Origin of the sequence: Nonomuraea mangrovi (genome assembly GCF_042681425.1) — a bacterium.
GTDB lineage: Bacteria > Actinomycetota > Actinomycetes > Streptosporangiales > Streptosporangiaceae > Nonomuraea > Nonomuraea mangrovi.
Genome location: NZ_JBHUFV010000098.1, coordinates 1 through 57,671 on the forward strand (window position 1 = coordinate 1; position 57,671 = coordinate 57,671).

The following is a 57,671-nucleotide window of genomic DNA, read 5'->3' on the forward strand; positions in this document are numbered from 1 at the left end:
TTAACCTGCATAAACAGGATCACGCGAAGATCGATTCATACACCACGTCCGTGGACGTGACCCAGCACCGGCGGCTGCTCCGGTAGTGGAGCCCCTTTTTCCTCGGTCAGCGCCTGCTCCAGCGCGTCCAAGGTCTCCCCGGCGACCGCCAGTCCAGCCGACTCTTGATGCGCCCGCACGATCGTGGAGTCCACGCTGACCAGCTCCAACCCGACCTGCCCACGCGATGCGGCCTCGGCGATCAGCGCGTCCATCAGCCCTTGGAACACGCCGGCTTTGGCCCAGCCGTTGAACCGGGAGTAGAGCGTGGACCAAGGCCCATAGCGGTCTGGGACGTCACGCCAGCCGGATCCGGTGCGGAACCGCCACAAGATCCCGTTGAACTGATCACGCACCCGCCGTGGCAGCGGCCCGGTAGCCGCCACCGGCAGAAACTGCTCAATCAACGCCCACTCGGCATCTGTCACATCGAAGCGCGCCACATCCGAGTTCTACCAGCGACGGCCAGGCCACCACTGGGACTCACCTAGATCCGAACCCCGAACAGCTCCTAGATCCGTGAGCGCGCTGCCGTCGCAGACATCACCTGATCGCCAACTTGCCGCGTCGTGTGATGGTTGATCTGCGCTGCCAACCAGACACAATCAACGGGCCGGCTTGTGTCGACCATGACGGTGGGTATGAGGCCCAGCGGCTCAGCCTTCGCCGCCCACGTCTGCCAATCGTCAGCCAGGCGCCGCTCGTCCTGGTAAAGGGCGCTTCGCCGTCGACTCGCGTAACGTTCCCTGGCGACCTCGGCGGGCACATCGCACCAGACTTCCACGGCCCGGTCGGCTCGCGTGCCCTCGATCCCGGCCTTCGCGTGCAGCAGGTCACACAGCCGAAACCACCACGAGTCGACTACCACGCTTCCCGGGATAGCACGCGCCAGTGCCCATACCGTTTCCATGGATGCCGCCGAACCCCGGGATGGACGCGACATCGTCCACGCACGTCTCCAACGCCTCCTTCATGGAGTCCTTCGACAGCAGTCGCGCGCCCAATTGCGCGGCCAGGGCTCTGCCCAAGGTCGACTTGCCGTGACCCAGGTGGACCGTTCACCAGAACTAAGAGTCTGTCCACCCGATCATGATGCCGAGCCCGTGAAGAGAGCAGAATCCGCTCCAACCGTTCTGGCCGGATAGCAGTGGGGAGCATTGATGCGCTGGGTGCGCGCAGGCACGGTGGGGCGGCGGAGAACAGCGGCCGGCGGTGTAGCCCGGCGCGGGCCAGGTGGAGCTTGAGCAGGGTGACGTAGCCGCGGTCGTCGAGCAGCATGGTGCGCACGCTGCCGCCCTTGCCGATTCGCACTGTCATAGTGAGCGCGGGCAGCGGCACGCGGCTGGTTCAAACCTCGCGGCGGATCGCGAGCACGCTGAGCCACGTGCGGTGGGTGGCACTCTCGGCGTGCTCGCGTACCTCGAAGCCGATCTCGGCGAGGACCGCAAGCAGCGTGCTCGGCTTGCGGTGTACGAACCAGCGCAGAAGCCCTTCGTCGTGCGGGACCGGCTCCCAGACCTCGCCGTCGCCGGTCGAAGTGCTCAGCCCGAGCACGCCCCCAGGGCGCAGGGCTGCGTGCCAGGCGCGCAGCGTGGGGACGGTCTCGGCGGCCGGTACGTGCAGGAGGGCCGCGACCGACCACAATCCTGCCAGCGAGCCGGGGGCCAGTGGGGGGCGGCGCAGGTCGCCCAGAGCCACGGGAACGCCGCGGTCGGTGGCCAGTGCAGCCATGGCGGCCGAGCGGTCCACCCCTACCGGGCAGAGCCCCTGCTCTTGGAACCAGGCCGCGTCCCTTCCCGGGCCGCATCCTAGGTCGGCGACGCGTCCTCCGGTGGGCAGCGCGGCAGCGAAGCGCGCTCGAAAGGCGCGGAACGCGGCATCGGGGTTCTCGGAGCGGGAGGCGAAGACGGGGGCGATGCGGTCGTACGTGGCGGTGGTCCGAGCGGTGGGATCTTCCATCCTGCGGATATTGCCAGGTTTTGGTCTGCCGGTAAGAATCGCGCCACACGGCCCAATCGAGCGGCGTTGCCGCAGGTCACGGTACGCGACGGTGCCACCCGCCGAAGAGGCTCGACATGGAACCGCACAGCGATGACCTGCGCGGACACGGCTTAGCGCACGATCCGGTTCCGATGTTTCCCAGACCCCGACCCCGAGGGATTCCTTCTCACGGCCGTAGATGCGCCGGATGTTGGCGAGCTGCTGGTCGCGACAGGGTCAGGATACACGGCGCGCTCGAGGATCTCGGGCTGCGACGTGGCTGGCGACGGCGTCGACGCCGGGTCGGGCATAGCGTTCGAGAGAGCGGACCGAGGCATGCCGGGAGCGGGCCAGCAGGGTGGGGGAGTTGGTGCCGTCTTCGGCCTCGTGGGTCAGTGCGGAGTGCCGTTGCTGGTGCAGCGTCCAGCCGCCACACAGCTCGAGTTCGGCGGGGTCGGTGATGCCGGGGTGGGCCAGCGGCCGGGTGAGGGTCTCGAACAGTTCGGCGGCGCGCCGGTAGGACAGGCGCGCTCGGCCGGTGACCGGGCAGACGTCGAGGGTGGGGGTGTGGGCGGGTGCCCGCCGGTCGGTGAGGAAGACCGGGCCGCGGGTGCGTCCCTTGAGCAGCCGGGGCAGCTCGGGCTCGGCATCGAGGACCCGTCGGTGGTGAAGCGGTACGCCGAGCGGCGGCAGACGCTCTACGACCACGCTTGGGAGATCCAGGACGCCTAGACAGCAACTCGTCCGAGCCCCGCGCGGCGGCTGCTCAAGGACGGCCAATGGGAGCCACTCGAAGGGTGCCCGCGCGGCCTTATCGTGTTCGGCCGATGGGCGAGCGAGCGCCCCCGGCTGAAGGATCTCCCGCACCTGGTCCCCCAGCACGGCCACCTGGCCGAAGGGCTACGGCAAGGCCGTGGTCTGCGGCTCGACTGAAGGTTCTCGGTTCTTGACCGACACTGCCCGCGTGGCCGTATAGGCGACGGTTTCCGAGCGACTGGGGCGCGCAGGCGGTGCAGAGAGCCTGTCCCGAGAGGTCTTCTGCACAACCCTGCCGGGCGGGCGCGCCAGCCGCGGGCCGGGCATCCTGCGTTTGCTCGGGGCCCGTGCCGTGAGCAACTCGATGTCGACGGCTCGTCATGAAGGTGGCGCGCGAACTCGTCGCGGGCGCTGGCCGGCCTTGCGTCCACCTCCTGCACGCCGGTCGCCAGCGGCCCCGGCATTCACCCAACCGAAGATCTCCCGCGAGAAGACCGGTGACTTATCAGTGCTCGGGCACATCTACCAAGCGGCCTCGAAAAGAGGAAACACCTGGAGAACGGTCGGCCAGCCCTAAATAGTCGGCCGTTCTCGGTGCAGGGACGCCCGCAATGGGCAGCTCGGTGACGGTAGCCTGACCCTTCGCCCTGCTCCTGTTTCCGTGTCTGGGTTGAGCAATGTTCGTGCCATTGCCGCTGGCACGCAGCACAGTTTGGCTCTCATGGCCGATGGCGCCGTCCGAGCCTGGGGCTATAACGGGTATGGCCACCTCGGTGACGGCACCTTCACCGACCGTCCCGCTCCAGTGACCGTTACTGGGCTAAGCCATGTCACGGCCATTGCGCCAGGCGCTTATCACAACCTGGTCATCCAAAAATCCGCTAGGTGCTTCGCAGTACGCATCTTTGGATTCCGTATCTACATTTGTACGGGGTGACGTTCTCATCTCCCCTGGAAGAGGGCGTGCTTCGATGTCCGACGCTCCGGCATAGGCACGGGATGGGAGATAGCCGCAGTCTTCCATGTCCCAGCTGATGGTCAGCTCGAGACGGTCAGCAAGGAACGGGGTCAGGGACTTGGGAGCGCGGTGGCGCGGCCAGGGTCGTGGGGGCACCGCCTTCGTTTCGCGACCAGGGTGCCCAGGTGGCTCGGGTTGCTACCGCCTGAGTCAGGCGATACGGATCTCGGGGAGTCCGCTGGGAAGGGTGGCGGCCACCCACGCCAGCTCTGCACGGTCCTGCTCGATGGCGGCCACGGCCGCCGCGAGGGCCGCCTCCCGGGTCGGCCAGCGGTCGCCGACCTTCATCTTCCAGCCGTGGAGTCCTCGCCAGGCGTGCCATCCGCCGCCGCGGGCCCGGCTGGCGGAGGCGGCGGTCATCGGCGGCTTCGTCGAAACACCCGTAAGGTCGCCGCGGAGTTCGTCGGATCGGATGAACTCTCGTAGCCTCCGTCGGCGCAGGATGCTCGCATGTCGACGACGCTGGTGATTCGCGGTGGCGCAGTCCATGACGGCGGCGGCCCCGGCCGTGCCGCCGCCGTGCTCGTCCACGGAGGATCCGTATGACCGCGCTGTCCCACCCCGAGCTCGGCGAGGCGCGGGCGGCGGCCGATGAGGCGTCGCGAGCCGGCGGCCTCGCCGTCCGAGAGCTGACAGGGCCGGTCGAACATCGGGAGGCGGAGCGGCTGCTGGCGCTCGTCTGGCGCATGGGCCAGGGCAGCCCCCCGGTGTCAGGCGACCTGATGCGCGCGCTGTCGCACGCGGGCGCCTACGTCGCGGGCGCGTACCTCGGCCGCGACATGGTCGGCGTCACCGCGGGCTTCCTCGGCGGCCGTCCAGGTTCCGCCATCGAGCTGCACTCGCATATCACCGGCGTCCTCCCGCGCGTCCAGGGCAGGCGGGTCGGCTTCGCGCTGAAGCTGCACCAGCGGGCCTGGGCGCTCGAACGCGGGATCGACACGGTCGTCTGGACCTTCGACCCGCTGGTCCGCCGCAACGCCTACTTCAACCTCGCCAAACTCGGCGCCCGCGTGGCGTCGTACCTGGTCGACTTCTACGGCGAGATGCCGGACGGGCCCAACGCGGGCCATGGCAGCGACCGGCTGCTGGTGCGCTGGCCCCTGCGCGCGCCCCACGTTGCCGCGGCCGCCGCCGGACGGCCGGCGGACGTGCTCGACGTGGGCGGAGCCGTGCTCCTGGACACCGATCCGGACGGCCGGCCGCGGCGACGGGCCCCACAGGCCGCGGAGACCATGCTGTGCGCGGTGCCCGACGACATCGACGCCCTGCGCCGCCGGGCGCCCGGACTCGCCCGGCAGTGGCGGTACGAGGTACGTGCGGCGTTCGCGACCGCCCTGGCCTGCGGCGCCCGGGTGTCGGGCATGACGAGAAGCGGCTGGTACGTGCTCGCCCCGGAGGGGGCGAGCCGATAGGCGCCGTGCCTCACCAGCGCCACCAGGCGGACCCGCCCCTCTGGTCACAAAGCGGTCGCGGGCCGGCCGGTACAGCAGGTGCTGAAGCGTCCCGGCGAGCCGCGCGTCGGCGTCGTCGAGGCCGATGCCGCTGACCGCGCCCGCGCGGCCCGGCCCCTGTCGAGCCACCCCGGCTCGGACTCATCACCTCCGAAGCGGGTACGTTCGGATCATTCCCCTCACAGCTGACAAGTGTCGTGACGAGGGAGGCGAGACCATGACGGCTCGGCAATCGTTCGGAGGCGGCTCGGGAGTGTTCCGGCGCAAGCCGGTGGAGCAGATCGCCAGCGAGCACGAAGGCGAACTCAAACGGGAGCTCGGCCTGTGGCAGCTCACCGCGATCGGCATCGGCGGCATCATCGGCGCGGGGATCTTCGCGCTGGCCGGCGCGGTGGCCAACCAGACGGCCGGGCCCGCCGTGCTCATCTCCTTCCTGCTGGCCGGTGTGGCCAGCGCGGCCGCGGCGTTCTCCTACGCGGAGTTCGCCGGGCTCATCCCGAAGGCCGGATCCGCCTACACGTACGGCTACGCCGTACTGGGGGAGCTGGTCGGGTGGTTGATCGGCTGGGACCTGCTGCTGGAGTACACCGCCATCGTCGCGGTCGTGGGGATCGGCATCTCCGGCTACTTCGGGTTCCTCGTCGGCAACCTGGGCCTGCACCTGCCCGAATGGATGCTGGGCGCCCCTGGCACCGCGCCCGGGCGGGTGATGGACCTGTTCGCGGCGCTGCTGTGCCTGTTCATCGCGTACCTGCTCAACCTGGGCATCAAGGCCGCCGCGCGGTTCGAGACCTTCGTCGTGGCGGTGAAGGTGGCGGTCGTCCTGGTCGTGATCGTGGTCGGCTTCTTCTTCATCAACCCGGCCAACTACACCCCGTTCTTCCCGTTCGGCGTCGCCGGCGCGATCACCGGAGCGGCCACGGTGTTCTTCGCCGTTTTCGGCTACGACGCCATGAGCACGGCCGCCGAGGAGTCCAAGGACGCCCAGCGTCACATGCCCAAGGCGATCATCTATTCACTCGCCGTCTCGATGGTGCTGTACGTCCTGGCCACGCTGGTTCTCACCGGCATGCAGAACTACCGGGACATCGACCCGGAGAGCGGCTTCTCCTCGGCGTTCGCCGCGGTCGGCCTGTCCAAGCTGGCCGGGGTCATCGCGGCCGGCGCGATCGTCGGCATCCTCACCGTCATGTTCACCTTCATGCTCGGTGTCACCCGCGTGTGGTTCTCGATGAGCCGGGACGGGCTGCTGCCGCACTGGTTCGCCAAGCTCCACCCGGTGCGCCGGGTGCCGAGCCGTATCACCTGGATCGTCGGGGTGGTCTCCGCGATCATCGCCGGGTTCCTGCCGATCCGGGAGGCGGCCGAGCTGACGAACATCGGCATCCTGCTGGCCTTCGTCGTGGTGTGCGTCGCCGTCATCGTCCTGCGGTACCGGCGGCCCGACCTGCCGCGGACCTTCCGCACGCCGGGCATGCCGGTGGTCCCGGCCATCGGCGTCCTCTTCTCGCTGTGGCTGATCACCTTCCTGAACCCGGTCACCTGGCTGCGGTTCGCGATCTGGTTCGCGATCGGCTTGATCATCTACTTCGCCTACGGCTACCGGCATTCCGAGCTGAACCGTCAGCAGGCGCCGTAGCGCGCCCGGCAGGGCGCAGGCGTGGCCTGCGCCCGCCCCCTCCGGGCCTGCCCACCGGGGCGGCAACCCCGAGGTCGAAGAACCGGGCGATCTTCGGCCACATGTCATCCCAGCGGAACAGGTCGCCGTTGTTGATGTCGAACGCCTGGTCGGCGCAACGGGGGTCGGTCGCCGCCCATACCGTGGCCTTGGCCGGCTCGCCGGGCGACCCGGCCGGTCCCGCCGTCGCGAACGGCGGGACCGGCGGTGATCGTGTTCGATCAGCGGTCCACTGCCGGATATGGTGCGACATGACCGAAGTGTCCTTCACCTTCCCCGGGGACCACACGCACGCAGTCCCGTCGCTGCACCAGCTCGCCCTGGCGGGCACCCCCGGCTCCTCGTACGAGTCGATCCGCCCGCAGCTGCGCGACACCGACACGCTGTCCTTCTGGCCGATGGTCGTGAACGGCGCCGACGTGGTCGCGGTCGGCATCAACGCGAAGACGTTCCCGCTGGACCGTGAGAACGTCACCCGGCTCGCCTACCTGCTGGGCCTCGCGGACGACGCCCCGCACCAGTTCGTGGTGTCGATCGACTCCGACCCCCTCACCCCGGACTACCTGAGCGTCGAGGTCGGCCTCGGCCGGGTCGAGCTCCGGCTCTACCAGGAGCGCGTGGACACCCGCGTCCGCGTGATCATCCCCGCCGACCGCTGCGACGCGGTACGCGGGGCCCTGACCGCGCTGTTCGCCCAGGCCAGGCCAGTCGCCTGACGGCCGGCGCCGTGGCACCCCCTATGAGGCGGCAGCCTGGCCGAGCCCGTCCTCGAGACCGTCGAGCACGGCGTTGCAGTCCCGCAGCAGCGTTCCGGCGTCGGCGGCGGTGAGCAGGAGGACACCCAGCCAGTTCGCGACGCCTGCGGCCGGGTCGTAGGCGGGGACGGGCCGCCCGGCCGGCAGGTCGAAGGCCGCCACGGGCTCGACGGCGCTGCCCGGCGACAGGATCGCCGGCCAGTTCACGGCCCGCGGCGACCAGGGCGGCGTGCTACGCCACGGGTTCCCCGCGGCGTCGGCGGGGACGGCGACGACGGAGGCGGCCGCGCCGTCCCCTTCGACGAGCATCCGCTCGGGGTAGCCGACGCGTTCGCCGAGCAGCTGCCGGGTGAGCATGGCGATCGGGTCGAGCCCGAACACCTCCTCGATCTGCCTGGTGATCATGACGCCGCCGAACCTCGCGCCGGTCTCGATGACGGCGGGCACGCCGTCGGCGCGAAGCTTCAGCTCCGTGTGCGTGCCGCACGTGCCGAGCCCGAGCGCGTCCACGGCCTGCCGGGAGACCTCCTCGATCGTGCGCTGCAACGGCTCCGGCAGCACGCACGGCATGAGGCTCGCCACCTCGTTGAACGGCGGGATCGGCGGCAGCCGGGCCGTGATGCACAGCGGGTGGTAGACGCCGTCGGCGACGATCCCCTCGACGCTCACGTAGTCGGCGTAGCCGGGCACGTCGTACCAGCCGTCGACCGAGCCGGTGACGATCTCCTCCACGAGCAGGTGCCGGTCGGCCTCCGTCTCGTACAGCTCGCTCATCCCGGCCTGGTTGCCCTTGTCCAGGGCGGCGGCGACCTGCGTCCACGCGGCCGGCGCGTCGTCCGGCGAGTGGAGGACCAACTGGGCGATGGAGCCCGCGCCCCACGCCGGCTTCAGCAGTACCGGCGGGGTCAGCTCGGTCAGCGCGGTCCGCAGGTCGGCCTCGGCGCGGACCCGGCGGAAGCCGGGGATGGGCACGCCGGCGGCCGCCCAGCTCTCCCTCATGAGCCGCTTGTCGCGGGCCTTCTCGGCGGCGGCGGCGCCCGCCCCTGCCAGGCCGAGCCGGTCGGCGGCGTGCGCCACCGCCAGGACCGCGAACTCCGACAGCGTCATGACGGCGTCGGCGCCGATGGCCTTGGCGTGCCGTACGATCTCGTCGACGGCGGCCTGGCCGCGGACGCCGTCCGCGCCGGCCTCGGTGATGCTCGCGCAGTGCGGTCGCCACCGCTCAGCCCCGGCGACCGGCAGCGGCATGAGCGCCAGCACATGCAGCTCGCCGCAGCGGGCGATGCGCGGGAAGGCGTGTTCGAGCGGCGCGCCGCCCTTGGCGTAGACGTACAGGATCGTGTTCACGTGACGTTCTCCTTCGTTGCCGTGGGCGCCTGCGCGGTGGCGTGCCGCCGCTGCCGGCTCCGGCGCAGCAGTACGGCCAGCGCCGCCATGAGCACGACGGTGCCGACGGCGACATGGGTCAGGAACAGGTCCATCGCGCCTTCGGACAGGTAGCCGCTGAGCGCGAGCACGACGACGGCGCAGACGGAGCGGTCGATGAGGGACTCCAGCGACAGCAGCGTGGCGCGGTGCCGCGAGTCGGTGATGGCGGTGTTGACCAGCCGCCGCTGGACGGGGAAGACCAGGCCCGAGGCCAGCGAGAAGACGCACAGGAGGATCACCGTGCCGGTCGCTCCGGTGACGACCACCAGCGCCAGCGTGGCCGCCATGACCGTGGTGAGCGCGAACACCACCGGGACGTCGCCGAAGCGCCGCAGCCAGGTGGAGCGGGCCGCACCCGCCAGCTCGAAGACCGTGGTCACCGCCATGATCACGCCGAACGCCGCGAGCGGCAGCTCCTTGACGGTGAGGATCGGCTGGAAGAGGTTGGCCTGGCCGATGCGCACCAGCGTGAAGACGGCCACCCCCTGCGCGATGAGCAGCATCAGGAGGGGCGAGTGCCGTAGCACCCTGCCCACGAGGAGCTGATCGCGCACCGACGTATGCCGTCCGCCGTGCCCCTCACCTCCCGGAGGCAGGGCCGGCAGCCGGATCGCGAGCAGGACGGCGACGGCGCAGCAGGCGGCTGACAGCCAGTACGGCGAGGGCGCGTACCACTGCATGAGCACCCCCGCCGCGGGCAGTCCTGCGATGCGGCCGGTCAGCGTGTAGGCGCGGCCGCTGCCTTCGGCCTGCTGGTAGGCGGCGACGGAGCCGGTGCGTTGCAGGTACTCGAACAGGTAGGCGCTGCCCGCGCCGGACACCAGCGAGTTGCCGAGCGCGACGAGCAGGAAGTGGGTGAGGAATCCCCCGTAGGACGTCCAGGCGACCGGGACGAGGTTGGCCGCCGTCAGCACGACCGCGCCGGCCCGCAGGAACCTGCGGTAGTCGAAGCGGTCGGCCAGCGCGCCGGTCGGGATCTCCAGCAGGCAGAACGCCAGGTAGTAGATGCTCTGGATGCCGAAGATCTCTCCGTCCGACAGCCCGTGGTCGCGCTGGTAGACGTAGTAGATCGGCAGCCACCACAGCAGGCCGGTGAACAGCTTGAAGCCGTTGAGGGTCCTGATGACCCGCCGGGCGGCCGGTGTGACGCCCGCCGTCATGGCGCTGACCGGTAGGGCCGGATCTGCAGCAGTGTGATCCGGTCACCGTCCATGGCCCACTCGATGTCGACGGGGACCCCGTAGAGGTAGTCGGGGGAGAAGTGGGACTGCAGCAGGCGGCCGATCAGTGCCAGTCGGGCGAGGGAGTCCTTCGTGGCGGTGTCCAGGTCGGAAGGGGCGGACCCGAGGGAGATCGTCCGGCCGCCGCCCTCGACGGTGTTGTAGAGATGCTGCAGGGGGTCGCGGGTACCGGAGACGACGTCGGTGACCGAGCCGGTGGAGATGTTGACGTAGACGTTCCTGAAGTCGCGGGGGTCGGCCGGGTTGCAGGTGACCAGGACGCCGCCGAGGGGGACGTCGACCCACTCCTGGACGATCACTCCCATGTAGCAGTCCTCCAGCTGGATGCCGGCCTGCTCGCGCAGCCGTACGCTGCGCGCGGACACCAGCGAGGCCCACACCTCCTTGATGCCGTCGGCGATCGAGTCGAGGGTGCGCGCGTGCAGGACCGACTCGTAGACGCCCGCCGCGGAGAAGCCCGCCAGGTCCTCCGCGTTGGACGAGCTGCGCACCACGAACCGGCCGACACCGGACAGGTGGGTGACGATGGCGTCGTCGATCCGCCGCAGGATGTCGTCGGGCAGCCGGGTCTCGACGATCATCCGCTGGAGTTCGGCGCAGAGGCTCTCGACGTGGTCGGTGCCGGCCTCCAGAGCCATCTTCACGCGGCCGATGGTCTGCTGGATCCGCGGCGAGGACTCCAGGAACTCCTGCTGCAGGGAGAACGGCAGCGCGATGCCGCGCGGTACCTCGACGTGCTGTCTGAGCAGGCGCTCGGCGGCGGCCGTCAGGGCGGCCTCGTCGGCGGGGCCGGTGACCCCGAGCTGCCCGGCCAGGTAGCCGAGGAGGTCGGGCCGCGGCGGCCGGGGGATCTGGTAGAAGCCCAGCCAGCGGCGGGAGCCGTGGACGAGCACATGGCACAGCTCGCCGAGGTTGGCGGCCTTGGTGCCGAAACGGTAGTGGTCGCCCATCCGCAGGTGCGACAGCGGGGTGATCTCGGTGGCGTCCGTCTCCGGCCGTTCCAGCGTGACGCGTTCGGCGGTCCACGGCGGCCCGGAGTCGAGGGTGTCGGGCGGTTCGGCCGCCTCGACGAGGATCCGCGGGGCGGCGGGGTCCACCTCGTACCGCACCCAGGTGCCGTCGAGCCCGGCCAGGCCGGGACGGTCGAGGAGGTCGGTCTGGATGGCGTTGGGGATGCCCCACCCGGTGGCCAGCACGTTGGTGTGGGACAGCGGGGTGGTGTGCTCGGTGTTGACCAGCCCGGAAACCCGGGGGATGTCGTCGGGTACGCGCGGCATGACCACGATGTCGTGCCATTCCACGGTGCCGGCGGCGGCGCGGTAGTCGGCCGTCGACGTGAACAGCCGGAGCCTGCCGTACGTCGTGCCGGGGTTGAGCGGCACGAACGGCGCCTGAGACAGCAGCTCGTGGGCGAGGAGCCGCGGTAACTCCTCCTGCGGGATGCGGGCGACGTGGGATTCCTGCAGGTGGTTGGCCGGCTTGAGGAACAGCGGCACCGACGGGTCGAGGTGCGCGCGCACGTGCCGGTAGAAGGACAGCAGCATGTCCGCCGACATGGTGTCGGCCTCCACCGTCTCCAGCGACAGGAAGACGCGCTCCTCCTCGTCGCCGTCGTCCCGCCCACGCCGGTGCATCGCGAGCAGCCCCAGCAGGAAGCGCCGGTCGGGGCGGACGTAGACGTTGTGGTTGAAGGTGTCGATGTCGCGCAGCAGGACCTCCACCGGCTCGCCGAGGATGTGCTCGGCGATGTACCGCACGTGCAGCGGGTTGCCGGTGCTGTCGATGAAGTGGAACTCCGCCTTCTCGAGGTCCACCACGACCTTCACGAACGGGAACCCGGCCAGGCTCCCGGCGAGCTTCATGAACGTCGGAACGGTCAACGGGACGTCCAGCGTGGCGGGAACGACGGAGGTGCGGGGGAGCGTTTCGCTCATGGTGGTCACCACTGCTGGACACCGCCCGTCGTCGTCGGCGTGGACCTGCTCATGTGATCTCCTGTCGTCACGGCGTGCGAGCACGCGGGAGGACGCCGTACGCGCACCGCGCGGACGGCGCCTCGCTGTCAATAGGTGGATGCGAGGGGGCGGGTACGCCCGATGCGGCTCAGCCGCTTCTCCTGCCCTGGTCGCGGATCATGGCCTGCGACGTCGGAAGGGCTCGCGCGGCTGCTTGGCGCGGCGCGCGGAAAATGCCTGTCGGATAACAGGAAATAAAGTATCCCATCGCGATCAGATGCCCTCCTTGAGAATGACTCTACGAGGCCGCTGAGTTGCGAAGTGCTGATAACTCTTCTACTGCAACCTTAAACTTCTCCTTGCTCAATCACATTGGCTTGCCGGTGCTTGTGCGCCGACGCCGGGTACGACGATACACACGCCTTGCGAAAAGGAAAAATCTTCCCGTCCGCAAGGTGTATGACCTGTGTTTTCGCTGGTTTGTCGACGCTGTCGAATAGGTTATGAATAGTGATCGGGGCATCACGGGGATGAGTCACTGTCCAGTCACTGTGAGGCCTGATTCGCATACGGGTGACCCCGGTTCGCCGCCGTCGTCGGCGGACGAGTATGATCAAGGGCTTAATGGCGGGGGCATTCGCATTGCCATTTGCCCGGACTTCCTTTCCCGGTCATGTCCGGGGTGGTTCGCCTGGTGGAAGCGGTCGCCGCTGACCGGCGGCACAGCCGCGCACGTGCTCCACCCTCCAGGGCGGGGAGACACCCTCATCGGGCCGGCCGACCGGGAGGTGCGGGCGCTGGCCATCCACTCGAAGCAGGGTCGGGAAGGACGGGTCGTTCAAGGGCTCAACGCCACAGCTCGCTGTCCTCGTGTCGCGCCGGCGGCAGGTCTTCGGACGGCGCGGAGGGCCACGGTTTCACGCCCTGGCCTCGCTCGAGCCTGACCGCCATCTCGACGAGCCGCGCGCAGATCTGCTCGAGATTGTGATGCGCGTGGTTTCGCTCGGCGATGATCGCCGCGAGCAGCAGCGCGGTCAGCGCCGCCGAGCCGTTGAAGGCCTGCAGAATGACCATGTTGACGAACAGGTCATGGTGGGCGAAGGGGCCGATGCCGCGCGCGGCGTTGACGATCGCCACCGTCGAGACGATCAGCACGCATGCCGTGGCCCCCGGCAACTGGAAGCGCAGGGCCGCCCAGATCAGCAGGGGGAAGACGAGAAAGAGCATGTTGGTCGAGGTCGTCGTGGCCGCCAGCGTCACCAGGAATGTGAGCACCACCAACGCCGCGGCCTCCGCCCACCGCCCCACAAGCGCCCGGCGCGGCAGCCGGAGACTCTCGCGCAGTGACAGCGCCTGCGTCCGCCAGCTCGCATGCACCTCTCGCGGCAACCGAAGCCCCTTGTGCAGCACGAGCAGGAGTGGCGTGATGACCAGCACGCCCATCGCGTCGCCCGTCCACCACACCGACCACGTCGGCCAGAACTCGGCCGGTTGCAGCGCGCCGGAGAGCACCAGCACGCCGCTGCCCAGCGTGGCGCTGACCAGCATTCCGGCGAGGGCGCCGAGGAACACCAGGGCGAGCGCGTCCCTCAGCCGATTCAGCGAGCTGCGGAAGCCCACGCTGGCGAGCAGGAAGTAGGAGCACAGCGGACCGATCGTGTTCCCCACGGAGATCGCCAAGACCGCGAGCATCGACGGCCCGAGCGTCGCGTTGACGAGGAAGGCGCCCAGGGTGATCCCCGGCCAGGCCCGCACACCCATGAGGAGAAGGCAGGCAAGGGCGATGCCCGTGGGCGGCCACAACGGCGTGACCTGCCCCCGTACCAGCTCCTGTAGAAGCCCCAGCTCAGCGGCTGCGAGATAGACGCCTGCCACGACAAGAACGGACAGGCCCTGCGCGACGTAACCCCTGAGCCCCCCGTCGTGCTGCACCAGCCTCACCACGCTAGGTATCAAGACAATCGAGGCTTCGCCCACCTTATCGTGTTGCGAGTCACGGCATAAGGGCTGACCTGGCGCTTCGTGAACGGCGGGGGTTCCGCGGAATGCGCGATGCCGGAGCGGGCATGGTCGTGCGGGACGGTTGCCGTACCGCCGCGAACGCGGTTCCGTGCGCGGGGTCGCCGTCCGGCCGAAGGGATCGCACGATGGAGCGGCTCGAGGAGGACGTCCCTGGTCGCGCCTCGTTTTGCGGCGCAGGTGGGTGGGCATGAACGCCGAGCGGGAGCTTGCCATGGCAAGCCTCGACGGCCTCGGGCGAGTCCCGGTCGGGCTCCCGCGAGCCCCGGGTGCTCGCCCGGCCGTGCGTGCGGCTCGGCTGGGCAGGAGCACCCTTCGCGGACGGGCCCATGCCCGATCCACGCCGGAAGGCTCCGGGGACTCCCGGAGCCTTCCGCCGTCTCTCGCGCTCTCGGCCTTCTCGCGATGTCCCGGCCATGCGACCGATGATCGTATCGGCGATGTCCGCCTACCCCGGCGCCTGTCTGCCATCCCGGCGAGCGGCGCAAAATGGTTGGACTCCGGCCGGTAGAGTCGACAACCTTGGGTTGACGTTTTCGATTCGTTCGAAGGGCCGGCCGCGTGTCGCTGTGGCGCAACAAGAACTTCTCCCTCTTTCTGGTGATCCAGGCGATGTCGGTCGCCGGCGACTCCTTCTCCATGATCGCCATCCCCCTGCTGGTGCTGCGCGAGACCGGCTCGGTCGTGCAGATGGGCCTGATGACCGGACTGTCCGGCGTGGCCTCGCTGGTGGCGGGCGCGTTCGCCGGGCTGGCCGCGGACCGGCTGGACCGGCGACGGCTGCTGATCGCCTGTGACATCGCCAGGGCCGTGCTCTACGCGCTGGTTCCCCTGGTGTGGATCTTCGCGCCCCAGATCTGGCTGCTGTACGTGATCGTCCCGCTGGGTGCGGCTCTGGGCATGGTCTTCCAGGTCACCTACGTCACCGTGGTCCCGCGCCTGGTCGGCAAGGACCAGATCACCCAGGCCAACGGCCGCCTGTACGCGGTCTACGCCGCCGCGAGCGTCGGCGGTCCCGCACTCGCCGGCCTGGCCTCCCAGCGGTTCGGTCCGACGGTCGCGCTCGGCATCGACGCGGTGAGTTTCGCCATCTCGGCGCTGGGCCTCAGTCTCGTACGGCTGCGCCCCGCCGAGGCGCCGGCCGCCGAGCGCGGCGGCTTCCTCGACGGCGCCCGGTTCCTCTGGCGCCACCCGGTGCTGCGCTCACTGACGGTCCTGCTGACGTTCTTCATCTTCCTCACGGCCGGGCTGGACGACATCATCATCTACTACCTCAAGCACGACCTCGGCCAGAACGACGACGCCGTCGGTGTCGTCCTCGCCTGCGCCGCGGTCGGCTCGCTCGCGGGGGCCGCGGTGGTGGCCAAGATCAGGGGGCGGCTCGGGTTCGGCCCGACCTGGATCGCCGGCATCGCCTTGTCGGGTACGGCTGTCGCGTGCGCGGGCCTGGCCCCCGAGGTCCCGGGCATCGCGGCGATCATGGCAGGCTTCCTGTTCGGCTCCGCCATCGGCGGCATCTGCTCGCAGTCCCTGCGCCAGGAGATCACCCCCGACCACCTGCTCGGCCGGGTCACCTCGGCCTTCTGGACGATCCACTTCGCGCTCGGCCCGATCGGCGCGGCCCTGCTCACGCTGGCCGCCTCCCGCTACGGCGCGCCGGAGATCGCGCTCGCCGTCGGCGTCGCCATCCTTGCGATCGCCCTGGCCGGAACGCTGACGCCGGTCAGGCAGCCCCACCCTGAGCCTGTCGCCTCGACCTGAGCCTCACCGCTCGGCTTCGGCGGCGCGAGAGCGCGACGCCTGGTCCGCCCCGTGAAGGACGGCGGCGAGTGGTGGAGGAGCGCCGGCGCGGGCCTGGGGCGAGGGCCGACGTGGCACAGGTGGGCGGTGCGCACCCGGCGACGCCCATCGGGGGCTCGCGGCTACGGTTGATCGGACTCGAGGTTGGCGATCATGCGGCCCAGGGTTCGCATGAAGGCGTCGATCTCCTCCTGGTCGATCCCGTCCAGCGCCTGGGCGTTGGCCGCCCGCGCGCCCTCGGCGAGGGCGTCCTGGATCTGGCGGGCCCGCTCGGTGAGCGTATAGCGGGAGCGCCTGCGGTCCTCGGGATCGGTGGTGCGCACGATCAGCCCGTCGCGCTGCATGCGGTTGAGCGTGTGGGCCATCGTGGACTGGTCGATCCTGACCCGGTCGCACAGCTCCTGCTGGGTGAGGCCGTCCTCCTCGTAGAGGGCCAGGAGCTGGGCGAATTGCCCCGGCGTCACGCCCGTGCCGGAGATGTTGGCCCGCAGCCCGTTGGCGAGCAGCCTGGCGAGGTGGTTGACCTGGTAGCCGAGGGACGACCGGCGGGGCAGTGAGGTCACACGCGGTCCTTCGCGCGGATCAGGCGGCGGACGCGCGGCCACTGCCACATGGCCACGCCGGACACCACGAGGACGGGCACGACGAACCAGCGTATCGCCGTGTGCGCGGGGGAGTCCGCGGGCGGCGCGAGGTAGATGTAGGCCACGATCGCCAGCCCGGTGGCGAGGTGGACGGCGCGCTGAATCGTGCGGATCTGTTTCGCCTTCATGGCGTCCTCCGATTTATATGGCTTGCCATGGATAATACATGGCAAGCCATTTAAATCAACGGGCTCAACCGGTGATCTCGTAGACGGCGATCGTGCCCTTCGCGTAGCGGAGCGTGGCGAAGTCGTCGAGTTCGGGGGCGACCGGGATCTTCCGCCCGCGGTCGGCCACCAGCCACCGCACGCCGTAGCGCTCCTTGAGCGAGCGGACCGCCTGCTCCGTGGGCGCGGTGAAGACGGCGTCGTTGGCCGCCAGCAGGGAGAGGTCCCAGAACGGGCGGGTGGCCATGGACTGCCGGTTGACATCCTCCAGTGCGGCCAGGTTCTTGGCCGTGTAGCCCCAGCCTTCGATCAGGACACGCCGCTCCGCGTACGCCGAGATCCAGAAGTGCCTGCTGTCGCACTTCCTGGCGTTGGAGCGGCAGTGCGCGTTGGTCGCCAGGACGTCGCCGGGATCGGAGTGGTCGCGCACCCAGCGCGCGGCCTCGATGCCCTCCCAGGGGATCTCCGGTACCGCTGGGACGTCCGCCGGTGTCAGCGCCCCTGTCACCGACATGATCGCCGAGGGCGCGGAGAACCCCGTGACCAGCAGCAGCACCGCCGCGCGCCGCCACGGGACGCGCCAGAGCGCCAGGGCCACGACGATCACGAGCAGGGCCAGCACGCCGTACGGCAGGACGAAGGCCTTGCTGAGCCCCGTGTCGCCGAGCACGGCGAGCTGGGGCGCCGACGTGTCGCCGGCCGTTCTGAACAGGTGCAGGACGGCCGCTCCTGCGGCGATGGCCGCGACGACGAGCGGCGGGCGCAGCCGCCGGGAGACGGGGTCCAGCGCGGCCAGCACACCGGCGACGGCGACGATCCACAGGTACGGCTTGGCCGCCGTGAGGAAGTACAGCTGGCTCATCCCCGGATGTCCGAGGAACAGCACCGCGCCGAGGGAGCCGAGGCCGAGCCCGAGGAACAGCGTCAGCGCGCGGTCAGGGCCGGACCCCGGATCGCGCCTGGGCCCGAACACCCCCACCCAGAGCGCGGCCCACGCCAGCAGGAGCGTCGCCGAGACGACGGCAGGGGAGAGGGGGAGCTCGTCGATGAGGCTCTTCGTCGGCCAGGTTCCCACCTGCCTGACCGCCGTGGAGAACGGCCACAGCCGCATCCCCTGCGACGCCCCGCCGAAGACGACGAACTGGGCGAACGCCAGTGTCGCCAGCGTGATGGCGCCGAGCAGCAGCAGATCGCGCTCCACCCGCCGCGAGCGCACCCAGTCCACGGCGACGAGCAGGCAGATGCCCGCGAGCAGCAGGGGCAGGTACGTCGCCTTCGCCCCGGACAGCGCGACGAGCAGCACGGTCACCGGAACGAAGATCACCTTGTTCCGGCCCTCGCCACGCAACAGGCTGATCACCAGCAGGCCGAGGGCTCCGAAGAGGGCGGCGCCGAAGACCTGCGTCGGGCTCAGCCACGCCCACGCGTTCAGCGGACCGAACCCGAAGGTGCTGCCGATCAGCCACGCGTAGGGATTCGGTGGTGTGAGCAGATGGGCCGCGGCGAGGGCCAGCACTCCGGCGAGCCAGGAGCGCGTGATCATGAACGCCGTGGCGGGGACGAGCACGACGAAGATCGCCAGCATCGGCAGCATGGACAGCCGATACAGGAGTGTCTGCGCCTCGATTCCGGTCGCCCAGCTCGTGGCGGCCATGTCCGCGTAGACGAACCAGTGGTAGGACAGCGGCTCGCCCGCGACCTGAGGCACGGTCGGCGGCATGTGGTTGCGCAGCTCGCCGACGAGCGAGATGTGGAAGGGCATGTCGACGTAGGGGACGGCGTCGCCCGGCCAGCTCAGTCCGTGGCGCCGGAAGAAGGCGAGCCCGCTGGACACGACCAGGTAGCAGTACACCGCGCTCATCGCGCAGCCGTACAGGAAGGGGACGCGGGGCGCTCCGCGCGATCGCCAGTGCCGGCGCAGGCGCGGGACCGCGAGGAAGGCCACGACGACCGGAACGGCGCCGAGCACGGCCAGCCGCGGCAGGCCCGCGGCTCTGGCCGCCATGTAGGTGAAGATCTCCAGCGCGTAACCCAGGGCCGTCCCCGCCGCCAGGTCGACGGCAGTGGGCAGCGACAGCCTGGTCAGCGCGCGCCAGAGCAGGGTTCCCGGCAGGGTGAGGACGAGCGCGACGTAGGCGGCGAAGAGCGCGATGTCCTTCGGCGGCGTGCCGTTGGCCACGAGCGTCTGCGCGGTCACCACCACGGCGACCACGCCGGGGGCCGCCCCGAGCCACCGCCGTGCCGCCCGGTGCCGGTACGGCCCGCCGGTGCCTTCCGCGCCTGCCGTTGTCCCCGGGCCTGCGGCGATCGCTGCCGTCATCGCGTCATCCCCTGTTGTGTACTGCCGCCTACGGGCTGACGGTCCGCTCCGCGGACCGGAACACCCACCGGTCGAGGGCGACGAAACGGAAGATCGTCACCGCCAGGTAGGCGGCGATGAGAGTGGTGACCTCCATGGCCCGCCCGTGTTCGGGCAGAGCCTGGACGACCGCCGTCACGACGACCGTGGTCACCAGATAGTTCAGGGCGAACAGCAGGCCCGCCCTGAAGTGGGCCCGCAAGGGCGGGCCGCCGTGGCGGCGGAAGGTCCATCGCCGGTTGGCCTCGGTGTTGAACAGCGTGGCGACGCAGAGAGCGGCCAGGTTGGCCATCGCCGGTGACCAGGCCGCGCGCAGCAGAAGGTAGAGGAGCGTGTGCAGCACCGTGCTGACCACTCCGACCATCGCGAACGACAGGAGCTTGGCCAGCAGCGGGTTGCGCGGCTCGGCGATCGTGGCCTGCGGATGGAGCGGGGCGAGCTCGGACCGCCGGGTCACGGGCACCCGCGCGGCTCCCGTGGACATCGCCCAGGCCATGCGCCACAGGCCGCGGAGGTCGTCCCACGCGGTGCGGCAGACCTTGACCCGGGTGTCCACGTCCTCGTACCAGTCGACAGGCGTCTCGTGGATGCGCAGCCCGTTGTACTCGGCGAGCAGCAGCAGCTCCGTGTCGAAGAACCACTTGTCATCGGAAATCTTGTCCAGGATCGGCCGGACCACCTCGGCGCGGACGGCCTTGAAGCCGCACTGCGCGTCGCTGAAGCCGGCCCCGAAGCCGACCCGGATGATCAGGTTGTAGAGGCGTGAGACGATCTCCCGCTTGGCGCCGCGATGCACCCGGGCCGACCGCGCGAGCCGCGTCCCGATGGCGACCTCGGAATGGCCGCTGATCAGCGGAGCCACCAGCGGAAGGAACGCGTCCAGGTCGGTGGAGAGGTCGACGTCCATGTAGGCGACGATGGCCGCAGGGCTCTCGCGCCAGGTCTGCTTCAGCGCCGCCCCCCGGCCCCTGATGTCCAGGCGGCGCGCGAACACGTGCTCGTGGCTCTCGCAGAGCTCCTGCGCGATGGCCCAGGTCCGGTCCGTGCTGCCGTTGTCGGCGATCGTGATACGCCAGGGGAGGGGGAAGGAGTCCGACAGGAAGGCATGGAGCGTCTTGATGCAGCCGGGGAGCGCCAGCTCCTCGTTCAGCACCGGGATGACGACATCGACGACGGGCTGCTGGGTGCCGTCCGGCGCGAGCTCGGGCCGGAACGCCGTCCTCGTCCGGGCGGCGGTTGCCGAGCTCATCACCGCTCCCTCCGGCCTTCTGCGACGTACGCCGCCGGCCGCCCGATCCCCACATCACCCATGCGTTCACCCGTCCGTTCACCGAGCATGACCATGCCGGCTCGGGTAGCCCCCGGCCCAGACACGATCGTCTTGCGCGGGGAAGGGCGAATCCGCGCGATTCATGGTTCGAGGACCGTGCCCTTGCCGAGCCTTTGCGACAGGCAGACCAAGATGGCCGGATCGGGGGCCTTTCGCCCCGGTCGGCGACCGGGCCTGTCGACCGGGCGGCGGACACGCGCCCCACCGGCAGGTCCGATGGGCGGAACAGGTCCGGGGATAGACTCGGCTGGGACCGATCCTCGTCACCGGACGAGAGGGCGGGTGTGGCTGGTGTCCGATGTGCATCTGACCCATGGCTGGGAGCCTGACCTCGACGCGGGCGACTCCCTGTTGCGCAGGTTCGTCGTGGCCAACGCCGAGCGGAACGCCTTCGTCGCGGCCTGCGCGGGCGGGCGCTGCGGACGCTGGGACGATCTCGCGGCGGCCGATCCCGCATCCCCTGTCCTGTTCGACAACGCCGCGGTACTGCTGCGGCCGCCGCCGTACATCCATCTGCCGGACACGCTGCGGCGGCTCCTCGCCTTCTACCCGCCCGAACGCCACTTCGTGTTCCTGTCGGTATGGCCGACGCCCGACCTCACCTCGGCGGGTCTGGAGCTGATGGGTCATCCTCCGCTCATGCTGCGCCCGCCGGGCGGCACGCCGCCGCCCCTGCCTGACACGCTGCGGATCGTGCCAGTCGAGGATCGGCGCACACTCGACGACTTCGTCGGCACGCTCGTCGAGGCGTACCCGATGCCGGAGGCGAAGGGCGCGATCTTCGGCGACACGGCGGTCCTGCGGGGGCCGGTGAGACTGTTCGTGGGCTACGTCGACGGTCGTCCCGTCGCCACCTCAGGGGCCAGGCTCGGGCAGGGCATCGTCGATGTGGAGTGGGTGTCCACCCTGCCCGAATATCGGGGCCGGGGCATCGGCACGGCCCTCACCTGGGCGGCCACGCTCGTCGAGCCGGGCGCGCCGGCCATGCTCATCGCGAGTGACGAGGGCCGGCCGGTGTACGAGGCGATGGGCTACCTCCGGTTGATGCGGCTGACGATGTGGCACCGGCCGCCCACCGGCTGACGGGGCGGCGGGCTCTCCCAGGTGCCTGACGAAGGGGCCCTCGTCGCTCTCCCGAACGGCCGGCCGCGCAGTGTCGTCCAGGACGGTTCCCGTTCGTCGTCGAGGCGGAAGACCTCCGACACAAGGGAACACCGATGAACGACATCAGAGCGGCCATCGCCGCCGAACGCCGCGACCTGGCCGCCGTGCTGGCCGGCCTGTCACCCGAGCAGTGGGACGAGCCGACCCTGTGCGACGGATGGCGCGTGCGGGAGGTCGTGGCCCACATGACCATGGCCTTCCGGTACTCGCTGCCGAAGGTCGCGCTCGGCCTGCTCATGGCGCGCGGCGACTTCAACAGGGCCGCCGACAGGTTCGCCAGGCGCGACGCGGGCAGGATGACCCCCGCGCAGCTCACCGCCTCGTTGGGTCAGAACGCGAACCACCCGTGGAAGCCGCCGGGCGGTGGCCACGAGGGCGCGCTGGCCCACGACGTGATCCACGGCCTGGACATCACCGTCCCCCTGGGGCTGGATCGGAAGGTCCCCGAGGATCGGCTGCGTCCTGCCCTGCCGGACGATCCGTCGGACAGAAGCGTCGCGTTCTTCGGCGCCGACCTGGACGGCGTCGAGTTTCGCGCCGACGACCTCGACTGGACCTTCGGCTCGGGCACGCCGGTGCACGGCTCGGCCCAGGACCTGCTGCTGGCGATCTGCGGCAGGAAGCTGCCGCGGGGCAGGCTGCGCGGCGCGCCCGCGGCACGCTTCACCATCGTGCGCTGACGTCACGTGCGGGAGGTGACCCACATGGCGACCGGCCGGTAGACCAGGCCGTCGGTCCATGTCACCGATTCGGCCGGCTCGGTCAGGCGCAGCGCCGGCCGACGCGCGACCAGGGCCCGCAACGCCTCGGTGAGCTCGACCCTGGCAAGGCTGGCGGCCAGGCAGCGGTGCGGGCCGTACCCGAACGCCACGTGCGGATGGGGAGGATGCTCGGTGAAGCGGTGGATGTCGAACCTGCCGGGGTCGGGGAAGGCCCGCGGGTCGTGGTTGGCGGCGTTCAGGTTGGGCATGACGACCGTCCCCGCGCTGAGCGAGCCGCTGGGGAAGTCGGTGTCCTTCGTGATCCGGCGCATGAAGGCGCTGGCGGGCGGCCCGTCGAAGCGCAGGATCTCCTCGACGGCGGTGGCCGTCAGAGTGGGGTCCGCGACCAGCTCGGCCCACTGCCCTGGGTGCAGCATCAGGCGGAAGACACCGCGGGCGATCATCGAGGCCGTGGTCTCGTGGCCGGCCGTGATGAGGGAGAACACAGTGTTGACCAGCTCGCCCTCCGACAGCCGGTCGTCGGCGTCCCTGGCCTGGATCAGCAGGTCGATGAGATCCGCGCCGGGTTCAGAGCGATGCTGGGCGACCAGTTCGGCGGCATAGGCCATGAACTCGGTGTAGCCCTCATATCGGGCCTGCTCGGTGGCCGTGGAGGTGGTCAGGAACATGTCCGTCCATCGGCAGAACTGCTCGTAGCGGTCCATCGGCACGCCGAGCATCTCGCAGATGACGTGGCCTGGCAGCTGCAGCGCGTATCCCTGGACCAGGTCGAAGCGGTCGCCCAGGCCGTCCAGGAGATCTTCGGCGATCTTCGCGATGCGGGGGCGCCACGGCTCGATCTGGCGAGGGGTGAACGTGCCCTGCATGATCCGGCGGTAGCGGGTGTGCTCCGGCGGGTCCTGGTTGATCAGCGCGTCCGGATCGTCGTCGATGCCGATGCCGCTCACCAGCCGAGGTAACCCCGGCAGGCGCAGGTTGCGGCTGCAGGTAGGCGAGGCCAGCAGCGCCCGGACGTCCTCGTACCGCACGGCCACCGGAACCCGGTCGCCGCTGGGCATGGTCGCCGGCTCCAGCGGGCCGGACTCGCGTCTGCGGGCGAACTCCGGCGGTGGCGTCCCCAGGGGGCCCGGCACCATGTCCGGCCACGACCCGTTCGAATCCCGCTCGGCGGTCATCGCAACCCCTTCCGGTCCTGGAGCCTGCAAGGCGGCCCACGCGGAACGTACGAAACCCCGAGCCGGCGGTCAACGGCCACATCAGGACAGGAGTCGGCGAGGAGCCGGGCGAGGCCCGACGTGAGATCCACCGAACCCGCATCAGCCCGCCTTGTCGTAGCGCTCGCGGGCCGCGTCGACCTCCTCGATGTGGGTCTCGGCCCAGTCCTTCACCGCCGAGAGCAGGCAGCTGAGGCTGCGTCCGAGGTCCGTGAGCTCGTAGTCCACGCGCACGGGCACGGACGCCGTCACCGTGCGGGCCACGATGCCGTCCCTTTCGAGGGAGCGCAGCGTCTGGGTGAGCATCTTCTCGCTCACGCCCGGGATGCGGCGGTTCAGGTCGCTGTAGCGCATCGGACTCCGCTCGCCCAGCGCGCTCACGATCAGGCTCACCCATTTGTCGCTGATCCGCGCGAGGAGCCGGCTGGTCGGGCAGTCCTTGACGAACGCGTCGTACGCGAGACGCTCTTCCGTTCGGCGCTCGTCGGCGGTCCGGGTAGCCATGGCTCCTCACCTCCGGGTCGGGTACGCACTCTGGAGTGCGTACTTCCCAGGAGAGAGTAGCACTCCTTAGGTTCGTAGCAGTGCGGAAAAACATCGTTGAAGAAGGAGCTCTGTTGACCATGCGCGCCGCGATCGTGAGAACCTTCGGCGGACCCGACGTCGTCGAGATCGCCGACATCCCGCTGCCCGAGCCAGGACCCGGCCAGGTGCGGATCAAGGTGGTGGCCGCCGCGCTCAACCCCGTGGACGCGGGCATGCGCGCCGGCGTCTTCGGCGGGGACGGCACGCCGATCGGCCTCGGGTGGGACGTGGCGGGGACGATCGACGCGGTCGGCGGGGGAGTGGCGGACCTGGCGGCGGGTGACGAGGTCGTCGGGCTCGCCTACGGTCACCGCAAGCCCCTGGGAACCCATGCCGACCACGTCGTGATCGACGCGAGCGCCGTGGCCGCCGCCCCGCGCACCGCCGACGCCGCGCACGCCGCGACGCTGCCGCTCAACGCCCTGGCCGCGGCCCAGGCCCTGGACCTGCTCGCGCTCGAGCCGGGCAACAGTGTGCTGATCACCGGCGCCGCAGGCGCGCTCGGTGGCTACGCCGTCCAGCTCGCCCACCACAGGGGCCTGAAGGTCGCCGCGCTGGCGGGCGCGGCCGACGAGGACCTCGTCCGCTCGCTGGGCGCGCACGACTTCGTCACCCGTACGGCGACGCCCGCACGGGTGGACGGCGTGCTGGACGCGGCCGTCATCGGCGCCCCCGCGCTGGAGTTCGTGCGCGACGGAGGCGGCTACGCAGGGGTGATCCCCGGCGCGCAGCCCGCGGGGGTGCGGAGCATCCGTACCGGCGCCATCGAGGTGAGCCCGGACGGAAAGCGCCTCGCCGAGCTGGCCGAGCTGGTCGACGAGGGACGGCTGACGCCGCGCGTGGCCCGGGCGTACCCGCTGGACGCGGCGGTGCAGGCGCACGCGCGGCTCGCCGAGGGCGGTCTGCGCGGCCGCCTGGTGCTGGTGCCCTGACGGAGGGCCCGCCGGACATGGCGCCAGAGGTGGGATCCGCGCGGGCGGGAAGGTGTCCTCTCCATCCGATGAATCGGGGGCCGGGGTGCCGGCCCCCGATTCGGGCGGTCAGCCGGTGGAGGCGGCGGAGTTGCCCGCCAGCTTGGCGGAGGCCAGGTCATGAGCCAGGATCGCGGTCTCGACCTGGGCGACCGTCGAGCTCGAGCTCAGGCCGGGCAGTGTCGCCGTGTCCACCGCGTACAGCGTGAACTCGTACTTGTGGGTCGAGCCGCCGGGGCACGGCCCGAAGTACTGCAGCGACTTGTTGCCCGAGCTCATCGCCTTCTGCTTGGCAGGCGACTGGTTCGGCACGTTGAAGCCGAGCCCGAGCCCTTCGGGCAGCGACAGCCTGCCGGAGGGGATGTCCCAGACAGCCCAGTGCTTGCCGCTGTTGGCCGTGTCGATGAAGGTGATGGCGTAGCTCTGCGTGCCGGAGGGCCCGCCGGACCAGGCCAGCGGCGGTGAGATGTCGTTGCCCGAGACCCCGTCCTGGGCGCAGGTGTACTTCGTGGGGATGGTGCCGTTGTTGGCGAAGGCCGTGCTCGTGAGCCCGAACGGCGGTCCCGCGAACTTGAGGCGGACGACGTCGTTGTCGATGGTGGACGGCGTGCCGCCGTTCTTGTCGTTGTTGGTGGAGGTCAGCCAGAGGCCGCCGTCGGGTGTCTTGACGATCGTGCGCAGGCGGCCCCACCGGCCGTTGAAGAAGGCACGAGGCGTGTCGGTGGTGTTGCCGTTGATCTTCATGACCCACAGGCGGGCGCCACGGACGGCCGCCATGTAGATCCAGTCGTTGACGATCTCGATGCCGCTCGGCGAGGCGGCGGCGACGTCCCACTGCTGGACGGGGTTGACGTAGCGGGTGTCGCTGCAGCGGCCCTCGCAGGTCGGCCAGCCGTAGTTCTTGCCCGCCTGGATGATGTTCAGCTCGTCCCACGTGCCGTCGCCGAACTCCGACTCCCACAACCGGCCCTGGGAGTCCCACGCCAGGCCCTGCGGGTTGCGGTGGCCGAGGCTGTAGACGCGCGGAGCGTTCGGGAACGGGTTGCCGGGAGCGCCGGCTCCGGTCGGCGTCACCCGCAGGATCTTGCCGTTGAGCGAGTTGAGGTCCTGGGCCCTGCTGGAGACCTGGCCGTCGCCGGTGGTGATGTAGAGCATGCCGTCGGGTCCGAACGCGATCCGGCCGCCGTTGTGAAACTTGTTCTTCACGATGCCGGTGACCAGCGCTTCGCGCGGGCCGATCGCGTTGTTCTCGAACTTGAAGCGCACGACCCTGTTGTCGGAGGCCGAGGTGTGCATGGCGTAGACGTAGTGGTCGGTGGCGAAGTTCGGCGACAGCGCGAGGCCCAGCAGCCCCCCCTCGCCGGTGGTGGTGACCGCCTCGGTGATCTTGCCGACCGTGGTCTTCTGGCCGGTCGCGCTGACCCGGACGATCTCGAAGCGGTCGCGCTCGGCGACCAGCGCGCCGCCGTCGGGCAGGAAGGCCACGCCCCAGGGCAGGTCGAGCTTGGCGATGTCACGGTCATAGACGGGGTCGCCCCCGGTGGCCGTGCTGGTGGTCCTGACCTTCAGTTCGGGGCTCCTGGCCGAGGTGTTGGCGTTGGCGTCGAAGGCCTCGACCTGGAAGGAGTACTCCGTGTTGGGCGCCAGACCGTCAGCCGTCGCGGTCAGGTCGGGGACCGTGGCGAACCTGGCGCCGTCGCGGTAGACGTTGTAGCCGCTCACCTCGACGTTGTCGGTCGAGGCGGCCCAGGCCAGCGTGACGCTGGTGGCGCTGACGTTGGTCGAGCGCAGGTTGGACGGCACGCTCGGCGCCTCGTGGTCGTCGCTCGGCGGAGTGGTGATCGGCACGTTGGCGCTGCCCTGCGAGGCGTTGCCCGCGGCGTCGTAGGCCAGGACGCTCAGCACGTAACCGGTGTTGGGCGTCAGGCCGGTGATCGTGGCCGTCGTCTGGTTGCCGCCGACCGTCTTGAGCACGTTGCCGCCGTTGTAGACGACGTAGCTGGAGACGCCCACGTTGTCGGTGGAGGCGTCCCAGGCCAGGTCCACGGCGGTGGGGCGGACCTCGCCGACCACGCGCGGGTTGCCCGGTGGGGTCGGGGGCTCGGGGTCCGACGGCACGGTGGTGCTGATCCGGTCCAGGTTCGGCCCGCCGTTCGCGGTGCTCGCGGTGGCGCGGATCTTGTTGGCGCCCGCGATCAGCGGGGCAGTGACCGCCTTCTCCACCCAGGTGGTCCAGGCGCCGGTGCCGGGGAAGCCCACGCTGGTGGCCGCCGCTCCGTTGACGGTGACGTCCATCGGACGGTCGACGGTGGTGCCGTTGGCGAAGCGGAACTTCACCTCGTAGTTGCCCGCGGTGGCCGCGTTGACGGTGAACTCGACGAAGGAGCCCGCCACGTTGTCGTAGTTGACGAAGCCGGTTCCGGTGAATCCCGCGTGGTTGGACTCCACGACGCCCTGGGAGATCGTCGCGTTCTCCGCCTGCAGGTCGCTGCTGGGCGCGGCCACCTCGACGTCGACGAAGTCGAGGTTGGGGTTGCCGTTGGCCGTCGTGGCGGTGAGGCGGATCCTGTTGGCCCCGGTGGTGACCGGCGCGGTGAGCGTGGAGGTGACCCATGTGGTCCACGCACCGGTGCCCTGGAAGGGCCGGCCCGCGGAGACGACGGCGCCGTTGACCGAGACGTCGGATGGCCGGTTCACGGTGGTGCCGTTGGCGTAGCGGATGCCGATCGTGGCCTGCCCGGCCGTCGCGGCGTTGACTGTGAACTCCACGTAGCTGCCCGCCGCGTTGTCGCCGTTGACGAATCCGGCGCCGGAGTAACCCGCGTGGTTGGACTCCACCACGCCCTGGGAGATGGTCGCGTTCTCGGCCTCGTACCTGGTCGGAGCCGCTTGCGCGGGCGCCGCCGCCACCGTGCTCGCCAGTAACGCGGCCACGAGCGCGCCGGCTAGGGAGCGCGCCCGGGTCAGAGGTCGCATGGATCCTCCTTGATGGGGGGATTAGTTAGGAATATTTCCTAACTTGCGATAGATGGGATCACCCCCCACCCGGCCTGTCAAGCGATCTGACTTGACACGCGAGACATCCCACCACCCGCGAGGTCGCGCCCTTCCCTACACTTGATCGAATGCCCGACGACACAACACCCGGCCCCGTCGTGGTCGAGCACGACTCCGCCTGGCAGGCGCAGGGGGCCGCCCTCGCGAGCGACATGCGTGCCGCGCTCGGGCCGCCGGCGCTCCACGTGGAGCACATCGGCAGCACGGCGATCCCCGGCATGGCCGCCAAGCGGGTGTTCGACCTGCAGGTCAGCGTCCTGGATCTGGGCGAGGCCGAGCAGGCGTTCGACCGGCCGCTGGCGGACCTGGGCTTCCTGCGGTCCCTCCACCGGCACGACCACGTTCCGGCAGGACGCGACGACGACGCGGAGCTCTGGGCGAAGAGGCTGTGGTCACGGCGCGGCGGGCCGGACGTGGACGTCCACCTGCACGTCCGCCTCCTCGGCTCGCCCAACGAGCGACTCGCGCTGCTGTTCCGCGACTGGTTCAGGGCCCACCCCGAGGCGGTGCCCGCCTACGCGCGCTTCAAGAGCGTCCTGGCCGGGACCGTCAGCGACACGGGTGTCTACTCCGACGTCAAGGACCCCGTCGTCGATCTCGTCATCACGATCGCCGAACCGTGGGCCGCCGCCACCGGCTGGACACCGCACGACGGAGCGGCCCGCTGGGCACCGGCGTGACCACCAGGAACGTCCCCGCCCGACTCCGGTCGGCGGCGAGGCCGACGCCATGGCCGGCGAGGACGCGAACCCGGCGGAGGCGGGAGGCGCGGGCGCTCCGTTCGTCAGCCGCGGCCCGCCTCCCCGTGGGCAGGCGGGCCGGCCGCTCGTGGGGGCCGCGGCTCCCGTGACCGGGTGGTGAGGGCTCTGGCCCACCGGGTGAGGGCGTCCGCGCGACGCCGCCGTCTCCGCATCCCGCCCGGCGCGCCGGGCCGTCCTGCCAGCATCCCGGTGGGCGTCCCCGGCCGCCCCGCCAGGCCCGCCATCAGCAGCCAGGAGGGAACGCCTTCCCGGTCCGCGCGTCTTGCCATGCCCGTTCTCCTTCGTCTCTTGGTCACCTCAACCATGAGGCAGAGCGGAATGGATACCCTGGCCAATCAGATGGCGAAGAAGCAGACCGATTCGGCGTGGGAAACGCTGCTGGACCTCGAGGAGCAGCCGGCGGGGCCGCTGCACGACCGCCTGCGCAGGGCACTGCGCTCGGCGATCGTCGACGGCCGGATCGCCCCCGGCAGCGCGCTGCCGCCGAGCCGTACGCTGGCGGTCGATCTGGCATGCTCGCGGTGGGTGGTCACCGAGGCCTACGCGCAGCTGGCGGCCGAGGGATATCTCGAGGCGCGAAGCGGCTCGGCCACGCGGGTACGGCACGGCGTCGCGGCCGCCGCCACGCGGCCGACCCCGCCGAAGCCGCCGCCGGTCCCTCCCCGCTTCGACTTCGCCCCCGGACTGCCCGACCTGCGCGCATTCCCGCGCAAGCGCTGGTCGGATGCCATACGCGAGGCCGGCCTGCAGGTGCCCTTCACCGATCTCAGCTATCTGGCCCCCGCCGGCCACCCACGGCTGCGGAGGACGCTCGCCGGCTATCTGAACCGCTCGCGCGGCACCGCCACCTCGGCCGAGGACGTGACGATCTGCGGGGGAACGACCGACGGCCTGGCCAGAATCGCTCGGGGTCTGCGCGAGCGAGGGTTCACCCATCTGGCCGTGGAGGACCCCGGCTGGACCTGGACGCGCGAGGCGATCGCCGACGCCGGGCTGCTTCCTGTCCCGATCGGCGTCGACAGGGACGGGCTTCGCGTCGATCTCCTGCGTGCCCGGCCCGAGATCCGGGCGGCCATCGTGGCTCCCGCCCACCAGTTCCCCACCGGCGTCGTCCTGGCGCCGGCACGCCGCGCTGAGCTGATCAGGTGGGCCCACGACGTCGACGGCATCGTCCTCGAAGAGGACAAGGACGCCGACTACCGCTACGACCGCCGCCCCGTCGCCGCCATCCAGGGCATGGCGCCCTCACGGACGGCCCTGCTCGGCTCGGTCAGCAAGACGCTGTCGCCGGCGCTGCGCATCGGCTGGTTCGTGACCCCGCCGCGCTGGACGCCGGCCGTCGCCGCCGCCAATCCGCTCGCCGTCCCGCCTCCGGTGCTCGACCAGCTCGCCTTCGCCCACTTCCTGGACAGCGGCGGCTACGACCGACACCTGCGCGCCGGCCGGCGGCGCTACCGGGCCCGGCGCGACGCCCTTCTGGCCGAGCTGGCCCGGCGGCTGCCGCAGGCCCGCGTCTCCGGCGCGGCGGCGGGACTCCACCTGTTACTCCACCTCGACGGCGTCCAGGCAACCAGGGTGGTCGCCGCCGCGGCCCGCGCCGGTGTCCGCGTCGACGCCGTCGCCGGGTACGCCTCCGACGCGGAGACCGGCGACTCGACCGTGATCCTCGGCTACGGCAACCTCGCCGACAGCACCATCCCCGAGGCCGTCGCGCGCCTGGCCGACGCGATCGAGGCGGCGGCCAGGCAGGCCGGTGGCCCAGGAACCCCGCCCCAGGAAGGTCTCCGGCTGCCCGAGGCGGATTGAGACCGGGCGCACGCCATGCGGGCGACCCCCGCGTGCGCCGGACGTGCCCGGCGCCATGCCACGCCGCCGGCGGGTGTCGGATCGGCCGGGCGCGACGCGCTCCTCTGCGGATGCGTGTCCCTCACCGGCCCGGTACGGCGGGCCGGCCGATGCCGGGCAGCGCGGCTTCCAGGCAGGAGGCGATCTGGAAGACCGTCACGTCGTCGTAGGTGCGGCCCACGAGCTGCACGCCGGTCGGGACGCCGTCGGCGGCCAGCCCCGAGGGGACAGAAAGGACGGGGCAGCGGCTGGCGATGTTGAAGGGGATCGTCATCACCCCGAGCATGTAGTGGCCCGGCTCGCCGTTGATCGGCAACGGGCCGCCGTCGTGGTCGGCGGGGAAGGAGGACCTTGCCGTGGTCGGGCAGAGCAGCGCGTCGTGGCGCTCGAGCAGCTCGCCGAGCGGCCGGTAGATCTCTCCTTCGAGCTCGAGCCCCTGGTAGAAGGTGAGCTCCGAGCCGTTCTTCGCGAACGCGCGTGTGTAGTCCGACAGCAGGTCCGCGTGCTCCTCCGCCAGCTCGCCGATCCCGGCCCCGAAGATCCCGGCGAAGTGGGCGTCGGCCGCGGCCATGATCTGCTTCCTGGTCCAGGGCAGGTCGACCTCCTCCACGATCGCCCCTGCCGCGCGCAGCGCCTCGGCTGCGGCGAGCGTGTTCGCGACGATGTCCGGTTCCACCTCGTAGTCGCCGAGCGTCACCGACAGCGCGATACGCAGCCCGCGCACGTCGCCGGTGAGCGGCGGCAGCTCCAGCTTGGGCCGGACGGAGACGACGTCCCACGGATGCGGACCGGCGATCACGTTCTGCAGCAGGGCGGCGTCGGCGACGGTGCGGGCCATGGGGCCGTCGTGGCAGTACTGGTCGAGGTTGAACGGCGGCAGCGCGGGCACCCGGCCGAAGGGCGGCTTGAACCCGACCACGCCGCAGAACGACGCGGGTATACGGATCGAGCCGCCGATGTCGGAGCCGGTGGCCAGGAGCGAGGTGCCGGCGGCCAGCGACGCGCCGGAGCCGCCCGAGGAGCCGCCGGGCGAGCGGTCGAGGTTCCACGGGTTGCGCGTCACGCCCCACAACCTGCTGTGGGTGAACGCGGCGCAGCTGAACTCGGGTGTGGTGGTGCGGGCGTGGACGATGCCACCGGCCTGCGTGATCCGGGTGACCACCGGGTGGGTCACGTCCGCGACGACACCCTTGAGCAGGAGCGATCCCTCCTCATGGGTGCGGCCCTCGATCGGCTGCTCCTCCTTGACCGCCACGGGGATGCCCTCGAGGGGTCTGGCGCTGCCGTTCAGGTAGGCGGCCTCGGCCGCCTTCGCCTGCTCCATCGCCGACTCGTACAGGCGCTCGGTGAACGCGTTGATCCGCGGCTCCATCACCTCGGCACGGTCGATCACGGCGGTCAGCAACTCCACGGGTGACAGCTCGCGACGGGACATGAGGGCGTGGGCCTCAGTGGCCGAGAGGTAACACAGCATTTCCGGGAGATCTCCTCTTAAAAGGCGTTCTGGGGCACGGAATCCAGCAGGAGTCGCGTGTACTCGTGCTCCGGCGCGCTCAGCACCCGCGCCGTCGGTCCCGACTCGACGATCCGGCCACGCCGCATGACCGCCACATGGTCGGCGACGCAGCCGACCACGGCCAGGTCGTGCGTGATGAACAGGTAGGAGACGGCGCCGGCCGCGCGGATGTCGGCCAGAAGGCCGAGGATCTGCGCCTGGACAGAGACGTCCAGCGCCGCGACCGCCTCGTCCAGCACCAGCACCTTGGGCCGGACCGCGAGCGCCCTGGCGATGGCGACGCGCTGGCGCTGCCCGCCGGACAGTTCCCTGGGCAGCGCCCCCGCCTCGCGCGGCCCGAGGCCGACCTGGTCGAGCAGCTCGGCCACCCTCGGCGCGTACGGCTCGCCGGGAAAGTGCAGCCGCAGAACCTCGGTCAGGCAGTCCCGTACGGTGAGGCGCGGGTCGAGCGAGCCGAACGGATCCTGGAAGACGATCTGGATCAGCCTCGCCCTGGCCTTGCGGTCGAGCGCCGCCAGCGGCCTGCCCGCCACCAGCACCGTGCCCGCGTCGGCCCGTTCCAGGCCGAGCAACAGCCTGGCCGTGGTCGTCTTGCCCGAGCCCGACTCTCCGACCAGGCCGAGCGATCCGCCCGCCGCCAGGTCGAAGGAGACATCGTCCACCGCGGTGAACGTGCCGTAACGCTTGCGCAGGCCCCGGACCTCCAGGTCGATGTTCACAGTTCCGCCTTCACACAGGCGACCCCGTCCACCAGCGGCGGAACGGCGGCCGTACAGGAGTCCATGACGTGCTCGCAGCGAGGAGCGAACCGGCAGCCAGGAGGCGCCGACAGCAGGTCCGGCGGTCGCCCGGGGATCGCGGGCGGCAGCGTGCCCAGATCGGAGACGCGCGGGGTGGCGGCGAGCAGGCCGGAGGTGTAGGGGTGGCGTGGTCTGGCGAACAGCCGCCGCGTCGGCCCCGTCTCCATGATCCGCCCCGCGTACATGACGTAGACGCGGTCGCAGATCATCGAGGCCAGTTCCAGGTCGTGGGTGATGAAGAGCATCCCGGTCCGCGTCCTGGCGCGCAGGTCGCGGAGCAGCCGGACGATCTCGGCCTGGGTGGTCACGTCGAGCGCGGTGGTCGGCTCGTCGGCCAGCATCAGCCGCGGCTCTCCGGCCAGGGCCGCCGCGATCACCACGCGCTGGAGCATGCCGCCGGACAACTCGTGGGGGTACTGGCGAACGTGCCGCTCCGGCTCCGGCAGGCCGACCATGCCCAGCAGCTCGACGGCCCTGGCTCGGGCCGCCTTCGCGCCGAGCTCCTCGCGGATGATCTCGGTGAGGAAGTCGCCGATCCGCCGGAAGGGGCTGATCGCCGCGCGCGGATCCTGGTAGATCATCGCGGCCGAGTGGGCGCGGTGGCGGCGCAACCCCGCGGGGGACATCGACAGCACGTCGGCGCCGTCCATCCGGATCTCGCCCGAGGTCCGCGAGCCCTTCGGCAGCAGTCCGAGGACGGCGCGCGCGGTCAGGGACTTGCCGGAGCCCGACTCGCCGACCAGGCCGACGGTCTCGTTCTCGGCCACGGTCAGCGAGACGTCGTCGATCGCGGGGCGGGCGGTGTGCGGCAGCCGTACGGAGAGGTCGTCGATCTCCAGCATGGTCACCTCCTGGAGACGCGGTCGGCGAGGTTCTCGCCGACGATGTTGAAGGCGATCACGCTCAGCACGATGGCCAGACCGGGGACGAGGATCGGGCCGAGCGCGCCCTGCAGGACGGCGGTCTGGCCCTCGTTGATCATGGCCCCCCAGTCGGCGGCCGGCGGTTGCACGCCCAGGCCGAGGAAGGCGAGCCCGGCCAGGTCGAGCAGGGCGTAGCCGAAGTTGATCGTGGACTGGGCCAGGATCACCGGCGCGATGTTCGGCAGCAGGTGGCGCAGGCAGATGGCCAGGCCGCCGAAGCCCAGCGCCCGGTAGGCGGCGATGTAGGGGCGGCCCATCTCCCCTCTGGCCACGCCGCGGACCAAGCGGCCGACGAAGGGCGTGTAGGCGACGGCCAGCGTGATCATGGGTCCGGTCTGGCCTGGGCCGTACATCGCGACCACCAGGATCGCCAGCAGCAGGCCGGGGAAGGCGAAGACCAGCTCCATCGACCGCGAGAGCGCGGCGTCCACCCAGCCGCCGTGCCAGGCGGCGGTCAGCCCGACCAGGACGCCGAGCACCGTGGAGATGGCCACGACGCCCAGCGGGCCGAGCAGGCCGGACCTGGCACCGTAGATGACCCGGGACAGCAGGTCGCGGCCTGAGGCGTCGGCGCCGAGCAGGTGATCGCCGCCGGGTCCGGCCAGGGCGGCCGACAGGTCGACCGCGTCGGGGTCGGCCGGGGCGATGAACGGAGCGAGGACGGCGGCCAGGACCAGCAGCGCGATCGCGACGAGCGCGGCCGTGAGCAGGCCGCCGCCCTTGACCCTGCCGCCGAGACGACGCAGGCCGGGTCTGACGACGAATGTCTCCATCAGTTCTGCGCCCCCAGTCGTACGCGCGGATCGGCCAGTGGCGCGAGCAGGTCGACCACGAGGTTGGCGACCACGAACACCGCCACGGTCAGCAGGACCAGCGCCTGCACGACGGGGAAGTCCTTGACCGTCACCGAGTACTGCAGCAGCTGGCCCAGGCCGTTGACCCCGAACGTGGTCTCCACCAGCACGGTGGAGACCAGCAGGCCGGGCACCAGCAGGCCGCCGTAGGTGAGCGTCACCGTCATGGCGCCGCGCAGCACGTGCCTGCGGATGATGGCCCGCTCGGGCACGCCGCGGCCGCGAGCGACTGTGACGTACTCCAGGCCGAGCTGGTCGATCATCGCCGTGCGCGACACCCGGGCCAGCACTCCCGCGAACGTCAGCGCGAGCGCCACGGCGGGCAGCGTGAGGTGGTGCAGCCGGTCGGCCAGGCCCTCACCCGCGCCGATGGAGGGGAACCAGCCGAGGTTCACCGAGAAGACCACGATGAGCACGAACCCCAGCACGAAGGAGGGGGTGGCGACCGCGACCGAGCTGCCCACGAGCACGGCCTTGTCGATCGTGCCCGGCCTGGTCGCACTCCATACGCCCAGCGCCAGGCCGAGGATCATGGTGAGCGCGAAGGCCATGGCGATGAGGGTGAGCGTGACGGGCACGCGGGAGGCGATCAACCCGCCGACGTCCGTGCGGAACTGCACAGAACGGCCGAAGTCGCCGGTGAGCACGCCGCCGATCCAGTGCAGGTACTGCACCGGGAACGGGTCGTCGAGCCGGTACTGGGCGCGGATGGCGGCGATCGCCTCGGGCGTGGCCGAGCGCCCGCTGAGCAGGAAGCTGGCGGGATCGCCAGGGGCGAGCTGGAGGGCGCCGAACACGAGGAACGAGGACACCCCCAGGATCGCGGCCATCCCGGCCAGCCGCCTCAGCAGGAAGCGGCCCATCAGCCCGCCGCGCCGATGTCCGCGGCCCACGGGTAGTAGAGGTAGGAGATGCTGGTAGGCGCCCCGGTGATGCGCTTGCCGAGGAACATCACGTTGTCGAGGTCGGCCAGCGGGATCCAGGGCAGCTGGGTGGCCACCGTCTCCTGCAGCTTGGCCGTCAGCCGCGCCCGCTTGACCCGGTCGAACTCGACCTCGGCCGCCTGGACGAGCTTGTCGTAGGCGGGGTCGGAGAATCCGCCGTAGTTCTCGAACTGTCCCGTCTCGAACAGCCCGTAGAGCTCCAGCGGGTCGGTGGCCGACAGGTACCAGAACGTCGGGAACAGGTCGATGCCCTTGCGCGCCTCCGGGTCGGAGAACAGCGCGGTGTAGGCGTCGGGGGCGACGGTCCGCACCTCGGCCGCGAGCCCGATCTCCTTGGCCGCCGCCTGCACGGTGTTGGAGATCACCGGGAACTCGGACGCCACGCCGGACGTGGCGATCACGATCTTCTTGCCCTGCGCCCCCGCCTCGGCGATCAGCTTCTTGGCCGCCTCGACGTCACGCTTGACGGCCGGAGCGGCGGGTCTGGCGTCCACGGCGTTGCGCCAGGACTGGACGGGACCGGGCACGAGCGTGGGCGCGCTGTACTCGCCGAGCGCCGCCTTGACCAGCCCCTGCCTGTCGATGGCCAGGGAGAGCGCCTGTCGTACCCTGACGTCGGCCAGCGGGCCGTTGGCGAGGTCGGAGACGATCAGGTTCGCGGTGGTCAGGTTGGGGCCGCCGTAGACGGTGCCCGCGCCCGAGGCGCGCAGCCGGGCGATGGAGCCGGCGGGGATCATGTAGCCGCCGTCGGCCTCGCCGGTCACCATGGCGTTGGTCCTGGCCGCGGGGTCCGCCACGAAGGTGAAGGTGACCTTGCCCGACCTGGCCTTGTTCCCCCAGTAACCGTCGAAGCGGTCCAGCTGGATCGACTGGCCCTTGGTCCAGGTGCCGAGCTTGAACGGCCCGGTGCAGTCCAGTCCGCCGTCGGCGGTGCCGAACGCCCTGCCCTTCGCCTTCAGCGAGGCGGCGCTGACCACCGTGCCGGGCGAGGCGCCCATCTCCAGATTGAACAGCGCGTCGGGCTGCTTGAACTTGACGGTCACCTCCATCGGGCCGGTCTTGCTGATCGACTCGACGTTGCGGAAGCTGGAGATCCAGTAGGAGCCGACCTTCTCGTCGAGATGCCGGTTGAGGCTGGCCACCACGTCGTCGGCGGTCATCTCGGCGCCGCTGTGGAAGCGCACGCCCGCGCGGATGGTGTAGACGAGGGTCTTGGGGTCGCGCTGGACGGCCTTCTCGGCCAGGCCCGGTTCCTCCTTCAGCTCCGGCGTCCAGCGCATCAGGCTCTCGCAGACGTTGGACAGCACCATGTTCTGCGGATAGTCGAAGGCGTGCACGTAGTCGAGGGTCGGGGGTTCGGCGTAGGAGGCCCAGGTGAAGGAGTCGATGTCACCCTTGGGCTTGGGTGTGTCGGAGCTCAGGCCCTTGCTGGGCGCGGGGGCCGCGCCGCCGCCGCCACTCCCGCCGCACGCGGTCACGGCCACGGTCAGTGAGAGTACGGCGAGCGCCGTCCACAGTCGTCTGCTCATTAGTCACGCCTTTCGGGAGTTCGCGAACATCAGGCCTGGTGGACGAGCCGGCCCTCGACATAGGTCCTGACGACCCTGGTGGCGCCGATCTCCTCGGCGGGACCGGCGAAGGGGTCACGGTCCAGCACCACCAGGTCCGCGTCCTTGCCCGCCTCGACAGTGCCGGTGACGTCCTCCAGGTGGTTGATCCAGGCGCTGCCCGCCGTGTAGGCGGTGAGCGCCTGCGCCAGGGTGAGCGCCTGCTCGGGCAGGAAGGGCTCGCCGGGCTCGCCCTCGGGCACCGTCCTGTTCACCGCGACGTGCACGCCCCACAGCGGGTTGGGGCTGCTCACCGACCAGTCGCTGCCCGCGACCAGACGGGCGCCCGCGCGGAGCAGGTCGCCGAAGGGGTACTGCCGGGCCGCGCGCTCGGACCCGAGGAACGGGATGGTCAGCTCGTCCATCTGGGGTTCGTGCGCCGCCCACAGCGGCTGGAGGTTGGCGGCGGCGCCCACCTGCGCGAACCTGGCGATGTCGGCGGGGTCCACGACCTGCAGGTGCGCGAGGTGGTGGCGGTTGTCGTTGGCGCCGTTGGCGGCGCGCGCCCCCGCCAGGGCGTCGAGCGCCTCCCTGACCGCGCGGTCGCCGAGCGCGTGGAAGTGGATCTGGAAGCCGAGGGCGTCCAGCTCCCTGACCGCCTCGCGCAGCAGGCCGGGGTCCACGAAACTGATACCGCTGTTGGCGGTCGCGCACCCGCAGCCGTCGAGGTACGGCTCCAGCATCGCCGCGGTGAAGTTCTCCGCGACGCCGTCCTGCATGATCTTGACGCTGGTGGCGTTGAACCGGCCGACCTGCCCGGTGCGGCGTCGTTCCACGAGCTCGGGGATCTGCTCCAGGCCGCGCTCGCGGTCCCACCAGAGGGCGCCCACCACGCGGGCGCGCAGCGTCCCCTCGGCGGCGGCCCTGAGGTAGACCTCGTAGTTGTCGGGGTTGCCGGGGAACGCGCCGATCATGGCGTCCTGCCAGGCGGTGACACCCATCGAGAACAGGTGGGCCTGGCCGGCGAGCAGGCCGGCGTAGGCCTCCTCGGCGTCCGCCACAGGCACGTGCTCGCTCACCAGCGTCATGGCCCCCTCGTGCAGGGTGCCCTGCGGGGTGCCGTCCGGCTCCCGCTCGATGCGGCCGTCGACGGGATCGGGAGTGTCACGGTCGAGACCGGCCAGGCGCAGGGCCAGGCTGTTGGCCCAGGCGCCGTGCCCGTCGCGGTTGGTCAGCAGCGCGGGCCGGTCGGGAACCACCTTGTCGAGCATCTGCCTGGTCGGCGTGCCGCCGGGGAAGACGTCCATCGACCAGCCGCCACCGTGGATCCATGCCTTGCCGGGATGGGCCTCGGCGTAGGCGGCGATCACCGCGAGGTAGCCCTCGACGCTGTGCTCCGCCGACAGGTCGCACCGGAGCATCTGGCCACCGCCGAAGGCCGGGTGGACGTGGGCGTCCTGAAAACCGGCCATCAGCAGGCCGCCGGCGAGGTCGACCACCTCGGTGTGCTCGCCCGCCGAGGCTCGTACCGCCTCCTGGTCGCCGACCAGCAGGATGCGCCCGCCCCCGACCGCGACCGCCGCGTCGACTGGGGCGTCGGCCGTGCCGGTGAACACCCGCCCGCCAACGAAGATCGTTTCCACCATGACGGCACCTTCCGCTCACGCTGTGTTGGGGAGGAGTGAACGCCAGCACAACATAGATGTCAACAGTGTTGCGCTACGTGGAGACCGAACCGATACACTGGTGCGATCATGGCGAAGACACCTGTGAGGACCAGGCGCTCGGGCAGCCAGCTCAGCCCCGAGGCCATCATCGAGGCCAGCCTGCGCATCGCCGCCAGGGGCAGCGAGGACGCGTTCACCGTGCGCCGGCTGGGCGAGGAGCTCGGAGCCGACCCCACGGCGATCTACCGGCACTTCCGCGACAAGGACGAGCTGCTGCTGTCGGTGGCGGACCGGGCCTACGGTGAGATCCTGGAGGGCATTCCCGGCGGGCTCGCCTGGAAGGACCGGCTGCGGGCGCTGGCGGCGGGGTCGCTGCGGGTCGCGCTCAAGTATCCGGCGGTGGCCTCCATCACCGCGAGCCGTACGACCAGGCGGGCCAACGAGTTCAGGATCGTCGAACTCATCCTCGGCGCGGTCACCGAGGCGGGGCTCGACGGCGCGGACGCGGCGCTGTACTACCGGGTCGTGGCCGACGCCCTCCTGGCATTCGTGGGCCAGGCCGCCGCGTACGTGCTCTTCGCCCCCGAGATCAGGGCGGGCGACGAGTCGTCATGGAGGCGGGAGTACCGGATGGTCGACCCCGAACGCTTCCCCACGATCACCCGTCTCGGCACGGAACTGGCGGAGGTCAGCAACGATGCGATCTACGACGTCCGCGTGGAGGCCCTGATCGCCGCGATCGAGGCCAGGGTCGCGTCGCTTTCCGGTGATGGCGGGCGGGCCTGACGCGATCCCCGACCGTCGAACGCGACCACCCATTCGCCCGTGACGCTTTTGCGGGTCGTCCCTTTCTCCGGCTGAAATGAGCCCGGCGTGAGCGTCACGCCTCGGGCGTGCGCCGATACTTCGGGATGCCCTGCTACGCCCGCTGGAACATGGCGGCGCGCTTCCTGGTCGACGAGGCGCGCGCCTGAGCGAGGAATGACTCGGGAAGCTTATTTCCTCCTTATATCCGTACCTATACCGATATCTATACGGATGTCTTAGCTGCCAGTCCGGATCTATTGTCAAGCCGCCACACCCCCCACCTCCACACCGTCCCGCCCACCCGGCGGGCCCGTCTGGAGGACGCATGAAAGGAACTGGCGAGTGAGACGCAGATCCGTTCTCGCGGCAGTCGCCGGGCTGGCCACCACGACAGCCCTGGTGATCAACCCGGCCGCGGCCGGGGCGGCACCGCCCGGCGTGCGACCCCCTCAGAACCTGACCTCCGCCAACGACCCGGAGAGCCGCGCCGCGGCGGCCGCCGACCAGGCCGTCTCCAGCGGGCTGGACGAGTTACGCAAGGGACCCGACGAGACCTACTGGCGCCGAGCCGTGACGGCCGGCGCCAGTGGCATGTTCTACGTCTCCTACGAGCGCACCTACAAGGGCCTGCCGGTCGTCGGCGGCGACGCGGTCGTCGTCACCGACTCCGAGGGGCGGGTGCGCGACACCACCGCCGCGTCCGGCCCCGGCCCCCAGAATCTCGCCGTCGAGCCGCGGGTCAGCGCCGAGCGGGCGACCAAGGTGTCGAGGGCCCGCCTGTCGCGCGTCGACGACAGCGAGGCGCCTCGCCTGGTCGTGCTGGCCTGGGGCGAGCGGCCCAGGCTGGCATGGGAGACAGTGGTCTCCGGCGTGGCCGACGGCAAGCCCAGCAAGCAGCACGTCTTCGTCGACGCCCGCACGGGCAGGTTCGCCGACTCCTACGACGAGGTGCGGGCGGGCACCGGCAACGGCAACTACTACCCGAACGTGACCGTCGACACCAGCCAGTCCAGCGGCACGTACCGGATGGTCGACACCTCGCGGCCCGGCATCCAGTGCGGAGGGCAGAACGGTCAGCCGTACACCGGGCCCGACGACGTCTGGGGCAACAACTCCGGCACCAACCTGGAGACGGCCTGCGTCGACGCGCTCTACAGCGTGCAGCGCGAATGGGACATGCTCCGTGACTGGCTCGGCCGCAACGGCATCGACGGCCAGGGCCGCGGCTTCCCCGCCAGGGTCGGCCTCTCGGACGTCAACGCCTACTGGAACGGCAGCTACACCAACTTCGGCCACTCCCAGGACAACCAGCGCCAGGCCACCCCGATCGACGTGGTCGGCCACGAGTTCGGCCACGCCATCTTCCAGACCACGCCGGGCGGCGCCGGTTCCGGCAACGAGAACGGCGGCATCAACGAGGCCACCGGTGACATCTTCGGCGCGCTGACCGAGCACTTCGCCAACAACGCCAACGACGCGCCGGACTACGAGGTGGGCGAGGAGGTCGACCTGGTCGGCGACGGGCCGATCAGGTACATGTACAACCCCTCGCGCGTCGGCGACCCGAACTGCTGGTCCACCGCGATTCCCGGCACCGAGGTGCACGCGGCGGCCGGTCCGCTCAACCACTGGTTCTACCTGCTGGCCGAGGGGTCGGCGCCGGGCGGCGGCAAGCCGCCGAGCCCGATCTGCTCCGGCGGCCCCTCGTCGGTCACCGGCATCGGCATCCAGAAGGCCGGAAAGATCTTCATGGGCGCCCTGGCCCGCAAGACCTCGTCGTGGCGGTACGCGAACGTCCGCTCCGCCTCGCTGGCCGCGGCCGTGGAACTGTACGGGGCCGGCAGCCCCGAGTGCGCCACCACCAAGGCGGCGTGGAACGCCGTGAGCGTGCCCGTGCAGACCGGCGAGCCCAACTGCACCGCGCAGAGCCAGGACTTCTCCATCGGCACGAACCCGGCCTCCGGCACCGTCCAGCCAGGTCAGTCCGTGACGACCACGGTCGGCACCCAGACCACCGCGGGCGCCGCGCAGACGGTGAACCTCTCCGCCTCAGGCCTGCCCTCCGGCGCCACGGCCACGTTCAACCCCACCTCGGTCACCAGCGGGAACTCCGCCACGCTGACGCTCGCCACCAGCGGTTCGACGCCGCAGGGCAGCTACACGGTCACCGTCACGGGCACCGGGCAGACGGCCACGCACACCGCCACCTACAGCCTGACCGTCGGCGGCGGGCCGAACCCGACCGATCCGCCCGACGTCAGCCTGACCAACGTCAAGGCGCACCTGGCGCAGCTGCAGACGATCGCCACCAACAACGGCGGCAACCGCAGGTCGACCGGCCCCGGATACACCGCCTCGGTCTCCTACCTGGAGCAGAAGCTCACCGCGGCCGGTTACACGGTCGTGCGCCAGAACTGCGGCTCGACCTGCAGTTCCGGTGCGGGACCCAACCTGATCGCGGACTGGCCAGGCGGTGACGCCAACCAGGTGATCATGGCGGGTGCCCACCTCGACAGCGTTTCCGCGGGACCGGGCATCAACGACAACGGTTCGGGCTCCGGCTCGCTGCTCGAGGTCGCGCTGACCCTGGCCGCCAAGAACCCGACGATGGCCAAGCACGTCAGGTTCGGCTGGTGGAGCGACGAGGAGCAGGGGCTCAACGGCTCCGAGGGCTACGTCGCCTCGCTCAACTCGACCGAGCGCGCCAAGATCCAGGTCTACCACAACTACGACATGGTGGGCTCGCGCAACGGCGGCTACTTCATCAACAACATCAACACCACCGCGGCCACCCACCTCAGGGCGTTCTACACCGCGCTGAACCTGCAGCCCGAGGAGAACACCGAGGGTGCCAACCGCTCCGACGACGCCTCGTTCCGCAACGCGGGCATCGCGACGTCAGGTGTGGCGGCGGGCGCCAGCAACACCAAGACCTCGGCGCAGGCGGCCAAGTGGGGAGGCACGGCGGGTCAGGCCTACGACTCCTGCTACCACGCCTCCTGCGACACCACCTCCAACATCAACGACACGATCCTGGATCGTGCCGCCGACGCCGCGGCGTACGCCATCTGGAAGCTCGCGGTGGGCACCCCCTCCTCCCGTGACTTCTCCATCGCGGTGAACCCCTCGTCGGGCACCGTCCAGGCCGGACAGGCGATCACCACGACGGTCGCCACCCAGACCACCGCGGGCACCGCGCAGACGGTCAACCTGACCGCCACCGGCCTGCCCGCGGGCGCGACGGCGACCTTCAACCCGTCGTCGGTGACCTCCGGCGCCAGCTCCACGCTGACGATCAACACCACCGCGTCGACCCCGGCGGGCAGCCACCAGGTGACGATCGTCGGCACCGGCGAGACCGGCGCTCACAACACGGTGTTCACGCTGACCGTGCAGACCACCCAGCCAGGCCGCACGTTCCGCAACGACACCGACTACCGCATCAACGACTTCACCACCATCCAGAGCCCCATCACCTCCAACGCGAGCGGCAGCGCCGTCTCGCCGGTGAAGATCTCGATCACCAGCACGCACACCTGCATCGAGGACCTGGAGATCTGGCTGCGCGGCCCCAACGGCTCGTGGTACAGGCTCAGGTCGGCCGGCGGCGTCTCCTGCTCGGTCTTCGGCACGAGGAACTTCTCGGTGCCGGTGACCCAGCCGGCGGCCGGCACCTGGGTGCTGGAGATCGAGGACGTCTACTTCCTTGACACCGGAATCCTGGATTCCTGGAGCATCACCGTCTAGTGACCCGTGGTCCCGGCCGGATCCTCGGCCGGGACCACGATCTCGGTGCGCGACCGCACACCGAGCTTCCGCAGAAGAGCGGCCACGTGGGTCTCGACCGTACGGCGCGACAGGAACAGCACCTCCGCTATCTCCTTGTTCGTCCGGCCGAGCGCGACCAGCCTGGCCACCTCCCGCTCGCGCGGGGACAGCACCCCCGCGGCCCGGCGACGGACCGCGGGGGTCGCCACGCCGAAACCGCGCAGCTCGTGCCGGCAGCGGGCCGCGTCGCGGGTGGCGCCCAGCGCGGCGAAGCGCTCCGCCGCCTCGGCCAGCGCCGCGGCGGCGGCCGCACGGTCGCCCATGGCGAGCCTCGCGCCCGCCTCCGCCTCGCCCGCGCGAGCCGCCGCGTACGGCTGGGGCATCGCGGCGTACTTGACCCTGGCCAGCGCGAAGTGCGCCGCGGCCGCCTCGTGTCTGACCGCGGCCGTCTCGATCGTTCCACGCGCGAGTTCGACCGCGGCCGCGGCGGACGGCGCCGTCTCGCCGCGCGTCCCCTCGGCGAACCGCGACACCAGCTCGGTCGCCTCGGCGACCCGCCCGGCCTGGAGCAGGGCGCTGACGGCCGGCGGCACCACCTGGTCGCCCCACACCCACAACCCCGTCGCGCTGAGCCTGGCCACCGCCCGCCCTGTCTCCGCCACCGCCCGCGCCGGCTCGCCGCGGGCGAGCAGCAGCTCGATGAAGCCGCCCCACGCGGCCAGCACCAGCGGCAGGTAGCGCGCGTCAGGGTCGTCGAGTCCCGCCGCGCGCAGGCGCGCCGCCGCCTCGGCCCACTCACCGGAGGCCATCGCCAGCCGGCCGAGCACGAAATGCGCCTCCATGGCGGCCACCGGTGACTCCTCCATGGCCTCGATCGCCGCGGTGGCCCTGGCCGCCAGGCCGTCCCACCGGCCGGTCATCAGCTCGATCCGCAACGTCACCCCGTGGGCCAGGTGTGCAGGGAAGAACGCGCCCGTCTCCTCCGCCAGCGTGCGAACCAGCCTGCCGTACTCCTCGGCCTCCGCGTAGCGGCCGAGCATGGCCGTCAGGTCGTACAGGTTGCAGTAGGCGCGGGCCACCTGTCTGCGCACGGCGGCCGACGGGTCCGTGGCGGGCAGCGTCGCCGCCAGACCGGCTGCCTCGGGCGAGCCGACGGACATCGCCAGCGCCGCCCTGTTGCCCCGCACCGCCGCTTCGAGCTCGGCGTCATCGGCTGTGGCGACCAGCTCCTCCGCCCTCGCCATCCACTTCTCGCGCGTGGGCAGGGACTCCGCGCCCCACCCCGGCATGGCCAGGGCGGCCAGGCCCCTCGCCGCCAGCGGGCGATCGCCCAGCTCCTCCACCGCCGCGAGGATCGCCGTGCGCCCCGCGACCACGTCGCCGCCCTGTCCGAAGAGCATCAGGCCGAGCGACAGCCGCGCCTCACCGCGCAGGTCGCGGGGGAGCCGGTCATCGGAGAGCAGATGCCTGAGGAGCCTGATCACCCGCGGATACGACAGCCCGGCCAGTGCCAGGCGGCCCAGCGTGAGCACCAGCGCCACCTGTTCCGAACCGGGCAGCTCGGGGTCGGCGAGCATCTCCTCCAGCACCTCGACGGCGAGCGGTGTGTCGCCCATCGCCGCGGCGCGGGCCGCCGCCGCCGCGCCGTACCTCAGCCAGGCGGCCGTGTCGCCCGATCTGCGCGCGTGGAAGGTGAGCTGGACCAGCGGGGGAGGGTCGGCCGCCGCCAGCGTCGCGACGGCGCGCTCGTGGGCGAGCCTGCGGTCGGGGCCGGGGATCGTGTCGTAGACGGCCTCCTGGGCCAGGGCGTGACGGAAACCGTACCTGCCGGCCGGGTACTCGTGGAGCACGCCGAACCGCAGCGCCTCGACCAGCCCGCCCGCGTCGCCCGCCACCGCCGCGAGCTGCGGCTCGCCTACCGGCAGACGCAGCACGGCGGCCGCGCGCACGGTGGCGAGCGCCGCGGGGGAGAGACCCGCCAGCCGCTCGGTCATCCACTCGCGCAGCAGCCGCGGCACACCGGCGCGCTCCAGCGCCTCGGGCCGCCGGTCGTCGCCCAGCGACCGGACCACCTCCTCCACGAGGAAGGGGATGCCCGACGTGCGCTCGTGCAGCCGCGCCACGAACGCGGGCGGCAGGCCCGGCCTGCCGAGCAGCGTGGCCGCCAGCGTGCCGACGTCGTGCGCGTCGAGCGGTTCGAGGGAGATCACCACGCTGGTGGCCACGGGGGAGTGGCGGTAGGAGGAGCCGAGCGGCAGCCCCGTGGCGGGCAGGTCCTGCCTCCTGTAGGTCAGGACCAGGGACAGCCCTTCGGGCGGCCTGCGGCGCAGGAACCGCAGCAGGTCCTGGGTGCCGTCGTCGGCCCAGTGCAGGTCCTCGACCACGAGCACGGTGGAACCGGCCGCGGCGAGGAGTTCGTGGACCGCGCGGAACAGCCGGTGGCGTTCGGCACCCGGATCCGTCAGCGGCGCGGGGGCGGCGGGCAGCACGTCGGTCAGCTCGGGCAGGTGGCCGCGCAGCGCGCCGGTCACCGGGTTGAGCCGCCCAGGCCCCGGCAGCCGGTCCATGAGGTCGCGCAGCGCCTCGAAGACGGGGCCGTAGGGGAACGGCTCGCGCAGCTGGTGGCAGTGACCGAGCAGGATGGTCCGCTCCGCCTGTACGGCCTGCGCCGCGGCGTGCACCAGCGTCGTCTTGCCGATGCCCGGCTCCCCCTCCACCAGGGCGACCGACGGTGGGTGCGTCATGGATTCCAGAAGCACCTGAAATGCGGCGTCACGCCCAACTAACCCGCCCACATCGCGCATGAACGACTCCGAACGGCTAGGTGAATCCTCCCGGACGTTATCCACCCAGGGCACAATGTTCAATCCCGCATCAAAGCCTCGTGACACAACATTTCCACACGGAGTGGACCCTCCGGTCGGCGTCGCCGCGGGCGGTCGCATCGACGCGCACCGTCTCGCACCCGCCGCGACGGCGGCGATCAGACCCTCCCCCTGGCGGCGGTCCGAGGCTCCGGCACGATCTACCGCCAGTTCCCCACCAAGGAGGCCCTCTATCAGGCCATCGTGGTGGACAGGGTGGGCCGCCTGGCCGCCAGGGCCCAGGAGCTGGCGGGCGGCCGACGACCCGGGGGAGGCGTTCTTCGAGTTCTTCACCAGGTTCGTGGAGCACGCGACGACCAAGAAGGTCTTCGTCGACGCGCTGACCAGTGCCGGCATCGACGCCAAGGCCGGAGCCCCCGACCTGCGCGCCCATCGAGGCCCTTCTGCTCCGGGCCCAGCGCTCGGGGGCGGTGCGGCGGGACGTCGGCATGCCCGAGCTCCTGGCCCTGCTCAGCGCCACGTGCCTGGCGGCCCAGCATCACGGCTGGGACGACACCCTGCGCACCGGGACGCTGCGGGTGGTCTTCGACGGGCTCAGGACTTCGTGAGGTCGCAGGGAGGACGGCTCGTCCACGAGTGACGTCCGGGGGGCCGGCCCAGGCCCGGCCTCGGTCGTCAGCCGGTGGGTGCGGGTCTGCCGGTGAGGCCTCTGACCGCCGGCTCCACGAGCTGTCGCACGCGAGTGCGCAGGACGGCCGGCTCCGCCCTCTCCTGGGCGATGCCGGCCTCGGCGAACATCTCCGCCCGGAACTCCGCCTCGATCGCCCCGGTGAAGAACCCGATCTTGATCGCGAGCACGTCGTGGAGCCGTTCCGCGACCGGGCGCCCGGAAAGCCGCGCCGTCGCCGCGCGGGCGACGATGTCATGGGCGAACCGCCGCGCCACCGCTCTGAAGACGTCCTCCTTCCCGCTGAAGTGCAGGTAGACGGCCGGTCTTGACATCTTCGCCGCTCGGGCGATCCGGCCAATGGAGGTACGGCGGTAGCCATACCTGCCCGGTCGTCAGATGATCGAGATGCCGCGCTCCGACCAGATCGCGCGCGAGGGCGCCTCGGGATCGGCGACGTCAGAGGGGTCGACGTCGAACAGGTGGGTGACGGCCTTCGCGGGCTCGTAGACGGGCCATCCCGGATCGCCGGTGGCCGCGAAGCGGGTCCACGCCGTGCGGAACTGGCGGGACAGCCCTTCCGCCTCGGCGGAGCCGCCCATCAGCATGCCCGCGAGCGGGGTGTCGAGGGTGCCGAAGGCCAGCGGCACGTCGAGCCCGTGGCAGGCCCCCAACGCGGTGGGCGCCCAGGTCAGCTCATAGGCGTAGGTCGGCCCGGGATGCGCGTCGGCCAGCAGCGCGGTGGGCATCCTGAACAGCCAGTCCGACATCAGCAGCACGAACAGCTCCTCAGTCGTCGCGTCGGGATGGGCGGCCCGGTAGGCGGCGTCCGCGCCGGCCGGCGCGAGCGTCTCCATGGCCGCGGCGAGGTCACCGGTCATCCCCTCGCCGAGCGCGTGGAAGAGCCGGTACTCGTCCCTGGTGAAACCGACGACGAGCTCGATGTCGCGCCCCGCCCCGCCCGCCGCCCTCCACGGGATGTCGGACAGCACCTCGCCGTCGACCACCGGAGCGAACGGCATGCGCGAGAACGCCATCGGCCCCCACCGGTCAGGGTCGTCGCGCCCCTCCTCGGCCATGACCGCGCCGGCCGCGGCGACCAGTTCCTCGGGCCCGCTGTCGTACGGCGAGGCGCCCCCGAGCCTGTCCACGATCGAGGCGGTGATGCCCGAGGCGACGCCGGGCGAGAAGAACACGCCGGGCACGCTCTGCGCGATGGCGCGCCCGAACAGCCCGGCCGCCGCGGGCATCGCCAGCAGGCAGGCGATCGAGCCCGCGCCGGCCGACTCGCCGAAGACGGTGACGTTGGCCGGATCGCCGCCGAAGGCCGAGGCGTTCTCCTGCACCCAGCGCAGCGCGGCGAGCTGGTCGAGCAGGCCCCTGTTGGCCGGAGCGCCCTCGACCTGCCCGAATCCCTCCATGCCGATCCTGTGGTTGAAGGTGACCACCACCACGCCCTCGCGGGCCAGGCGCGCCCCGTCGTACTCGGGAAGGTCGGCCGAGCCCGTGATGTACGCGCCGCCGTAGATCCACACCATCACCGGCAGCCCTGAGCCGCCGGGGTCGGGCGACCAGACGTTGACCGTCAGGCAGTCGAGCCCGTCCGCCGGGCTCCACGCCGGCGCGCCGAGCAGTATCGCCGGCTGGGGCGGACGCGGCCCGAAACGGGTCGCGTCACGGATGCCGTCCCACGGGTCCATCGGCACCGGCGCCGCCATGCGCAGCGCTCCGAACGGGCTCTTCGCGTAGGGGATGCCCTTGAACGCCGCGACGCCGTCGTCGAGGACGCCGCGGATCCCGCCTGTCGTGGTCGCCGCAGTGATCAACCGCATGGCTCGGCCTCTCTTCTGTGAAGGGGCGCATCGGCCCCAAGATCGTTCCGTGGGGCCGAACGTACATGCGGGGCGGCGTGGGTCCTGATCCGGGGGTGCCGTGCTCCCCGACGGCGCGGGGAGCACGGCCGCGTTCGCTCAGAGGCGGGCGTGCGAGGTGATGTCGGCGGTGAACTCGTCGATCATCGCGGCGGTGACGGTCGGCCTGCACTGGCCGATCGCGGCCAGATAGTCGGCCGTACCGGCGCCCGCGGGCAGTTCGGCGGACCGGCCGGCGCCGAAGAGGTCGCGTTCGAACGCGGTCTGCGCCGCGGACCTGGCGGCGTGCTCGATGTCGGCGGGCGTGAACAACTCGCTCGCCGCGACCAGCGTCTCCAGGTCCACATCGGGCCGCGCGCCGGAATAGCGCGACCAGATCGCCGAGCGGGCGGCCGCGTCGGGGGTGCCGATGGGCACCAGATAGTCGAACCGTCCCGGCCGCAGGAACGCCGGGTCCAGCGAGCGGATGGAGTTGGTCGCGCAGACCAGGAGCCGCTCGTCCCGCTCCCGGAAGCCGGGGATCAGCTTGAGCAGCTCGTTGGTGATGCCGTGGGTGCCTGTCTCAGGGCGTTCGGCGCGTACTGCGGCGATCTCCTCGACCTCGTCGATGAAGACCAGAACCCGCTCGAGCTCGGCGATCCGCGCGAACGCGGTGCGCAGCGCCTCCGCCAGGTTGCCGTCTCCTGCCAGCCTCGAGGGCAGCAGCTCCACGAACGGCCAGCCGAGCCTGGAGGCGATCGCCCGCGCGAACGTGGTCTTGCCGGTGCCGGGCGGGCCGAACAGGGCGATGGCCCGGGGCGGCCGTACGCCATGCCTGGCGGCCCGCTCGGGCTCGGCCAGCGGCAGCACGATGCGCCTGTCGATCAGGTCCTTCTCCACCTCCATCCCTGCCACCTTGTCCCATAGGTCGCCCGGCAGCAGCCGGCCGCCGAGCTCCGCCAGCAGGTTGGCACCTGGACCGACGGCGGGCTCGGCCTTCTCGAAGTAGGCCACCGCCGGCCGCCTGGCGTAGCCGGCGTTCACCAGTCCCTCGCCGATCAGCTCCTCCTCCGGCAGCACGTAGGCGATGCGCCGCACCCGCGCGTCGATCAGCCGCCGCTCCAGCTCTCTGAGCAGGGCGCTGGCCAGCCCGCGCCCGCGCCAGGCGGACGCGATCGCGATCCGCATCACCCAGGCCCGCTCGCCCGCCACGTGGGAAAGCGCCGCACCGATGGGGACGCCCTGGTGGACGGCCACGACGGCGGGCTGGCGTGAGGTCAGCGCCCCGAGGCACTCGGCGAGCGAGAACACCGACTCCTGGCCGAGGCCCGCGGTCGTGTCGATCAAATGGACGACGGCCGCGAGGTCGTCTTCGCGATAGTCATGAATGTGCCAGTTCACCGGTGTCGCCTCCTCGGCTGGGGGCTACCGACGCTAAGGCAGCGCGGGCGACTGGTCCCGCACCGTGCTGGACAACATGACGTCGGAAAATCTACCAAGTGGAATATTGGCCGAAATTTCCGGACAAACTCCGCGATATAGGTCACACCGCAGCCCGTGCCGCTTTCACGTGGGGCGGGAGGGCGCCCTGTCCCGGCGACGCCCGGCCCTGATGGCGTCGCTCTGGGAGATCAGGCGCCCTCATGTGATCGTTCGCTGCACAGGTCGGATGGACGATCAGCCGGCCAGGCCGCGGGCGGTCAGCCGGTGGAGGGCGATCAGCGCATAGCCCGCCACCACGAAGAGCGCGGAGAAGGCGAGCGCCGCCAGCGCGTAGTCCGTCCAGACCAGGACGTCGTCATGGAGGTACCTTGCGGCCATACGGCGCGGCAACGCGGGCGCGGCCACCAGCACCAGCGCCCCGTAGGCGAGCGGGAAGGCCAGCCACTTCAGCGGATCCGCCCACCCGGGCCGCCGCGCCCGGTCGAAGGCCATCCAGTCGACGAACGCCATCACCGGCGTGACGCAGTGCAGCAGGAGGTTGCCCCAGTGCCGGGGGCCGCCGCCGAGGTCGGGCAGCGGCAGGGCGAAGAACGCCACGACCCCGGTGATCACGAGGTGGAGCGTCACCGCCCCCTTGACCGTGGCCGAGGTCTCCCGGCCGAGCAGGCGCCACAGGTAGTAGAGCGCGAGCACGATGTTGCTCTGCACGGTGAAGGTGACCCATGGATTCCTGAGCGCGATCACCGCGCAGACGATCCCACCGATCGCGGCCGACACCAGTAGAACCCGCCAGATCGCTCGCATGGCCGACATCCTAGAAGCTGGTCGATCAACGGCGGGCCGTGATCAGCTCCGCAGGGGGAAGTGGCAGGCCACCTGGTGCGCGCCGCCCGTCAGCGGCGGCTCGCTCTCACAGATCTCCTCGGCCAGCGGGCACCGCGTCCTGAACCGGCAGCCCGTCGGCGGGTTGACCGCGCTGGGCAGCTCGCCGCGGATCGCGATGCTCTCGCGCGGCGCCAAGCCGGGGTCGGCGGAGGGGACGGCGTCGATCAGCGCCTGGGTATAGGGGTGCCGGGCGGCCCTGACCACGTCGTGTGCGGGACCGACCTCGACGAGCTTGCCCAGGTACATGACGCCGATCCGGTCCGACATGTAGTCCACGACCGACAGGTCGTGGCTGATGAACACGTACGACAGGCCCAGCTCGCGCTGCAGGTCGCGCATGAGGTTGAGCACCTGCGCCTGGATCGACACGTCGAGCGCGCTCACCGGCTCGTCACCGACGATCAGCCGCGGACGCAGCGCCAGCGACCGGGCCAGTCCGATGCGCTGCAGCTGGCCGCCGGAGAACTCGTGCGGATAGCGCTCGAGGACCCGTCGCGACAGACCCACCTGGTCCAGCAGCGTCGCGACGCGCCTGCGGCGCGTGGCGGGATCGTCCACCCGCTGGATCTCCAGCGGCTCTGTGAGGATGGCGTCTATCCGCATCCGCGGGTTCATCGCCGCGTAGCTGTCCTGGAACATCAGCTGGACCTGCCGATGCATCCGGCGGCGCTCGCGCCGGTCGAGCGTGGCGATGTCGGCGCCGTCGACGACGATCCGCCCGCCGCTCGGCTCCTCCAGCCCGACGACCAGGCGGCCCACCGTGGACTTGCCGCACCCGGACTCGCCCACGAGCCCGAACGTCTCGCCGGGGTGGACGTCGAACGACACCCCGGCCACGGCGCTCACCCTGCCCGACGCCCTTCGCAGTCCACCGCCCGTGGCCTCGTAGTCCTTGACCAGCTCGCGGACCGACAGGATGGCCTCCGCCGCAGGCTCGGACGGCGGCTCCTCCGGCGGGACGAGCGTGACCCTGGCCGAGGACGCCTGGACCGGCTCGACCGGATGCAGGCACGCGTGCCCGTGCTCGCCCGCCGACAGGGCCACGTCAGTGGTACGGCACGCCTCCGTGGCGAACCGGCAGCGGGGCGCGAACCGGCACCCGGTCATGGGCCTGGACAGGTCGGGCGGCAGGCCGGGAATGCTGTAGAGCCGCCCGCGCGAGCCGTTCTCTCTCGACGCCGAACCCGGGAGCGCCTCCATGAGGGCCTCGGTGTAACGGTGCCGCGGCGAGCGGAACAGCTCCGCGGTCGTCGCGGACTCCACCACCCTGCCCGCGTACATGACCGCGACCCTGTCGGCCCGGCTGGCGATCACGCCCAGGTCGTGGGTGACGAGGACGACCGCCATGGCGAACTCTTCACGCAGGTCGTCGATCAGCTCGAGGATCTGGCGTTGCGTGGTCACGTCGAGCGCCGTCGTCGGCTCGTCGGCGATGAGCAGGCGGGGCGAGCAGACGAGTGCCATGGCGATGACGACCCGCTGGCGCATCCCGCCTGAGAGCTGGTGCGGGTAGGCGTCGACGATCTTGTCGGCGCGCGGCATCCCGACCCTGCGCAGGATCTCGACGGCCCGTTCCCGCGCCTCCGCCTTGCCGACCCCCTGGTGCACCCGCAGCGGCTCGGCGACCTGGGTACCGATGCGCATGGTCGGGTTGAGCGAGGTGAGCGGGTCCTGGAACACCATGCCCATCCGGACGCCGCGGATCCTGCGCACCTCCGCCGGCGGCAGGGACCGCAGGTCGCGGCCCTCGAAGAGGATCTCCCCTCCGACGACGTCGCCGCCGGGCGGCAGCAGGCCCATGACCGACAGCGCGGTCATGGTCTTGCCGCTGCCCGACTCGCCCACGACGCCGAGGGTCTCGCCTTGCCGTACCTCCAGGTTGACGTCGTCGAGGGCGTGGACGACGCCCCTGCGCAGCGCGATGTCGGTGCTGACGTGACGCAGCCGCAGCAGGGGTTCGGTCGGATCGGTCGGTGCGCTCATGTTCGTGCTCCTGCTAGCGCCGCCGGAGGCGGACCTCGAAGACGTCCCTCAGCCCGTCGCCCATGAAGTTGAAGGCGAGGACGATGAGGATGATGGCGATTCCCGGCGGGTAGAGCAGCCACCAGTGGCCGCTGTAGGTGTCGGCGAGGCCGTCGGAGAGCATCCCGCCCCAGTTGGCGGCGGGAGGCGGCACGCCGAGGCCGAGGAACGACAGGTAGGCGACGTAGAGGATGGCGTCGGCGACCTGGAAGGTGGCGTTGACGATCACCGTCCCGATGGCGTTGGGGATGATGTGCCGCCGTACGGCCCGGCCGCCGGTTCCGCCCATCGACCGCATGGCCTGGACGTATTCGCGGGAGCGCAGGCTGAGGGCCTCGCCGCGCACGAGCCGGGCCGGGCCCAGCCACGCGAAGGCCCCGATGATGAGGATGAGCATCGGCACGCTCGGCGTGACGATGGTCGCCATGAGCATGAACAGGAACAGCGAGGGGATCGACATCATCGCGTCCACGACGCGCATCATGGCCGCGTCCACCCATCCGCCTGCGAACCCCGCGATGGCCCCCCAGACCGTGCCCATGAGGGTGGCGAGGACGCCCGCGGCGAGCCCGACGACGATGGAGGTCTGGCCGCCGAGCATGAGGCGGCCGAGCTGGTCGTAGCCGACGCCGTCGGTGCCCAGCGGGTGCCCGGCCGTACCGGGAGGCAGGTGTACCGCCGCGAGATCGGTGTGCACCTGGTCGGTGTGGTAGAAGAGCGGCCCGAGGAAGCAGACCGCGCCCAGCAGGACGAACAGCGCCAGGCCCACCAGGGCCAGGCGGTTCTCGCCGAACACCTCGACGCCCTGGCGCCACAGTCCGCGCACGGGCGCCTCGTCGTCGAGGGGTTCGCTCCGCTCGACGGTCGTCCCGGTCGAGGTGGTCATGCTCGGCCCGCCCTGAGCCGCACCCTGGGGTCGACGGCGGCGTACAGCAGGTCGGCCAGCAGCGCGCCGAGCACGGTCGCCACCGCGATGATCAGGGTGACGCCGAACAGGATGGGGAAGTCACGCTTCAGCGCCGCCTGCCAGAACAGCTGGCCCATGCCGGGGAAGTTGAACAGCGACTCCACGACGAGGGCGCCGCTGAAGAGCGCGGGCAGGTACATCCCGAGCAGCGTGATGACGGGAAACAGCCCGTTGCGCAGGGTGTGCCGGCCGACCACCCTGCCCTCCGGCAGCCCCTTGGCCCGGGCGGTGCGCACGTAGTTCTCGTTGAGGTTGTCGACCATCGAGGAGCGGACGTAGCGCGAGTACACCGCGATGGTCACGATGGCGAGCGTGACGGTGGGCAGGACGAGTCCCGCGGGGTCGGCGAGCACCTCGCCCAGGGTGAAGCCCTGGGGGGCCTCCGGTGGCAGGATCGGCCAGACCTGCGAGAAAACAATGATCATCATGAGACCCATGAAGAAGATGGGAGTGGCGTAGGCCAGCAGCGAGAGCGCGGTGATGGCGTAGTCGGGCCATCGGTTGCGGCGCACCGCCTGGACGACGCCGAGCGGGACGGCCACGACGACGGCCAGCAGGGTCGACAGCAGCGACAGCACCATGGTCTTGGGCAGCCGCTGGCCGATGGCCTCGGTGACCGACTGGTTGAGCTGGAAGGAGTAGCCGAGGTCACCGCGCAGCAGGCGCTCGACGTACATGACGTACTGCTGGACCCAGGGCCGGTCGTAGCCCATGTCGCGGTTGAACGCCGCCAGTTGCTCCAGCGTCGCCTCCTTGCCCAGGGTGGCGCGTGCCACGCCTCCCGGCAGGAGGTGCAGGATGACGAATGTGATCATCGTGACGAGCACGACGATGACCAGGGCCTGGCCCAGGCGCGTGATCAGATACCGGGCCACGGAGGCCCCTCCTTGTTCCGGGGACTCCGGTGGCCCTGTCTCGGGCCACCGGAGTCGGGGACGGTCCTCGTCTCAGCTCGTCCAGGACCAGTCCTGGAAGAACATGCCGTTCATCGGGTCCTGGGGGTCGACACCCTGCAGATCGGACCTGAACGCCGAGATCTGGTAGACGGGGTTCGGCATCCACAGCACCGGCAGGTCCTTGGCCAGGTGGTCGTTGTAGGCCTTGAGCGTGGCCTCGTCGGCGGAGAACTGCGTCGCCTCGATGAGCCTGTCGGCCTCCGGGTCGCTGTAGCCGCCCAGGTTCACCGGCGCGCCGGTCGCGAAGAGCCGTTCGCCGCTGGCGAAGGCGGGGTAGTACCAGCTTCCCTGGGAGCCGAAGAAGGACATGTCCCAGGAGCAGCTCGCCTCGGACGGCTTGCAGGCCGGGGTGACCGCGACGGAGTCGGGCACCTCCTTGATGGTCAGCTCGACGCCCACCTTGGCCATCTGCGACTTGATCTCGGCGAACATCTTCGTCGTCGCGGCGAAGCCGGTCTGGCTGGTGACGGTGAAGGCCAGCGGCGTGCCGGAGGCGATGCCCTCGCCGCACTGGTCCGGTCCCGTGCCCGGCTTCTGGCAGGTCGTCTGCCCGTCCGGGGTCACCTGCCAGCCGTGGGCCTCGAGCAGCTGCCTGGCCTTGGCGGGGTCGAAGGAGTAGGCGCACCCGTCGCTCGAGCCGTTGGTGCCCGGCTTGAGCGGGACGGGGCCGCACGTCGGCGCGGCCATGCCGGACCAGATGACCTTGCTGATCGTGGGCTGGTCGATGAGCATCTGCATCGCCTGGCGCAGATACAGCTGCTTGAACAGGGGCCCCGACTTCGGGTTGTTGTAGTTCAGCTGCAGGTAGGTGATGGACCAGCCGTACCAGGGGGAGACCTTGTACCCCTTGGACTCGAGGTACTTCTGCTGGGAGAGGTTGGCGGGCGGGAGGTAGCCGTAGTCGATCTCCCCGGCGCGCAGCACGTTGAACTCCGCGTCGTCACCGGTGAACGGCCTCAGCACCACCTTCGACAGCTTCGGCTTGTCGGCGCCGGAGTAGTTCTCGCGCGCGGTGAGGACGACCTCGCCGTTCGGCACGTACTTCTCCAGCTTCCACGCGCCGCTGTTGACCTGCCACAGCTCGTTGGTCGCGTAGGTCTTGGGGTCCTTCGACGCGGCGAGGAGGAAGTCGAAGACCTTCTTGGCGCCGTCGGGAGTGGTGTCGAGGTCGCTCACCTTCGCCGTGGCCGCGTCCTTGTCCCAGGCGTGCTGGGGCAGGGGCACGATGCGGTTGAGCTGGTTCCCGACGAACCACGCGGTGTTGTAGACCTTCTTCGTCGTCAGGGAGAAGGTCTTCGCGTCCTTGACCGAGAAGTCGGCGATGTTGTCGGGGAAGCCCCCGGCCCGGTAGGACGCCCACTTGTCCTTGTTCGCCGAGACGAGGTTGTACCAGAACTGGACGTCGCGGGTGGTGACGGGCTTGCCGTCCGACCACGTGTTGTCCTTCAGCGTGATCGTCAGGGTCTTGCCGCCGTCGCTCACCTCCGGCGGCTCGGCCATCGAGCGCTCAGGGTCGATGTTGTACTTCGCCGAGCCGTCCAGACGGTATTCGTACAGGTGGCGGTACTGCGCGGCGCCGAAGATGGCGTTCTCGCCCTGAGTGAAGCCGGGCGCCGAGATGGGCAGGATCCAGTTCGGGGTCCTCAGGGCGACGGTCACGCTGTCCTTGCCCTGGCTCCCGCTCTGGGCGCCCTTCGGCGTACCGCCTCCGGAGCCGCTGCACGCGGCCAGGCCCAGCCCGATGGCCATCACGGACGCTAAGGCGGCGCTGCCGCGGAGTCCGCGCCTGTGGAATCTGCTCCCCATGGGATCTCCTCGATTGACGTGCACGTGCCCTGCGCTTTCGGGGCCTAGGTGCGCTCAATCCGGAGAATGTATAGACGGCAATGTATGAAGTCAACGGAACTAAATGACTTTGTTTCGCATACTTCTTTCGGGCTAGAGTCGAAGTGGCGCGTGGTCCATGATGGGGCTCTGTGCGACGGCGCCGGGCAACCGGCCACAGGGAGGAGCGGCATGTCGGACCCATCGAGTCCCGCCAACTTGCGCGAGCAGGCGCTGAGCCTGTTGGCGAGTGGCGAGGCCACGTCCCGTGCCGACCTCGTCGAGACGCTGCAGGTCGCGCCCTCGACCGTCTCCAGCGTGGTGCGCCGGCTGCTGGAGGAGGGCGCCATCCTGGAGGAGGGGGTGGGCAGGTCCACGGGCGGGCGACGGCCCCGCATCCTGCGCCTGCGCGACATGGGTGGCGTCTTCGCCGTGTCCGAACTGGGCGCCAGGCACGCCCGCATCGG

General features: G+C 70.9%; 46 protein-coding genes and 1 pseudogene (1 of these 47 running past the window's edge). 14 read left to right on the plus strand and 33 right to left on the minus strand.

Going from position 1 to position 57,671, the window contains the following annotated elements; all coding sequences use genetic code 11:
* Nucleotides 1-35: 35 nt before the first annotated feature.
* From ACFSKW_RS51095 to ACFSKW_RS51110, 4 genes are all read right to left on the minus strand, one after another.
* Nucleotides 36-482: an IS5 family transposase gene (locus tag ACFSKW_RS51095; protein ID WP_379582486.1), complete on the minus strand. Its 447-nt coding sequence runs from the start codon at nt 480-482 to the stop codon at nt 36-38.
* A gap of 68 nt (nt 483-550) precedes the next feature.
* Nucleotides 551-907, minus strand: coding sequence for a P-loop nucleotide/nucleoside kinase family protein (locus tag ACFSKW_RS51100; RefSeq protein ID WP_379582488.1), 357 nt, complete (start codon nt 905-907; stop codon nt 551-553).
* Nucleotides 908-1,386: 479 nt separating this feature from the next.
* Entirely contained in the window at nt 1,387-1,998 is a 612-nt protein-coding gene (locus ACFSKW_RS51105) for a class I SAM-dependent methyltransferase (protein WP_379582490.1), read from the minus strand.
* 258 nt (nt 1,999-2,256) lie between these two features.
* Nucleotides 2,257-2,727 carry a hypothetical protein gene (locus ACFSKW_RS51110; protein ID WP_379582492.1) on the minus strand — a complete coding sequence of 157 codons (471 nt, stop codon included), beginning with the start codon at nt 2,725-2,727 and terminating at the stop codon, nt 2,257-2,259.
* Nucleotides 2,728-3,352: 625 nt separating this feature from the next.
* Between ACFSKW_RS51110 and ACFSKW_RS51115 the strand changes: the two genes are divergently transcribed.
* Nucleotides 3,353-3,712: an RCC1 domain-containing protein gene (locus ACFSKW_RS51115; protein ID WP_379582813.1), complete on the plus strand. Its 360-nt coding sequence runs from the start codon at nt 3,353-3,355 to the stop codon at nt 3,710-3,712.
* Nucleotides 3,713-3,943: 231 nt separating this feature from the next.
* Here the strand turns inward: ACFSKW_RS51115 and ACFSKW_RS51120 are convergent, their stop codons facing one another.
* Entirely contained in the window at nt 3,944-4,153 is a 210-nt protein-coding gene (locus ACFSKW_RS51120; RefSeq protein WP_379582494.1) for a hypothetical protein, read from the minus strand.
* Between the two features lie 182 nt (nt 4,154-4,335).
* Here ACFSKW_RS51120 and ACFSKW_RS51125 point away from each other — a divergent pair, with 182 nt between their 5' ends.
* The 3 genes from ACFSKW_RS51125 (at nt 4,336) to ACFSKW_RS51135 (ending at nt 7,638) form a co-directional block, all read left to right on the plus strand.
* On the plus strand, nt 4,336-5,205 hold the full coding sequence (locus ACFSKW_RS51125; protein ID WP_379582496.1) for a GNAT family N-acetyltransferase: 870 nt from the start codon (nt 4,336-4,338) through the stop codon (nt 5,203-5,205).
* A 256-nt stretch (nt 5,206-5,461) separates the two neighbouring features.
* Complete coding sequence (locus ACFSKW_RS51130) at nt 5,462-6,883, plus strand: amino acid permease (RefSeq protein ID WP_379582498.1); 1,422 nt, start codon at nt 5,462-5,464, stop codon at nt 6,881-6,883.
* 290 nt (nt 6,884-7,173) lie between these two features.
* Nucleotides 7,174-7,638, plus strand: coding sequence for a hypothetical protein (locus ACFSKW_RS51135; RefSeq protein WP_379582500.1), 465 nt, complete (start codon nt 7,174-7,176; stop codon nt 7,636-7,638).
* Nucleotides 7,639-7,659: 21 nt separating this feature from the next.
* Here ACFSKW_RS51135 and ACFSKW_RS51140 read toward each other — a convergent pair whose 3' ends face one another.
* From ACFSKW_RS51140 to ACFSKW_RS51155, 4 genes are all read right to left on the minus strand, one after another.
* Nucleotides 7,660-9,024 (minus strand): ATP-grasp domain-containing protein, encoded by a 1,365-nt coding sequence (locus tag ACFSKW_RS51140; protein ID WP_379582502.1) that lies wholly within the window; start codon nt 9,022-9,024, stop codon nt 7,660-7,662.
* Nucleotides 9,021-10,265 carry an MFS transporter gene (locus ACFSKW_RS51145; protein ID WP_379582504.1) on the minus strand — a complete coding sequence of 415 codons (1,245 nt, stop codon included), beginning with the start codon at nt 10,263-10,265 and terminating at the stop codon, nt 9,021-9,023. The genes ACFSKW_RS51140 and ACFSKW_RS51145 overlap by 4 nt, the downstream gene beginning before the upstream one ends.
* Nucleotides 10,262-12,280: a PEP/pyruvate-binding domain-containing protein gene (locus tag ACFSKW_RS51150; protein ID WP_379582506.1), complete on the minus strand. Its 2,019-nt coding sequence runs from the start codon at nt 12,278-12,280 to the stop codon at nt 10,262-10,264. The genes ACFSKW_RS51145 and ACFSKW_RS51150 overlap by 4 nt, the downstream gene beginning before the upstream one ends.
* A gap of 867 nt (nt 12,281-13,147) precedes the next feature.
* Nucleotides 13,148-14,245 carry an MASE1 domain-containing protein gene (locus ACFSKW_RS51155; RefSeq protein WP_379582508.1) on the minus strand — a complete coding sequence of 366 codons (1,098 nt, stop codon included), beginning with the start codon at nt 14,243-14,245 and terminating at the stop codon, nt 13,148-13,150.
* 636 nt (nt 14,246-14,881) lie between these two features.
* Here ACFSKW_RS51155 and ACFSKW_RS51160 point away from each other — a divergent pair.
* Nucleotides 14,882-16,081: an MFS transporter gene (locus tag ACFSKW_RS51160; protein ID WP_379582510.1), complete on the plus strand. Its 1,200-nt coding sequence runs from the start codon at nt 14,882-14,884 to the stop codon at nt 16,079-16,081.
* A 161-nt stretch (nt 16,082-16,242) separates the two neighbouring features.
* Here the strand turns inward: ACFSKW_RS51160 and ACFSKW_RS51165 are convergent, their stop codons facing one another.
* The 4 genes from ACFSKW_RS51165 to ACFSKW_RS51180 form a co-directional block, all read right to left on the minus strand.
* Entirely contained in the window at nt 16,243-16,683 is a 441-nt protein-coding gene (locus tag ACFSKW_RS51165; protein WP_379582512.1) for a MarR family winged helix-turn-helix transcriptional regulator, read from the minus strand.
* Nucleotides 16,680-16,892: a hypothetical protein gene (locus tag ACFSKW_RS51170; protein ID WP_379582514.1), complete on the minus strand. Its 213-nt coding sequence runs from the start codon at nt 16,890-16,892 to the stop codon at nt 16,680-16,682. The genes ACFSKW_RS51165 and ACFSKW_RS51170 overlap by 4 nt, the downstream gene beginning before the upstream one ends.
* Nucleotides 16,893-16,956: 64 nt before the next feature.
* Nucleotides 16,957-19,251, minus strand: coding sequence for a hypothetical protein (locus ACFSKW_RS51175; RefSeq protein WP_379582516.1), 2,295 nt, complete (start codon nt 19,249-19,251; stop codon nt 16,957-16,959).
* A gap of 28 nt (nt 19,252-19,279) precedes the next feature.
* On the minus strand, nt 19,280-20,539 hold the full coding sequence (locus ACFSKW_RS51180) for a glycosyltransferase (RefSeq protein ID WP_379582518.1): 1,260 nt from the start codon (nt 20,537-20,539) through the stop codon (nt 19,280-19,282).
* 372 nt (nt 20,540-20,911) lie between these two features.
* On the opposite strand from ACFSKW_RS51180, the gene ACFSKW_RS51185 reads away from it, so the two are divergent.
* A complete protein-coding gene (locus tag ACFSKW_RS51185; RefSeq protein WP_379582520.1) occupies nt 20,912-21,703 on the plus strand; it encodes a GNAT family N-acetyltransferase in 792 nt (263 codons plus the stop codon).
* 134 nt (nt 21,704-21,837) lie between these two features.
* Complete coding sequence (locus ACFSKW_RS51190) at nt 21,838-22,464, plus strand: maleylpyruvate isomerase family mycothiol-dependent enzyme (RefSeq protein WP_379582522.1); 627 nt, start codon at nt 21,838-21,840, stop codon at nt 22,462-22,464.
* A 2-nt stretch (nt 22,465-22,466) separates the two neighbouring features.
* On the opposite strand, the gene ACFSKW_RS51195 is transcribed toward ACFSKW_RS51190, so the two are convergent.
* Together ACFSKW_RS51195 and ACFSKW_RS51200 are read right to left on the minus strand one after the other, a co-directional pair.
* Nucleotides 22,467-23,681: a cytochrome P450 gene (locus ACFSKW_RS51195; protein WP_379582523.1), complete on the minus strand. Its 1,215-nt coding sequence runs from the start codon at nt 23,679-23,681 to the stop codon at nt 22,467-22,469.
* 141 nt (nt 23,682-23,822) lie between these two features.
* Nucleotides 23,823-24,224 carry a winged helix-turn-helix transcriptional regulator gene (locus tag ACFSKW_RS51200; protein ID WP_379582525.1) on the minus strand — a complete coding sequence of 134 codons (402 nt, stop codon included), beginning with the start codon at nt 24,222-24,224 and terminating at the stop codon, nt 23,823-23,825.
* 119 nt (nt 24,225-24,343) lie between these two features.
* Between ACFSKW_RS51200 and ACFSKW_RS51205 the strand changes: the two genes are divergently transcribed.
* A complete protein-coding gene (locus ACFSKW_RS51205) occupies nt 24,344-25,237 on the plus strand; it encodes an NADP-dependent oxidoreductase (RefSeq protein ID WP_379582814.1) in 894 nt (297 codons plus the stop codon).
* Nucleotides 25,238-25,345: 108 nt separating this feature from the next.
* Here ACFSKW_RS51205 and ACFSKW_RS51210 read toward each other — a convergent pair whose 3' ends face one another.
* Entirely contained in the window at nt 25,346-28,252 is a 2,907-nt protein-coding gene (locus ACFSKW_RS51210; RefSeq protein WP_379582526.1) for a YbhB/YbcL family Raf kinase inhibitor-like protein, read from the minus strand.
* A 149-nt stretch (nt 28,253-28,401) separates the two neighbouring features.
* On the opposite strand from ACFSKW_RS51210, the gene ACFSKW_RS51215 reads away from it, so the two are divergent.
* Nucleotides 28,402-29,013, plus strand: a complete 612-nt coding sequence (locus ACFSKW_RS51215) for a GrpB family protein (RefSeq protein ID WP_379582528.1) — start codon at nt 28,402-28,404, stop codon at nt 29,011-29,013.
* A 104-nt stretch (nt 29,014-29,117) separates the two neighbouring features.
* Here ACFSKW_RS51215 and ACFSKW_RS51220 read toward each other — a convergent pair whose 3' ends face one another.
* The gene (locus tag ACFSKW_RS51220; protein ID WP_379582530.1) at nt 29,118-29,363 is read right to left on the minus strand and encodes a hypothetical protein; all 246 of its coding nucleotides are present in this window, start codon (nt 29,361-29,363) and stop codon (nt 29,118-29,120) included.
* 70 nt (nt 29,364-29,433) lie between these two features.
* Here ACFSKW_RS51220 and pdxR point away from each other — a divergent pair, with 70 nt between their 5' ends.
* On the plus strand, nt 29,434-30,900 hold the full coding sequence (pdxR, locus tag ACFSKW_RS51225; RefSeq protein WP_379582532.1) for a MocR-like pyridoxine biosynthesis transcription factor PdxR: 1,467 nt from the start codon (nt 29,434-29,436) through the stop codon (nt 30,898-30,900).
* Nucleotides 30,901-31,021: 121 nt separating this feature from the next.
* Here pdxR and ACFSKW_RS51230 read toward each other — a convergent pair whose 3' ends face one another.
* The 7 genes from ACFSKW_RS51230 to ACFSKW_RS51260 are packed head-to-tail and all read right to left on the minus strand — an operon-like array spanning nt 31,022 to nt 39,169.
* Nucleotides 31,022-32,413 (minus strand): amidase, encoded by a 1,392-nt coding sequence (locus tag ACFSKW_RS51230; protein ID WP_379582534.1) that lies wholly within the window; start codon nt 32,411-32,413, stop codon nt 31,022-31,024.
* Between the two features lie 17 nt (nt 32,414-32,430).
* Nucleotides 32,431-33,174 carry an ABC transporter ATP-binding protein gene (locus ACFSKW_RS51235; RefSeq protein WP_379582536.1) on the minus strand — a complete coding sequence of 248 codons (744 nt, stop codon included), beginning with the start codon at nt 33,172-33,174 and terminating at the stop codon, nt 32,431-32,433.
* Nucleotides 33,171-34,097, minus strand: a complete 927-nt coding sequence (locus tag ACFSKW_RS51240) for an ABC transporter ATP-binding protein (protein ID WP_379582538.1) — start codon at nt 34,095-34,097, stop codon at nt 33,171-33,173. Before ACFSKW_RS51240 ends, ACFSKW_RS51235 begins: the two co-directional genes overlap by 4 nt.
* 2 nt (nt 34,098-34,099) lie before the next feature.
* The gene (locus tag ACFSKW_RS51245; RefSeq protein WP_379582540.1) at nt 34,100-34,951 is read right to left on the minus strand and encodes an ABC transporter permease; all 852 of its coding nucleotides are present in this window, start codon (nt 34,949-34,951) and stop codon (nt 34,100-34,102) included.
* Nucleotides 34,951-35,925: an ABC transporter permease gene (locus ACFSKW_RS51250; RefSeq protein ID WP_379582542.1), complete on the minus strand. Its 975-nt coding sequence runs from the start codon at nt 35,923-35,925 to the stop codon at nt 34,951-34,953. The genes ACFSKW_RS51245 and ACFSKW_RS51250 overlap by 1 nt, the downstream gene beginning before the upstream one ends.
* Entirely contained in the window at nt 35,895-37,505 is a 1,611-nt protein-coding gene (locus ACFSKW_RS51255) for an ABC transporter substrate-binding protein (RefSeq protein WP_379582544.1), read from the minus strand. Before ACFSKW_RS51255 ends, ACFSKW_RS51250 begins: the two co-directional genes overlap by 31 nt.
* Before the next feature lie 29 nt (nt 37,506-37,534).
* Nucleotides 37,535-39,169, minus strand: a complete 1,635-nt coding sequence (locus tag ACFSKW_RS51260) for an amidohydrolase (RefSeq protein WP_379582546.1) — start codon at nt 39,167-39,169, stop codon at nt 37,535-37,537.
* A gap of 108 nt (nt 39,170-39,277) precedes the next feature.
* Here ACFSKW_RS51260 and ACFSKW_RS51265 point away from each other — a divergent pair, with 108 nt between their 5' ends.
* Both ACFSKW_RS51265 and ACFSKW_RS51270 read left to right on the plus strand, forming a co-directional pair.
* Nucleotides 39,278-39,976, plus strand: a complete 699-nt coding sequence (locus ACFSKW_RS51265; RefSeq protein ID WP_379582548.1) for a TetR/AcrR family transcriptional regulator — start codon at nt 39,278-39,280, stop codon at nt 39,974-39,976.
* Between the two features lie 363 nt (nt 39,977-40,339).
* Nucleotides 40,340-43,744, plus strand: coding sequence for a M28 family peptidase (locus ACFSKW_RS51270; RefSeq protein ID WP_379582550.1), 3,405 nt, complete (start codon nt 40,340-40,342; stop codon nt 43,742-43,744).
* On the opposite strand, the gene ACFSKW_RS51275 is transcribed toward ACFSKW_RS51270, so the two are convergent.
* Nucleotides 43,741-46,509 (minus strand): ATP-binding protein, encoded by a 2,769-nt coding sequence (locus ACFSKW_RS51275; RefSeq protein ID WP_379582552.1) that lies wholly within the window; start codon nt 46,507-46,509, stop codon nt 43,741-43,743. The two genes, ACFSKW_RS51270 and ACFSKW_RS51275, sit on opposite strands and share 4 nt — an antisense overlap.
* Before the next feature lie 467 nt (nt 46,510-46,976).
* Here ACFSKW_RS51275 and ACFSKW_RS51280 point away from each other — a divergent pair, with 467 nt between their 5' ends.
* Nucleotides 46,977-47,198 (plus strand): SbtR family transcriptional regulator, encoded by a 222-nt coding sequence (locus tag ACFSKW_RS51280; RefSeq protein WP_379582554.1) that lies wholly within the window; start codon nt 46,977-46,979, stop codon nt 47,196-47,198.
* Between the two features lie 67 nt (nt 47,199-47,265).
* On the opposite strand, the pseudogene ACFSKW_RS51285 reads toward ACFSKW_RS51280, so the two are convergent.
* From ACFSKW_RS51285 to ACFSKW_RS51320, 8 genes and pseudogenes are all read right to left on the minus strand, one after another.
* Nucleotides 47,266-47,631: pseudogene (locus ACFSKW_RS51285) on the minus strand (TetR/AcrR family transcriptional regulator); the annotation flags it as partial.
* A 21-nt stretch (nt 47,632-47,652) separates the two neighbouring features.
* Nucleotides 47,653-49,089 carry a carboxylesterase/lipase family protein gene (locus tag ACFSKW_RS51290; protein WP_379582555.1) on the minus strand — a complete coding sequence of 479 codons (1,437 nt, stop codon included), beginning with the start codon at nt 49,087-49,089 and terminating at the stop codon, nt 47,653-47,655.
* Between the two features lie 138 nt (nt 49,090-49,227).
* Nucleotides 49,228-50,508, minus strand: coding sequence for an ATP-binding protein (locus ACFSKW_RS51295; protein ID WP_379582557.1), 1,281 nt, complete (start codon nt 50,506-50,508; stop codon nt 49,228-49,230).
* 276 nt (nt 50,509-50,784) lie between these two features.
* Nucleotides 50,785-51,354, minus strand: coding sequence for a Pr6Pr family membrane protein (locus tag ACFSKW_RS51300; protein WP_379582558.1), 570 nt, complete (start codon nt 51,352-51,354; stop codon nt 50,785-50,787).
* Nucleotides 51,355-51,396: 42 nt separating this feature from the next.
* Entirely contained in the window at nt 51,397-53,418 is a 2,022-nt protein-coding gene (locus ACFSKW_RS51305) for a dipeptide ABC transporter ATP-binding protein (RefSeq protein WP_379582560.1), read from the minus strand.
* A gap of 13 nt (nt 53,419-53,431) precedes the next feature.
* Entirely contained in the window at nt 53,432-54,343 is a 912-nt protein-coding gene (locus ACFSKW_RS51310) for an ABC transporter permease (protein ID WP_379582562.1), read from the minus strand.
* Nucleotides 54,340-55,299 (minus strand): ABC transporter permease, encoded by a 960-nt coding sequence (locus ACFSKW_RS51315; protein ID WP_379582563.1) that lies wholly within the window; start codon nt 55,297-55,299, stop codon nt 54,340-54,342. Before ACFSKW_RS51315 ends, ACFSKW_RS51310 begins: the two co-directional genes overlap by 4 nt.
* Nucleotides 55,300-55,371: 72 nt before the next feature.
* Nucleotides 55,372-57,186: a peptide ABC transporter substrate-binding protein gene (locus ACFSKW_RS51320; protein WP_379582564.1), complete on the minus strand. Its 1,815-nt coding sequence runs from the start codon at nt 57,184-57,186 to the stop codon at nt 55,372-55,374.
* A 210-nt stretch (nt 57,187-57,396) separates the two neighbouring features.
* On the opposite strand from ACFSKW_RS51320, the gene ACFSKW_RS51325 reads away from it, so the two are divergent.
* Nucleotides 57,397-57,671: the 5' portion of an ROK family transcriptional regulator gene (locus ACFSKW_RS51325; protein WP_379582566.1), read on the plus strand. The gene runs 874 nt beyond the window's last position; 275 of the gene's 1,149 nt are visible here — the first part of the coding sequence; its start codon is at nt 57,397-57,399; its stop codon lies beyond the right edge, outside the window.

Bases quoted from the DNA above. Each gene is read 5' to 3' on its own strand.
- ACFSKW_RS51105 (WP_379582490.1), bottom strand. From the start codon at position 1,998: ATGGAAGATCCCACCGCTCGGACCACCGCCACGTACGACCGCATCGCC.
- ACFSKW_RS51120 (WP_379582494.1), bottom strand. From the start codon at position 4,153: ATGACCGCCGCCTCCGCCAGCCGGGCCCGCGGCGGCGGATGGCACGCC.
- ACFSKW_RS51125 (WP_379582496.1), top strand. From the start codon at position 4,336: ATGACCGCGCTGTCCCACCCCGAGCTCGGCGAGGCGCGGGCGGCGGCC.
- ACFSKW_RS51130 (WP_379582498.1), top strand. From the start codon at position 5,462: ATGACGGCTCGGCAATCGTTCGGAGGCGGCTCGGGAGTGTTCCGGCGC.
- ACFSKW_RS51135 (WP_379582500.1), top strand. From the start codon at position 7,174: ATGACCGAAGTGTCCTTCACCTTCCCCGGGGACCACACGCACGCAGTC.
- ACFSKW_RS51145 (WP_379582504.1), bottom strand. From the start codon at position 10,265: ATGACGGCGGGCGTCACACCGGCCGCCCGGCGGGTCATCAGGACCCTC.
- ACFSKW_RS51150 (WP_379582506.1), bottom strand. From the start codon at position 12,280: ATGAGCGAAACGCTCCCCCGCACCTCCGTCGTTCCCGCCACGCTGGAC.
- ACFSKW_RS51170 (WP_379582514.1), bottom strand. From the start codon at position 16,892: ATGAAGGCGAAACAGATCCGCACGATTCAGCGCGCCGTCCACCTCGCC.
- ACFSKW_RS51175 (WP_379582516.1), bottom strand. From the start codon at position 19,251: ATGACGGCAGCGATCGCCGCAGGCCCGGGGACAACGGCAGGCGCGGAA.
- ACFSKW_RS51180 (WP_379582518.1), bottom strand. From the start codon at position 20,539: ATGAGCTCGGCAACCGCCGCCCGGACGAGGACGGCGTTCCGGCCCGAG.
- ACFSKW_RS51190 (WP_379582522.1), top strand. From the start codon at position 21,838: ATGAACGACATCAGAGCGGCCATCGCCGCCGAACGCCGCGACCTGGCC.
- ACFSKW_RS51195 (WP_379582523.1), bottom strand. From the start codon at position 23,681: ATGACCGCCGAGCGGGATTCGAACGGGTCGTGGCCGGACATGGTGCCG.
- ACFSKW_RS51200 (WP_379582525.1), bottom strand. From the start codon at position 24,224: ATGGCTACCCGGACCGCCGACGAGCGCCGAACGGAAGAGCGTCTCGCG.
- ACFSKW_RS51205 (WP_379582814.1), top strand. From the start codon at position 24,344: ATGCGCGCCGCGATCGTGAGAACCTTCGGCGGACCCGACGTCGTCGAG.
- ACFSKW_RS51210 (WP_379582526.1), bottom strand. From the start codon at position 28,252: ATGCGACCTCTGACCCGGGCGCGCTCCCTAGCCGGCGCGCTCGTGGCC.
- ACFSKW_RS51215 (WP_379582528.1), top strand. From the start codon at position 28,402: ATGCCCGACGACACAACACCCGGCCCCGTCGTGGTCGAGCACGACTCC.
- ACFSKW_RS51220 (WP_379582530.1), bottom strand. From the start codon at position 29,363: ATGGCAAGACGCGCGGACCGGGAAGGCGTTCCCTCCTGGCTGCTGATG.
- pdxR (WP_379582532.1), top strand. From the start codon at position 29,434: ATGGCGAAGAAGCAGACCGATTCGGCGTGGGAAACGCTGCTGGACCTC.
- ACFSKW_RS51230 (WP_379582534.1), bottom strand. From the start codon at position 32,413: ATGCTGTGTTACCTCTCGGCCACTGAGGCCCACGCCCTCATGTCCCGT.
- ACFSKW_RS51240 (WP_379582538.1), bottom strand. From the start codon at position 34,097: ATGCTGGAGATCGACGACCTCTCCGTACGGCTGCCGCACACCGCCCGC.
- ACFSKW_RS51245 (WP_379582540.1), bottom strand. From the start codon at position 34,951: ATGGAGACATTCGTCGTCAGACCCGGCCTGCGTCGTCTCGGCGGCAGG.
- ACFSKW_RS51255 (WP_379582544.1), bottom strand. From the start codon at position 37,505: ATGAGCAGACGACTGTGGACGGCGCTCGCCGTACTCTCACTGACCGTG.
- ACFSKW_RS51260 (WP_379582546.1), bottom strand. From the start codon at position 39,169: ATGGTGGAAACGATCTTCGTTGGCGGGCGGGTGTTCACCGGCACGGCC.
- ACFSKW_RS51265 (WP_379582548.1), top strand. From the start codon at position 39,278: ATGGCGAAGACACCTGTGAGGACCAGGCGCTCGGGCAGCCAGCTCAGC.
- ACFSKW_RS51275 (WP_379582552.1), bottom strand. From the start codon at position 46,509: ATGACGCACCCACCGTCGGTCGCCCTGGTGGAGGGGGAGCCGGGCATC.
- ACFSKW_RS51290 (WP_379582555.1), bottom strand. From the start codon at position 49,089: ATGCGGTTGATCACTGCGGCGACCACGACAGGCGGGATCCGCGGCGTC.
- ACFSKW_RS51300 (WP_379582558.1), bottom strand. From the start codon at position 51,354: ATGCGAGCGATCTGGCGGGTTCTACTGGTGTCGGCCGCGATCGGTGGG.
- ACFSKW_RS51305 (WP_379582560.1), bottom strand. From the start codon at position 53,418: ATGAGCGCACCGACCGATCCGACCGAACCCCTGCTGCGGCTGCGTCAC.
- ACFSKW_RS51310 (WP_379582562.1), bottom strand. From the start codon at position 54,343: ATGACCACCTCGACCGGGACGACCGTCGAGCGGAGCGAACCCCTCGAC.
- ACFSKW_RS51320 (WP_379582564.1), bottom strand. From the start codon at position 57,186: ATGGGGAGCAGATTCCACAGGCGCGGACTCCGCGGCAGCGCCGCCTTA.